Annotated in this window: 60 protein-coding genes, 1 tRNA gene, 3 pseudogenes and 1 riboswitch; of the genes and pseudogenes, 23 read left to right on the plus strand and 41 right to left on the minus strand. The window is 61.4% G+C overall.

The features are described 5' to 3' along the window. Positions 1 to 388: 388 nt before the first annotated feature. From metH to ACK5NW_RS06175, 4 genes are all read right to left on the minus strand, one after another. A complete protein-coding gene (gene metH / locus ACK5NW_RS06160; RefSeq protein ID WP_416926121.1) occupies positions 389 to 3196 on the minus strand; it encodes a methionine synthase in 2808 nt (935 codons plus the stop codon). Between the two features lie 24 nt (positions 3197 to 3220). Beyond that, positions 3221 to 3305: riboswitch (S-adenosyl-L-homocysteine riboswitch) on the minus strand. A 75-nt stretch (positions 3306 to 3380) separates the two neighbouring features. Next, entirely contained in the window at positions 3381 to 3806 is a 426-nt protein-coding gene (locus ACK5NW_RS06165; protein WP_416926238.1) for a PACE efflux transporter, read from the minus strand. Between the two features lie 126 nt (positions 3807 to 3932). Beyond that, complete coding sequence (locus ACK5NW_RS06170; RefSeq protein WP_416926123.1) at positions 3933 to 4463, minus strand: pentapeptide repeat-containing protein; 531 nt, start codon at positions 4461 to 4463, stop codon at positions 3933 to 3935. 123 nt (positions 4464 to 4586) lie between these two features. Then, positions 4587 to 5624 (minus strand): AraC family transcriptional regulator ligand-binding domain-containing protein, encoded by a 1038-nt coding sequence (locus ACK5NW_RS06175; RefSeq protein ID WP_416926125.1) that lies wholly within the window; start codon positions 5622 to 5624, stop codon positions 4587 to 4589. Positions 5625 to 5799: 175 nt separating this feature from the next. Here ACK5NW_RS06175 and ACK5NW_RS06180 point away from each other — a divergent pair, with 175 nt between their 5' ends. The 3 genes from ACK5NW_RS06180 (at position 5800) to ACK5NW_RS06190 (ending at position 9536) form a co-directional block, all read left to right on the plus strand. After that, positions 5800 to 6282 carry a cupin domain-containing protein gene (locus ACK5NW_RS06180; protein WP_416926127.1) on the plus strand — a complete coding sequence of 161 codons (483 nt, stop codon included), beginning with the start codon at positions 5800 to 5802 and terminating at the stop codon, positions 6280 to 6282. Between the two features lie 29 nt (positions 6283 to 6311). After that, complete coding sequence (locus tag ACK5NW_RS06185) at positions 6312 to 7070, plus strand: SDR family NAD(P)-dependent oxidoreductase (RefSeq protein WP_416926129.1); 759 nt, start codon at positions 6312 to 6314, stop codon at positions 7068 to 7070. A gap of 90 nt (positions 7071 to 7160) precedes the next feature. Then, complete coding sequence (locus ACK5NW_RS06190) at positions 7161 to 9536, plus strand: arylsulfatase (RefSeq protein ID WP_416926131.1); 2376 nt, start codon at positions 7161 to 7163, stop codon at positions 9534 to 9536. Between the two features lie 89 nt (positions 9537 to 9625). Here the strand turns inward: ACK5NW_RS06190 and ACK5NW_RS06195 are convergent, their stop codons facing one another. From ACK5NW_RS06195 to ACK5NW_RS06205, 3 genes are all read right to left on the minus strand, one after another. Beyond that, positions 9626 to 9847, minus strand: a complete 222-nt coding sequence (locus ACK5NW_RS06195) for a DUF350 domain-containing protein (RefSeq protein WP_416926133.1) — start codon at positions 9845 to 9847, stop codon at positions 9626 to 9628. Between the two features lie 42 nt (positions 9848 to 9889). Continuing rightward, positions 9890 to 11389, minus strand: coding sequence for a DUF4178 domain-containing protein (locus ACK5NW_RS06200; protein WP_416926135.1), 1500 nt, complete (start codon positions 11387 to 11389; stop codon positions 9890 to 9892). A 244-nt stretch (positions 11390 to 11633) separates the two neighbouring features. Continuing rightward, positions 11634 to 12686 (minus strand): SPFH domain-containing protein, encoded by a 1053-nt coding sequence (locus ACK5NW_RS06205; protein ID WP_416926137.1) that lies wholly within the window; start codon positions 12684 to 12686, stop codon positions 11634 to 11636. A 196-nt stretch (positions 12687 to 12882) separates the two neighbouring features. On the opposite strand from ACK5NW_RS06205, the gene ACK5NW_RS06210 reads away from it, so the two are divergent. The 5 genes from ACK5NW_RS06210 to ACK5NW_RS06230 all read left to right on the plus strand — a co-directional run bounded on the left by ACK5NW_RS06210 (position 12883) and on the right by ACK5NW_RS06230 (position 16821). Next, a complete protein-coding gene (locus tag ACK5NW_RS06210) occupies positions 12883 to 13128 on the plus strand; it encodes a DUF2061 domain-containing protein (protein ID WP_416926139.1) in 246 nt (81 codons plus the stop codon). Between the two features lie 135 nt (positions 13129 to 13263). Then, positions 13264 to 15579, plus strand: a complete 2316-nt coding sequence (locus tag ACK5NW_RS06215; protein WP_416926141.1) for an NADP-dependent malic enzyme — start codon at positions 13264 to 13266, stop codon at positions 15577 to 15579. A 146-nt stretch (positions 15580 to 15725) separates the two neighbouring features. After that, entirely contained in the window at positions 15726 to 16133 is a 408-nt protein-coding gene (locus ACK5NW_RS06220) for a ribonuclease domain-containing protein (RefSeq protein ID WP_416926143.1), read from the plus strand. Positions 16134 to 16213: 80 nt separating this feature from the next. Next, a complete protein-coding gene (locus tag ACK5NW_RS06225) occupies positions 16214 to 16639 on the plus strand; it encodes a barstar family protein (RefSeq protein ID WP_416926145.1) in 426 nt (141 codons plus the stop codon). Beyond that, positions 16618 to 16821 (plus strand): hypothetical protein, encoded by a 204-nt coding sequence (locus ACK5NW_RS06230; protein ID WP_416926147.1) that lies wholly within the window; start codon positions 16618 to 16620, stop codon positions 16819 to 16821. The genes ACK5NW_RS06225 and ACK5NW_RS06230 overlap by 22 nt, the downstream gene beginning before the upstream one ends. A gap of 132 nt (positions 16822 to 16953) precedes the next feature. Here ACK5NW_RS06230 and ACK5NW_RS06235 read toward each other — a convergent pair whose 3' ends face one another. Further along, entirely contained in the window at positions 16954 to 17211 is a 258-nt protein-coding gene (locus ACK5NW_RS06235; RefSeq protein WP_416926149.1) for a hypothetical protein, read from the minus strand. Between the two features lie 222 nt (positions 17212 to 17433). Between ACK5NW_RS06235 and ACK5NW_RS06240 the strand changes: the two genes are divergently transcribed. Genes ACK5NW_RS06240 through ACK5NW_RS06255 form a run of 4 tightly spaced genes read left to right on the plus strand, consistent with a single transcriptional unit; the run spans position 17434 to position 20441 of the window. Continuing rightward, positions 17434 to 18945, plus strand: a complete 1512-nt coding sequence (locus ACK5NW_RS06240; RefSeq protein WP_416926151.1) for an FAD-linked oxidase C-terminal domain-containing protein — start codon at positions 17434 to 17436, stop codon at positions 18943 to 18945. Positions 18946 to 18958: 13 nt separating this feature from the next. Then, a complete protein-coding gene (locus tag ACK5NW_RS06245) occupies positions 18959 to 19339 on the plus strand; it encodes a hypothetical protein (protein WP_416926153.1) in 381 nt (126 codons plus the stop codon). A gap of 15 nt (positions 19340 to 19354) precedes the next feature. Continuing rightward, positions 19355 to 19723: a CidA/LrgA family protein gene (locus ACK5NW_RS06250; RefSeq protein WP_416926155.1), complete on the plus strand. Its 369-nt coding sequence runs from the start codon at positions 19355 to 19357 to the stop codon at positions 19721 to 19723. Then, positions 19716 to 20441: an LrgB family protein gene (locus tag ACK5NW_RS06255; protein ID WP_416926157.1), complete on the plus strand. Its 726-nt coding sequence runs from the start codon at positions 19716 to 19718 to the stop codon at positions 20439 to 20441. The genes ACK5NW_RS06250 and ACK5NW_RS06255 overlap by 8 nt, the downstream gene beginning before the upstream one ends. 87 nt (positions 20442 to 20528) lie before the next feature. On the opposite strand, the gene ACK5NW_RS06260 is transcribed toward ACK5NW_RS06255, so the two are convergent. The 21 genes from ACK5NW_RS06260 to ACK5NW_RS06360 all read right to left on the minus strand — a co-directional run bounded on the left by ACK5NW_RS06260 (position 20529) and on the right by ACK5NW_RS06360 (position 32642). Next, positions 20529 to 21548: a fumarylacetoacetate hydrolase family protein gene (locus tag ACK5NW_RS06260; RefSeq protein ID WP_416926159.1), complete on the minus strand. Its 1020-nt coding sequence runs from the start codon at positions 21546 to 21548 to the stop codon at positions 20529 to 20531. Between the two features lie 249 nt (positions 21549 to 21797). Continuing rightward, positions 21798 to 21874, minus strand: a tRNA-Met gene (locus tag ACK5NW_RS06265). A gap of 19 nt (positions 21875 to 21893) precedes the next feature. Next, the gene (gene rplQ, locus ACK5NW_RS06270) at positions 21894 to 22292 is read right to left on the minus strand and encodes a 50S ribosomal protein L17 (RefSeq protein WP_416926161.1); all 399 of its coding nucleotides are present in this window, start codon (positions 22290 to 22292) and stop codon (positions 21894 to 21896) included. Positions 22293 to 22399: 107 nt separating this feature from the next. Beyond that, positions 22400 to 23395, minus strand: coding sequence for a DNA-directed RNA polymerase subunit alpha (locus tag ACK5NW_RS06275; RefSeq protein WP_416926163.1), 996 nt, complete (start codon positions 23393 to 23395; stop codon positions 22400 to 22402). A 112-nt stretch (positions 23396 to 23507) separates the two neighbouring features. Beyond that, entirely contained in the window at positions 23508 to 24131 is a 624-nt protein-coding gene (rpsD, locus tag ACK5NW_RS06280) for a 30S ribosomal protein S4 (RefSeq protein WP_416926165.1), read from the minus strand. A 127-nt stretch (positions 24132 to 24258) separates the two neighbouring features. Beyond that, the gene (rpsK, locus tag ACK5NW_RS06285) at positions 24259 to 24663 is read right to left on the minus strand and encodes a 30S ribosomal protein S11 (RefSeq protein WP_416926167.1); all 405 of its coding nucleotides are present in this window, start codon (positions 24661 to 24663) and stop codon (positions 24259 to 24261) included. Positions 24664 to 24681: 18 nt separating this feature from the next. After that, complete coding sequence (rpsM, locus tag ACK5NW_RS06290) at positions 24682 to 25047, minus strand: 30S ribosomal protein S13 (protein WP_416926169.1); 366 nt, start codon at positions 25045 to 25047, stop codon at positions 24682 to 24684. A 42-nt stretch (positions 25048 to 25089) separates the two neighbouring features. Further along, positions 25090 to 25203: a 50S ribosomal protein L36 gene (gene rpmJ, locus ACK5NW_RS06295; RefSeq protein WP_416926171.1), complete on the minus strand. Its 114-nt coding sequence runs from the start codon at positions 25201 to 25203 to the stop codon at positions 25090 to 25092. A gap of 28 nt (positions 25204 to 25231) precedes the next feature. Continuing rightward, positions 25232 to 26551 (minus strand): preprotein translocase subunit SecY, encoded by a 1320-nt coding sequence (secY, locus tag ACK5NW_RS06300; protein WP_416926173.1) that lies wholly within the window; start codon positions 26549 to 26551, stop codon positions 25232 to 25234. A gap of 25 nt (positions 26552 to 26576) precedes the next feature. Next, positions 26577 to 27008: a 50S ribosomal protein L15 gene (rplO, locus tag ACK5NW_RS06305; protein WP_416926175.1), complete on the minus strand. Its 432-nt coding sequence runs from the start codon at positions 27006 to 27008 to the stop codon at positions 26577 to 26579. 11 nt (positions 27009 to 27019) lie between these two features. Continuing rightward, a complete protein-coding gene (gene rpmD / locus ACK5NW_RS06310; protein WP_416926177.1) occupies positions 27020 to 27205 on the minus strand; it encodes a 50S ribosomal protein L30 in 186 nt (61 codons plus the stop codon). Positions 27206 to 27221: 16 nt separating this feature from the next. Further along, complete coding sequence (gene rpsE / locus ACK5NW_RS06315; RefSeq protein WP_416926179.1) at positions 27222 to 27743, minus strand: 30S ribosomal protein S5; 522 nt, start codon at positions 27741 to 27743, stop codon at positions 27222 to 27224. Between the two features lie 17 nt (positions 27744 to 27760). Further along, positions 27761 to 28126 carry a 50S ribosomal protein L18 gene (rplR, locus tag ACK5NW_RS06320; protein ID WP_416926181.1) on the minus strand — a complete coding sequence of 122 codons (366 nt, stop codon included), beginning with the start codon at positions 28124 to 28126 and terminating at the stop codon, positions 27761 to 27763. 11 nt (positions 28127 to 28137) lie between these two features. Next, the gene (gene rplF / locus ACK5NW_RS06325) at positions 28138 to 28671 is read right to left on the minus strand and encodes a 50S ribosomal protein L6 (protein ID WP_416926183.1); all 534 of its coding nucleotides are present in this window, start codon (positions 28669 to 28671) and stop codon (positions 28138 to 28140) included. A 12-nt stretch (positions 28672 to 28683) separates the two neighbouring features. Continuing rightward, a complete protein-coding gene (rpsH, locus tag ACK5NW_RS06330) occupies positions 28684 to 29079 on the minus strand; it encodes a 30S ribosomal protein S8 (protein WP_416926185.1) in 396 nt (131 codons plus the stop codon). A gap of 19 nt (positions 29080 to 29098) precedes the next feature. Next, entirely contained in the window at positions 29099 to 29404 is a 306-nt protein-coding gene (gene rpsN, locus ACK5NW_RS06335; RefSeq protein WP_416926187.1) for a 30S ribosomal protein S14, read from the minus strand. A gap of 11 nt (positions 29405 to 29415) precedes the next feature. After that, positions 29416 to 29955, minus strand: coding sequence for a 50S ribosomal protein L5 (gene rplE / locus ACK5NW_RS06340; RefSeq protein ID WP_416926189.1), 540 nt, complete (start codon positions 29953 to 29955; stop codon positions 29416 to 29418). An 8-nt stretch (positions 29956 to 29963) separates the two neighbouring features. Beyond that, positions 29964 to 30281, minus strand: a complete 318-nt coding sequence (rplX, locus tag ACK5NW_RS06345; protein WP_416926191.1) for a 50S ribosomal protein L24 — start codon at positions 30279 to 30281, stop codon at positions 29964 to 29966. 12 nt (positions 30282 to 30293) lie between these two features. Continuing rightward, positions 30294 to 30662, minus strand: a complete 369-nt coding sequence (gene rplN, locus ACK5NW_RS06350; protein WP_416926193.1) for a 50S ribosomal protein L14 — start codon at positions 30660 to 30662, stop codon at positions 30294 to 30296. A gap of 247 nt (positions 30663 to 30909) precedes the next feature. After that, positions 30910 to 31416, minus strand: coding sequence for a hypothetical protein (locus ACK5NW_RS06355; RefSeq protein WP_416926195.1), 507 nt, complete (start codon positions 31414 to 31416; stop codon positions 30910 to 30912). Then, positions 31404 to 32642, minus strand: a complete 1239-nt coding sequence (locus ACK5NW_RS06360) for a murein transglycosylase A (RefSeq protein WP_416926197.1) — start codon at positions 32640 to 32642, stop codon at positions 31404 to 31406. The genes ACK5NW_RS06355 and ACK5NW_RS06360 overlap by 13 nt, the downstream gene beginning before the upstream one ends. Between ACK5NW_RS06360 and ACK5NW_RS06365 the strand changes: the two genes are divergently transcribed. Continuing rightward, positions 32575 to 32751: a hypothetical protein gene (locus ACK5NW_RS06365; RefSeq protein ID WP_416926199.1), complete on the plus strand. Its 177-nt coding sequence runs from the start codon at positions 32575 to 32577 to the stop codon at positions 32749 to 32751. The two genes, ACK5NW_RS06360 and ACK5NW_RS06365, sit on opposite strands and share 68 nt — an antisense overlap. Positions 32752 to 32869: 118 nt before the next feature. On the opposite strand, the gene ACK5NW_RS06370 is transcribed toward ACK5NW_RS06365, so the two are convergent. From ACK5NW_RS06370 to apaG, 3 genes are all read right to left on the minus strand, one after another. Continuing rightward, the gene (locus tag ACK5NW_RS06370) at positions 32870 to 33532 is read right to left on the minus strand and encodes a glutathione S-transferase family protein (protein WP_416926201.1); all 663 of its coding nucleotides are present in this window, start codon (positions 33530 to 33532) and stop codon (positions 32870 to 32872) included. A 107-nt stretch (positions 33533 to 33639) separates the two neighbouring features. Further along, positions 33640 to 34683 carry a thiamine-phosphate kinase gene (thiL, locus tag ACK5NW_RS06375; protein ID WP_416926203.1) on the minus strand — a complete coding sequence of 348 codons (1044 nt, stop codon included), beginning with the start codon at positions 34681 to 34683 and terminating at the stop codon, positions 33640 to 33642. Positions 34684 to 34711: 28 nt separating this feature from the next. After that, on the minus strand, positions 34712 to 35104 hold the full coding sequence (gene apaG / locus ACK5NW_RS06380; protein ID WP_416926205.1) for a Co2+/Mg2+ efflux protein ApaG: 393 nt from the start codon (positions 35102 to 35104) through the stop codon (positions 34712 to 34714). Positions 35105 to 35157: 53 nt separating this feature from the next. Here apaG and rpe point away from each other — a divergent pair, with 53 nt between their 5' ends. Next, positions 35158 to 35862 (plus strand): ribulose-phosphate 3-epimerase, encoded by a 705-nt coding sequence (rpe, locus tag ACK5NW_RS06385; protein WP_416926207.1) that lies wholly within the window; start codon positions 35158 to 35160, stop codon positions 35860 to 35862. 18 nt (positions 35863 to 35880) lie between these two features. On the opposite strand, the gene ACK5NW_RS06390 is transcribed toward rpe, so the two are convergent. Beyond that, a complete protein-coding gene (locus ACK5NW_RS06390) occupies positions 35881 to 38094 on the minus strand; it encodes a PhoX family protein (RefSeq protein WP_416926209.1) in 2214 nt (737 codons plus the stop codon). 239 nt (positions 38095 to 38333) lie between these two features. On the opposite strand from ACK5NW_RS06390, the gene ACK5NW_RS06395 reads away from it, so the two are divergent. Together ACK5NW_RS06395 and ACK5NW_RS06400 are read left to right on the plus strand one after the other, a co-directional pair. Next, on the plus strand, positions 38334 to 39641 hold the full coding sequence (locus tag ACK5NW_RS06395) for an MFS transporter (protein WP_416926211.1): 1308 nt from the start codon (positions 38334 to 38336) through the stop codon (positions 39639 to 39641). 58 nt (positions 39642 to 39699) lie between these two features. Next, positions 39700 to 39885 carry a hypothetical protein gene (locus tag ACK5NW_RS06400; protein WP_416926213.1) on the plus strand — a complete coding sequence of 62 codons (186 nt, stop codon included), beginning with the start codon at positions 39700 to 39702 and terminating at the stop codon, positions 39883 to 39885. Here ACK5NW_RS06400 and ACK5NW_RS06405 read toward each other — a convergent pair. After that, on the minus strand, positions 39882 to 40601 hold the full coding sequence (locus ACK5NW_RS06405; protein ID WP_416926215.1) for a TIGR02117 family protein: 720 nt from the start codon (positions 40599 to 40601) through the stop codon (positions 39882 to 39884). The two genes, ACK5NW_RS06400 and ACK5NW_RS06405, sit on opposite strands and share 4 nt — an antisense overlap. Next, the gene (gene cls, locus ACK5NW_RS06410) at positions 40562 to 42013 is read right to left on the minus strand and encodes a cardiolipin synthase (RefSeq protein WP_416926240.1); all 1452 of its coding nucleotides are present in this window, start codon (positions 42011 to 42013) and stop codon (positions 40562 to 40564) included. The genes ACK5NW_RS06405 and cls overlap by 40 nt, the downstream gene beginning before the upstream one ends. An 88-nt stretch (positions 42014 to 42101) precedes the next feature. Between cls and ACK5NW_RS06415 the strand changes: the two genes are divergently transcribed. The 3 genes and pseudogenes from ACK5NW_RS06415 (at position 42102) to purU (ending at position 44440) form a co-directional block, all read left to right on the plus strand. Continuing rightward, positions 42102 to 42656, plus strand: a complete 555-nt coding sequence (locus ACK5NW_RS06415) for an NADPH-dependent FMN reductase (protein ID WP_416926217.1) — start codon at positions 42102 to 42104, stop codon at positions 42654 to 42656. A 52-nt stretch (positions 42657 to 42708) separates the two neighbouring features. After that, a pseudogene (locus ACK5NW_RS06420) lies at positions 42709 to 43616 on the plus strand (DMT family transporter). Further along, positions 43595 to 44440, plus strand: a complete 846-nt coding sequence (gene purU / locus ACK5NW_RS06425) for a formyltetrahydrofolate deformylase (RefSeq protein ID WP_416926219.1) — start codon at positions 43595 to 43597, stop codon at positions 44438 to 44440. Before ACK5NW_RS06420 ends, purU begins: the two are co-directional and overlap by 22 nt. 414 nt (positions 44441 to 44854) lie before the next feature. Here purU and ACK5NW_RS06430 read toward each other — a convergent pair. The 5 genes and pseudogenes from ACK5NW_RS06430 to tsaB form a co-directional block, all read right to left on the minus strand. Further along, positions 44855 to 44992: pseudogene (locus tag ACK5NW_RS06430) on the minus strand (IS1380 family transposase); the annotation flags it as partial. A gap of 683 nt (positions 44993 to 45675) precedes the next feature. After that, a pseudogene (locus ACK5NW_RS06435) lies at positions 45676 to 45798 on the minus strand (IS5/IS1182 family transposase); the annotation flags it as partial. A gap of 196 nt (positions 45799 to 45994) precedes the next feature. After that, positions 45995 to 46960, minus strand: a complete 966-nt coding sequence (locus tag ACK5NW_RS06440; protein ID WP_416926222.1) for a uracil-DNA glycosylase — start codon at positions 46958 to 46960, stop codon at positions 45995 to 45997. Positions 46961 to 47033: 73 nt separating this feature from the next. Continuing rightward, positions 47034 to 47585 (minus strand): ribosomal protein S18-alanine N-acetyltransferase, encoded by a 552-nt coding sequence (gene rimI / locus ACK5NW_RS06445; protein WP_416926224.1) that lies wholly within the window; start codon positions 47583 to 47585, stop codon positions 47034 to 47036. Positions 47586 to 47620: 35 nt separating this feature from the next. Beyond that, a complete protein-coding gene (tsaB, locus tag ACK5NW_RS06450; protein WP_416926226.1) occupies positions 47621 to 48403 on the minus strand; it encodes a tRNA (adenosine(37)-N6)-threonylcarbamoyltransferase complex dimerization subunit type 1 TsaB in 783 nt (260 codons plus the stop codon). A 193-nt stretch (positions 48404 to 48596) separates the two neighbouring features. Here tsaB and dacB point away from each other — a divergent pair, with 193 nt between their 5' ends. The 4 genes from dacB to ACK5NW_RS06470 all read left to right on the plus strand — a co-directional run bounded on the left by dacB (position 48597) and on the right by ACK5NW_RS06470 (position 53760). Further along, the gene (gene dacB, locus ACK5NW_RS06455) at positions 48597 to 50153 is read left to right on the plus strand and encodes a D-alanyl-D-alanine carboxypeptidase/D-alanyl-D-alanine-endopeptidase (protein WP_416926228.1); all 1557 of its coding nucleotides are present in this window, start codon (positions 48597 to 48599) and stop codon (positions 50151 to 50153) included. A gap of 137 nt (positions 50154 to 50290) precedes the next feature. Beyond that, on the plus strand, positions 50291 to 50965 hold the full coding sequence (locus tag ACK5NW_RS06460) for a response regulator (RefSeq protein WP_416926230.1): 675 nt from the start codon (positions 50291 to 50293) through the stop codon (positions 50963 to 50965). Positions 50966 to 51036: 71 nt separating this feature from the next. Next, positions 51037 to 52479 (plus strand): sensor histidine kinase N-terminal domain-containing protein, encoded by a 1443-nt coding sequence (locus ACK5NW_RS06465; RefSeq protein ID WP_416926232.1) that lies wholly within the window; start codon positions 51037 to 51039, stop codon positions 52477 to 52479. 561 nt (positions 52480 to 53040) lie between these two features. Next, positions 53041 to 53760 carry an IPTL-CTERM sorting domain-containing protein gene (locus tag ACK5NW_RS06470; RefSeq protein WP_416926234.1) on the plus strand — a complete coding sequence of 240 codons (720 nt, stop codon included), beginning with the start codon at positions 53041 to 53043 and terminating at the stop codon, positions 53758 to 53760. 25 nt (positions 53761 to 53785) lie between these two features. Here the strand turns inward: ACK5NW_RS06470 and ACK5NW_RS06475 are convergent, their stop codons facing one another. Continuing rightward, the gene (locus ACK5NW_RS06475) at positions 53786 to 54280 is read right to left on the minus strand and encodes a GNAT family N-acetyltransferase (RefSeq protein ID WP_416926236.1); all 495 of its coding nucleotides are present in this window, start codon (positions 54278 to 54280) and stop codon (positions 53786 to 53788) included. Positions 54281 to 54528: the final 248 nt, after the last annotated feature.

The raw sequence follows: 54528 nt of genomic DNA on the forward strand, positions 1-54528 counted from the left end.
ACGCTTGCGCGTGCGTTTGGCTGCAAGCTCGAATCCAGTGGTGGCAAGGCTTGTCTGTTGCATCGCTCCACTGTCTCAGATCAGGCCGTCATGGGGCTGACTTTTGCAGACCTTCCTTAGCAATCACCAAAAGTCAATATCATGACCCTAGGAAGGCACCTGAGCAGAGGTGCCTTCTGTATTTTACTCAGTGCCCCTGCAACTTGAAGAACGACACGCGCCCTGTTGCTGGCATTCTGAGTAGTTCCGGCTTGAAGTACAATCGCAATTGATACCATATCACTGGGAGTACTCTGACCGCTAACAAGCTGAAAGATGCACAAAATGGAAGGCCCCGCATGCGGGGCCTTCGTCTTTTTCGGGCGGCGTGCTGGGTCAGCCAGAGGCATCAAAGCCCCAGGTTCGGTGCCAGCGCCCGCTCCACCGCATCAGGCTCTTCGCCGCTGCGCTCGGCCATGTCGATGGCCTGGTCGGGGCCGATTTTGCCGACGCTGAAATACGTTGAATCCGGGTGGCTGAAGTAAAAGCCGCTGACGCTGGCCGCTGGTGCCATGGCGTAGCTGTCCGTGAGGTGCATGCCGATGTCGGGCGCGCCCAGCAGGGCGAACAAGGGCTTTTTGACGCGGTGGTCGGGGCAGGCCGGGTAGCCGGGCGCGGGGCGGATGCCGCGGTATTTTTCGGCGATGAGTTCGTCGTTGCTCAAGCCCTCGTTGGCGGCGTAGCCCCACCAGTCGGTGCGCACGCGGTGGTGCAGGTATTCGGCCCCGGCTTCGGCCAGGCGGTCGGCCAAAGACTTGAGCATGATGGCGCTGTAGTCGTCGTGCTGGCTTAAGAATTCAGCCTCTTTGACATCCACGCCCAGACCAGCGGTGACGGCGAAGGCACCAATATAGTCTTTCGAGCTTTGGTGCCCTTTGGCGCAGTTGCCGCTTGCGTCAATCGCTTCTGATTCAGTAGCACATTCATTTTCCGCACGCGGCGCAATGAAGTCGGCCAGACAGCGGCTGGGGCGCATTTGGCCTTGGGCGTCTTCCTGCTTTTCGGTCTGCTGGCGCAGGCCGTGCCAGGTGAGCACTGTTTGTTGGCGTGATTCGTCGGCGTACAGCGCGATGTCGTCTTGTCGAACCGCGTTGGCGGGCCAAAAGCCCACCACGGCGTTGGCGCGCAGCCAGTGGCCGTCGATGATTTTGCGCAGCATGGCCTGGGCGTCGTCGAACACGCGCTGGGCTTCGGCACCGACCACCTCGTCTTTCAAGATGGCGGGGTATTTGCCGTGCAAGTCCCAGGTTTGGAAGAACGGCGTCCAGTCCATGAAGGGCAGCAAATCAGGCAAAGGAATGTTTTGCACCACGCGCCGCCCCAAAAATTTGGGCACGGGCGGCTGGTAAGCCGTCCAGTCGATGCGGGTGGCGTTGGCACGCGCCTTGTCCAGCGGCCACAGCGGCACCTGTTTGCGGCTGGCGTGCTGCTGGCGCACTTTGTCGTAGTCGGCCTGCACTTCGGCCACGTAAGTGGCGGCTTGCTCGCCCAGCAGGCCCTGCGCCACAGCCACGCTGCGCGAAGCATCGGGCACGTAGACCACGGGGCCGTCATAGTGCGGCGCAATTTTGACGGCGGTGTGCACGCGGCTGGTGGTGGCACCGCCGATCAGCAGTGGAATTTTTTTGATGCGGAAGTGCTCGTCCTTTTGCATCTCGCCCGCTACGTATTGCATTTCTTCCAGGCTGGGCGTGATCAGGCCCGACAGGCCGACGATGTCCACGCCTTCAGATTTGGCGCGCGCCAGCACTTCGTGGCAGGGCACCATCACGCCCATGTTGACCACCTCGAAGTTGTTGCACTGCAAGACCACGGTGACGATGTTCTTGCCGATGTCGTGCACGTCGCCCTTGACGGTGGCGATGACGATCTTGCCTTTGCTGCGCACATCGCGGCCCGCAGCTTCATCGCGCTTTTTTTCTTCTTCGATGTAGGGCACCAGGTGCGCCACGGCCTGCTTCATCACCCGCGCGCTTTTGACCACTTGCGGCAAGAACATCTTGCCCGCACCGAACAAATCGCCCACCACGTTCATGCCGTCCATCAACGGGCCTTCGATCACGTGCAGCGGGCGACCGCCTTTGGCCACGGTTTGTTGGTACGCCTCTTCGGTGTCTTCGACAATGAAGTCGGTAATGCCGTGCACCAGCGCGTGCGACAGGCGCGCGCCCACGTCGGCGTGGCGCCATTCCAGCCTTTTGCTGTCGTCCTTGGCCGCGCCTTTGGCGGTATCGGCAATTTCCAGCAGGCGCTCGGCGGCATCTGGGCGGCGATCCAGCACCACGTCTTCCACGCGCTGACGCAGCTCAGGCTCCAGCTCGTCATACACGCCCACCATGCCTGCGTTGACGATGCCCATGTCCATGCCCGCTGCAATGGCGTGGTACAGAAACACGGTGTGAATGGCCTCGCGCACCGGCTCATTGCCGCGAAAGCTGAAACTGACATTGCTGACCCCGCCAGAAACTTTGGCACCTGGCAGATTGGCCTTGATCCAGCGCGTGGCCTCGATGAAGTCGACCGCGTAGTGGTTGTGCTCTTCAATGCCGGTGGCGATGGCGAAGATGTTGGGGTCGAAGATGATGTCTTCGGGTGCAAAACCCACCTCATCCACCAGCACGCGGTAGGCGCGTTCGCAAATTTCGGTCTTACGGGCAAAGGTGTCGGCCTGGCCTTGTTCGTCAAACGCCATCACCACGGCGGCCGCGCCGTAGCGCTTGATCAGGCGCGCCTGGCGTTTGAATTCGGCCTCACCTTCTTTCATGCTGATGGAGTTGACGATGCCCTTGCCTTGCAGGCAGCGCAGGCCCGCCTCGATCACACTCCACTTGCTGCTGTCGACCATCACGGGCACGCGGGCGATGTCCGGCTCGCTGGCCATCAGGTTGAGAAAGCGCACCATGGCCGCCTCGCTGTCGAGCATGGCCTCGTCCATGTTGACGTCAACGATTTGCGCACCGTTTTCCACCTGCTGGCGCGCCACCGACAGGGCTTCGTCAAACTGGTCGTTCAAGATCATGCGCGCAAACGCCTTGGAGCCGGTGACGTTGGTGCGCTCGCCAATGTTGACGAACAGCGTGTCCTCGGTGATGACCAGCGGCTCCAGGCCAGACAGTTTCATCGGCGGGGGCGGCAGGGCAGGGGTTGCGGCGTTCATGGTCTCACCTGGGGTTGTGGTCTTGTCAGGTGAGCGTCGTTGCAACAAGCAGATCAACGCGCCAAGCCTGACGGAACCTGGGCGGCCCGCTGCAACGCTCCTTGGCGGCAAGCTGGCAATTTTACAAAGCGGCAGACAGCCTTGTCGCTGGAATGGCATTCGAGCCGCTTAACGCACTTATCTTTTACTGCGCCGACAGCGGCAAGCCAAACAAACGGTCAAACACCCAGTTGAAAACAAAGGTGTAAACCAAAAAGAACAGCATCAACCCAAAGTCCATCACAAACGCCTGCCACAGGCTGACGCTGAACCACCAGGCCAGCAGTGGCACCAGCATCAGCGCCAGCCCGCCTTCAAAGCCGATGGCATGCGCCACACGCCGCGCCACGCTGCGCCCGCGCACCGGCTGGCGACTTTCCCAGCGCTCGAAACCGTGGTTGAACACCACGTTCCACACCACGGCAATCACCGAGCACACGACCGAAATCACCCCCGAATGCGCCGCACCTTGCCCGGTAAATGCCATGAAGCCAAGGGTGGCCACCGCAATGGCGATCAGCTCGTACAGCGTGACGAACACCACGCGCCGCCGCGCGCCCTGCAGGCGCATCAGCCACGGTTCAGCATGGGGCGTGATAGACACACTAAAGCTTCAAATTCAATAGCATATTACGCAGGCCAACCCAGCGTAAAAGCCGTTTTTATATGTCAACTTGACGTTTGCAGCCCGCGCCGCTTACTGCAAAGAGCACGAATCGTCCTGGCACACGCGCCCGCCCATCAACGTGGCACCGCGCAGGTGCACGCCGCTGCCCACTTCGACATTGATGAGTTTGGCACCGCGCAAATCCGCGCCCTGCAAATTGACCCCGGACAAATCCACGTTGCGCAGCGTGGTGCGACGCAGGTCTGACCGGCTTAAATCCGCGCCCGACAGATCGACGTTGTCCAGCGTGCGGTCGGCCCAGCGGCTGCCTGCCAACTGGCGGCCCGACAAATCCAGGTTGCGCAAATCACCTTGGGCGGGCACCTGCTCCACCTTGCGGCGTGCTGCTGGCGCAGCAGCATCGGCGCTGGTGCCCGTTGCCACCACCAGCTGCCCGCCGATGCGTGTTTCAGCCACCGCGCCCGCGCCGCTGGCCTGCGTCAGCACCGGGCCGTCGACGACCATCTGCGACTGTGACTGTGGCTGTGACTGCGCATTACTTGCGCCTGCCGCGGCCAGCAACACCAGACTCCATCCCATCGCCACGCATGGCTTCAGCATCACCGCTCTCCTTTGACTTGGCCCACCCATCAGGGTGTGATTGCAAACGATTGTCGAGCCTGAGCCACAACCGTCAACCGCGCTTCTGATTTTGTCAGAAGACTGTCCCCGAGCCACGCGGCATCAAGGCTGACCGGGCTTTGCCGCAGGCGCTGGATGTGCACTGACCAGTGCGGAAGGCGTCACGCCAAACCAGCGGCGGCAACTGCGCGTAAGGGCTGATTGCGCGCCGTAGTCAAGCATGGTGGCAATCTGCGCCAGCGTCGGCACCGTGCGGCGGCGCAGGATTTCTTCCAGCAAATCCTTGCGCACCGCGTCTTTGATGTTTTCAAAGGTGGTGCCCTCATCGCGCAGCCGCCGCTGCATAGTGCGCGGGTGCATGGCCAGCATGCGGGCAATGTCTGTCCGGCCAGCACGCTGCGTGCTGAGAAACTGACGCACCAGGGTCGCGACACGATCCGTCATGGTCTGGCCGGGGTTGACGTAATGCTGTTCCAGATAACTGCGCGCCAGCTCACTGAGCATCGGGTTGTGGGCCGTCAGGGGTTGGGCCAGCGCCGCCGTACTGACCCGCACAGCGGCATATGCCTGCTCGAAACGGCATGCGCAGCCAAAGCACTGCGCGTACACCTCGGGCAAGGAAACCGGGGCATGGGGCAGCAACACGGCCAGCGGGGTGATGCGCCCCTGACTCAGCAGGCGAACAATTTGCACAATCACGCCCAGCGACAGCTCCAGCGTTTGGGTACGCTCTGGCGTGTTGACGATCTGAATTTCAAACCGCAGGTCAGTGGCCTCGCTGTGTCCATCGACCGGCTCGACATTGAAGCTGATGGCTGGGCTGTGGACGAACACATAGCGCGAACCCAGCCGCATGGCGTCGGCCATGGTGGCTGCGTTTTCCATCGCCACCGACAGCGGCCCCAGAATGCGCAGGTTCTGCCGCAAAGACAGGCGCAGACCGAAATCAGCACGTCCCGTATCGCGCGCGCTTTGCTCCAGCAATTGCATCAGGGCGCGGTAAGGAATCAGCGCGCCGGGATCGCGCAGGGCCTCGATGGTCAAACCTGCACGGCGCGCCATGTGCGCCACATCCAGGCCCCACTCAGCGGCCAGCTCTTCATAGCCAGACAGGCCGGAGGAGCGGATAAGTTTGGTCATGATGTACCGGCAGGCAAGGGGCGCTAAGGACTTTCCCGCATGTCTCCAAATGGTAACCAATAGTCCGCGAATGGTAAGTCAGTGGGAACCCTTTGCCGTACGGTTGGTGCTTCGGCGCATCTGGCCGAAAAGGCAACGACAAATTCCCACCTGAAAACCTGAAGGAGACACCCTCATGGCACAAGAAGAGCTTTCCATCATTGCAGAGCCGCGCGACTGGCTGCCCCTGGCGCTGCCGGGCACCGAAGGCGTGAGCGTCAAGGTCTACAAAGTGGACGAAGCCAACCGCACGGTGGTGCTCAAGGCCCGCTTTGACCCCGGCTCGCGCATGCCACGCCACCAGCACCACTGCCGCGCCATTGCCTACACGGTCTCAGGCGAATGGGCCTACGACGAAGGCAGCTTCGCGCCTGGTGCGCTGGCCTACGAGATGTTTGGCAACGACCACATTCCCTTCAGCGAAAAGGGCACCGAGATGTTCATCACCTTCGTTAGCGATACCGACCAGTTTCTGGACAACGACCTGCCCGATGGCAGCACCTTGCACCTGGGCCTGCCCTGGTTCAAGGCGCTGGAGGGGGCCACCTTAGAGCAGTACCAGAAGCTCGATCAGATGTCTCTGGTGGAGATTCACCCCAAAAAACGCATCGCCGCCTGATCAGCGCCCCACCATAAAGGAGACAAACCATGACCCAATTGAAAGGCAAAACTGCGCTGGTGACCGGTGCCGCCCAAGGCATGGGCCTGGCATTCGCCCAAGCACTGGCCGAGGCAGGTGCGCGCGTGGTGCTGACGGACGTGCAGGACGCCGCCGTTAAAACCGCCGCAGCCCAACTCAAAGAACGTGGCTTGGCCACCGAAGGCCATGCACTGGACGTGTCCGATGCTGCTGCCTGGGCGCGTGTGGTCAAAGCCGTCGGCACTGTCAACGTGCTGGTCAACAACGCAGGCGTGGCACTGCCAGGCAGCATTGAAGATTGCACGCCCGAAGACTGGACCAAGACACTGACCATCAATGCCACCGGCCCTTTCCTGGGGTGCCAGGCGGTCATCCCCGGCATGAAGGCCGCAGGCGGCGGCTCGATCATCAACATTGCCTCCATTTTCGGTTTGGTGGGTGAGGCTTGGGCCGTGGCTTACTGCGCCTCCAAAGGGGCCATCACCCAGTTAACCAAGTCTGCTGCGGTGCAGTTGGCCGCAGATGGCATTCGGGTCAATTCAGTGCACCCAGGCTTTGTCGCCACGCCCATGGTGGCTCAGGCCATGGCATCCATGCCAGCTGAGGCGGCCGAAGCCTACGGCGCGCGCACGGTCGGCTTGGTGCCCATGGGCCGCATGGCCGAGTCAGACGATCTGGTGGGTGCCGTGCTGTTTCTGGCAGGCGATGCATCGCGCTTCATGACCGGCGCACAAATGGTGGTGGACGGCGGCTTCGTCGCCCGCTAAAGCACCTGCCCATTGCCGCCGCAGTGCTGTTGCAGCACATGCGCTGCAACAGCACTCGCGTGCGCCTTAAATTTCAAGGAGAGCAACGCCATGATGTACAGGTTCAAAGTTCTGATCGCGCTGTCGGGCTTGTCGGTCAGCATGTGGGCGCAGGCCGCACCGGAGCCTGATCGCACCGCCTTGCCGATCGAGCCAGCGCCTTTTGCGGGCAAGATCGCACCTTCTTACAAAGACGCTCAGTCCGATTTCCCGCAGCCCATCAAGGCTCCCGCAGGCGCGCCCAACGTGGTGCTGATCTTGCTGGACGACATTGGGTTTGGTCAGGCGGGCACCTTTGGCGGCCCAATCCCGACCCCCAACCTGGATCGCCTGGCCAGGCGCGGCATCATCTACAACGCGTTCCACACCACCGGCATTTGCTCGCCCACGCGCGCGGCCTTGTTGACCGGGCGCAATCATCACCAAGTGGGTTACGGCAGCATCACCGAGCTGGCCACGGGCTTTCCGGGCTACGACACCATGTGGCCCCGCTCGGCCGCTTCGGTGGCCGAGATTTTGCGCCTGAACGGCTACAGCACCAGCGCCTTTGGCAAGTGGCACAACACGCCTGACTGGGAAACCTCGACCATTGGCCCCTTTGATCGTTGGCCTACCTCGCTCGGTTTTGAGACCTTCTATGGCTTTCACGGCGGCGAAAGCAGCCAGTACGAGCCGCAGATGTTTCGCAACACCACGCCGGTCGAGCCTGCCACACGGCCTGAACAGGGCTACCACATGAACCAGGATTTGGTTGACCACACCATCCACTGGATTCATCAGCAGCGCTCCATCAGCCCCAACAAGCCCTTTTTCAGCTACGTCGCGCCTGGTGCCGTGCACGCACCGCTGCACGCCCCCAAGGAATGGGTTAATCGCTTCAAAGGACAGTTTGATCAGGGCTGGGACCAAGTGCGTGAAGACACGCTGGCGCGCCAAAAGCAACTGGGCATGGTGCCCGCCAATACCAAGTTGACCGCCCGCCCGGCCGAGATCCCGGCCTGGGACAGTCTGTCGCCTGAACAAAAGCGCCTGTATGCGCGCCACATGGAGGTATTTGCCGGTTTTGTCGCTTACACCGATGCCGAAATGGGTCGCCTGCTGGACGCCATTGAGCAATTGCCCGATGCCGACAACACGATGATCATCTATGTCGTGGGCGACAACGGCCCCAGCGCCGAGGGCAGCCCCACAGGCACCAGCAACAACATGATGACCCAAAACGGCATCGCCGATTCTGTAGAGGCACAACTCAAAATCATTGACGAGCTGGGCGGCCCACTGCACGAAAACCATTACCCGGTGGGCTGGGCGTGGTCAGGATCGGCTCCGTTTCAATGGATGAAGCGGGTACCGTCGCACTTTGGCGGCACGCGCAACGGGATGGTGATCGTGTGGCCTGCGGGCATCAAGAATGTCGGTGCGTTGCGTGGGCAGTTCCACCATGTGATCGATATCGAACCCACCATCCTCGAGGTCGCCAAACTGCCCCAGCCAAAGACGGTCAATGGTGCCAGGCAAACGCCGATCACGGGAATCAGCATGGCCTATACCTTCAACGACGCGCAGGCCAAAGACCGGCGCACGGTTCAGTACTTCGAAGTTGGCGGCCACCGCGCCATCTACAAAGACGGCTGGGTGGCTGCGGCGCGCCACGGCCTGCCCTGGAAACTGACAGCGTCCTACCCGACCGAGCAGGACGTCTGGGAGCTTTACGACGTGCGCAGCGATTTTTCCCAGTCCACCGATTTGGCGGCGAAATATCCGGAAAAACTCAAAACGCTGAAACAGGTTTTTGAGGATGAAGCACGCAAAAACAATGTGTATCCGCTGGACGACCGCTTTGTGGAGCGCGCGCTGAGCCAGGAGCGCCCTTCGTTCATCCGGGGGCGCACCAGCTTCAGCTACGCCGAAGGGACGGTTCGCATCCCCGAAGGCAATGCGCCACCGATTTATCAGCGCAGCCACCGCATTGACGCGCAACTCGATCTTCCTGCCAACGGCAAAGTTCAGGGCGTGATCGTGGCTTGCGGCGGCAGCATGGGCGGGTATTCACTTTTCGTCGAAGACGGCAAACTGGTTTACGAGTACAACTTTTTCAACAAAAAACGCTTTCGAGTCGAATCAAAAGCGCCTCTTCCCAGTGGCAAAGTCAAAGTTTCGATGGTCTACGAGCAGCAGCCCTTTGCGTTCTTGAAAGAGGCCACGGGTGGACCGGCCAAGCTCTACGTCAACGATCAACTCGTGGGCGAAGCCGAGGTAGCGCTGGTCGTGCCCGCCCGTTTTTCCGCCACCGAGACACTGGATATCGGAGTGGACCTTGGCTCGGCCGTCAGCAAGTCCTACGTAGGCCGTGAACCCTTCAAATTCACAGGCCGCATCGAAAAAGTGGACTTTGCGTTGTCATCAACCCGTCCCGTAAAGCCCTGAAGGGGTGCATACCGTGGCCATCCGCCAGCGCGGGGCGCGGGTTTGGTCAGGTGTCGCTTTGAACCCCGTGTTGCAGCGGCGCTTGACCCTCACCCGTGAATCGCCGCCGCCACGATGATCGACACGCCCAGACACATGGCGGCCACCACCAGGGCCAGGGCGCGGTTGTGTTTTTCGACGATCTCGGCCCACAGGTTGTAGGGGGTGAGCTTGTCGATGATGACAAAGCACAGCCAGAAGATGAGTACGCCAACGAGGGCGTACACGATAGAGCCGACAAAGGCAGCAGGGCGCAGCCATTCAATGTCCATGAGAATCTCCTCTACGCAAAGTTGAAATAAGCCAGGAGCGCTTCATTTGTGTCCGCCGCCTGAGCTGTAGCCGCCCCACGAGCCAGATGAAGATCGGCCCGAATAGGTGCGGTCATTGCTGCACGTCGAAAGCGCGATCAACACGATGAACAGCACCATCAGCACCACAATGATGGTGCTGGCCGTCATGGCCGATTGGCTGCTGTAGGGCCTGGCGTCGTGGCTGCGCAGTGCGCTGGCCAGCGCGCCTTGCAGCTTGAAGGCACTGACCACGGCATCGGCGCTGATCTTGCGGCCGCCCGACCAGGTGATTTCGCCCGCGCTTTGCTCGGACGACAGCAGTTTGTTGCCTTGTTGGTAATCGCTGTTTTGGGTGATCTGCCCACGCTGCACTTGCCAATAAAACTCGCCCAGCGCATAGCTGGTTTCGGCCCGGTACTGCCAGGTGCGGCGGTAGGTGTGGCCATCGTATGTGGCCTGTTCGCCCTGGTGGCGCAATTGGGGCGCACCGGTCAGCGGTCGCACCAGACTCCAGCCCTCTTCAGAGTCCACCAAAAAGCAAAAGCCTTTTTGGGCGTTGTACAGCAGGTATTCGCACCAGCCAAAGCTTTCATCATCGCCCGGCGACTGGCCCAGCCGGTGTTGAAAGCCCACCACCTGCCAGTGGCTGCCTTCCATCTGGCCCACCGCACCCAGCGGGATCAGCGGGCGCACGGGTTCATGCTGCAAGGCGTGGTGCAGCTCGCCGCCGATACCGCCCGACACGTCAATCAATGTCTGGCATTGCGGGCAGGTGATGCTTTTGGTCTGCGCCAGCTTTACTTCCACGGGCGAGCCGCAGTTGGGGCAAGCAAACTGGCGGCCCGTGCTTTCCTGCGTGGACTGGTCTTTCAGCCTGCTCATGTGCAGATCGGCCAGCGCCACCGCGCGGCCTTCACTCAAGGTAGGCGGCTGGCTGCCGTAATCGATGCTCAGTACCCGCTGCGCGGTTGCCTCGCCATCCTGAGTCCGCAGCTCAACCACGTCAAACGGCTGGCCCAGCGCGGGCAGGTGCGGCAGCTCACCCTGCGCGGCGATCAGCGTGACCGGCGTGCGCGCGCTGACGGTGTAGCGCTGCCCGTTCAGCGCCACGCTGGTGCCCACGCGGAATTGCGACGCCTCGGGTAACGCCGTCGGGACATTGATGGGATGGCTGAAGACGTAAGCGCCGTTGTCTTCGCTCAGCCACGCGCTGCGGCCGTCGGCCAGCAGTGCATGCCATTCGGCCCAGGTGCCTTCGGCGTACTGGTATTGCAGGCGGCCCACCAGTTGAAAGCCCTGGCCGTCCACGCGCCCCGACGCGCCCAGTTGCAGCAAGCTGTGGTCAACGGCCAGCTCGGCCATCTTGCCCCGGCGTTCAAGCACCTCGCCCTGACGCGCCACAGTGCTGTGGCAATAGTCACAAATGGCGTAGACCGACTGCGCGCTGCGAAACGTCACGGGCGCGCCACACGAGGGGCAAGGCGCGGTGTAGTGGCGTTGGGTACCGGTGGTGTCGGTCATGCGCAGGCTGGTAAAAAGGGTGGTGGTTTATGAGCCAAATTGGCCTCTGTCGCTTGCCTACCAAGCGACAGCAGCTATGAATTTAATAGAATTTGATGCTGAGCCATCTGGGGTGTATACCAACGGCTGCGGAACAGGCCGAATCAGTGAACGCCGTGGCCGGGCTTGCACCGGCCAGTGGCGTTATCCCCCTCCCTTCGGAGAGGGGGAAGGCGGCGCAGCCGACTCAGGGGGCGCTCCAAATTCACACCAGTTTCTTGAGCAACTCGGCCTTCTTGGCGTTGAACTCGTCCTCGGTCAGGATGCCCTTGGTTTTCAGCTCGCCCAGCTTTTCCAGCGTGGCCATCACGTCCTCGGGCTTGACGCCTGCCGCAACGCTGGCGGCCGCAGTGCCCGCCGCCCCTGCCGCAGGTTGCAGGGCCGCTTGCATGTTCTGCGCCAGCACCTGCCCCATGGCCACGCCCGCGCCCATGCCCAGGCCCGCACCGGCCAGTCCGCCCGCATCACCGCCCGCGCCCACACCCTCGGCCATCTTGGGAATGGCTTGCGCGGTCTGGTACTGCATGAACTTGCCCATGTCGCCACCAACCATGCCCATGCCGATCTTCTGGTCAAGCACTTTTTGCAGCTCGTCAGGCAGCGAAATGCTTTGCACCGTCATCGCTTCCAGCTTGAGGCCGTAGCCCTCCATGGCGGGGTTCAGCGCAGCGGCCAGTGCCTGGGCAAAGGCAAGCTGGTTGGCCGCCAGATCCAGAAACGGGATGTTGCTTTGCGCGATGGCGACGCTGATGTTTTGCATGATCAGCCCGCGCAACTGGCCGTCCAGATCAGCCACGGCGTACTGCTCGCGCGTGCCTGAGATTTCGGTGTGGAATTTTTTCGGATCGGCCACGCGGTAGGCATAGTTGCCAAAAGCGCGCAGGCGCACCGCGCCAAACTCTTTGTCGCGGATGCTGATGGGCTGCGGCGTGCCCCACTTTTGGTCCACCTGCTGGCGTGTGCTGAAAAAATACACGTCGCTTTTGAAGGGCGACTCGAACAGCTTGTCCCAGTTTTTCAAGTTGGTGAGGATGGGCAGCGTTTGCGTGGTCAGCTTGTGCGTGCCAGGGCCAAACACGTCGGCCACCTGGCCTTCGTTGACGAACATGGCCAATTGCGACTCGCGCACCACCAGTTGCGCACCGTTCTGGATTTCCATGTCGGCCATGGGGTAACGCCAGGCCAGCGTGCCTTCGCCATCCTCCGTCCACTGGATAACGTCAATAAATTGCTTTTTGATGAAGTCCATCAGCGCCATGAATCAAACTCCACAGGGTTGAAAAGGAAGCGGCCATGATACGCGCCGCACAGGCACGGCGGATCAAGCAGCCAAACACAGGCACTGCCAGGGCGCGCGCCGCAAAGGCCAAAACTATGGGTTGGGTTGAAAAGATTGATTGGCGCATTTTATGAGAATGGATATCATTTACATATAAATCTCAGCAGGACACCCTATGACCCGCTTTATCCGCAGCCACCGCCTGATGCTTCAAAAAACCGCCAGCTACTACGTCATGCACATCAGCGTGGCCGCTGCGGTGGCGTATGCCGTGACGGGCGATCTTTGGATGGCCTTGACGCTCAGCCTGCTGGAACCGACGGTGCAGGCGGTGGCCTTTTTCTTCCACGAAAAAGCCTGGGCACGGGTGACGCACAACCCGACCAGCATGACTGCCGCAGGTGGACCGCCACCAGACTGAGTCCACCTCTGCCGTGCTGGTGGGGCCACGCGTTTCAGCGTGCATTGCAGGGCTTGGCGTGTCTACAATGGCTCGCCCTTCAAACCTTTGAACACAGAACGCGCGACCCTGACTTTAAGCGCGAGGAGACGCCCTATGCCCAACCCCACCGCTGCTTCCAGCGACGAAAAACGCGCCGAACTGCGCCGCGCCGCACTGGCGTATCACGAACACCCGGTGCCCGGCAAGATTGCCGTGGAAGCCACCAAACAAGTGGTGACCCAGCACGATCTGGCGCTGGCTTACTCGCCGGGCGTGGCCGCGCCATGTGAAGAAATCGTCAAAGACCCGGCAGCAGCGTTTAAGTACACCGCGCGCGGCAACCTGGTGGGCGTGGTGACCAACGGCACCGCTGTGCTGGGCCTGGGCGACATTGGCCCTCTGGCAGGCAAGCCCGTGATGGAGGGCAAAGGGGTGCTGTTCAAGAAGTTCTCCGGCATCGACGTGTTCGACATCGAAGTGGACGAAAAAGACCCCGACAAGCTGGTCGAAATCATCGCCGCGCTGGAGCCCACGTTTGGCGGCATCAACCTGGAAGACATCAAGGCACCTGACTGCTTCATCGTCGAGCGCAAATTGCGCGAGCGCATGAAGATTCCCGTCTTCCACGACGACCAGCATGGCACCGCCATCGTGGTGGGCGCGGCGGTGCTCAACGGCTTGCAGGTGGTGGGCAAAAAGATTGACGAGGTGAAACTGGTGGTGTCCGGCGCGGGCGCGGCGGCGCTGGCCTGCACCGGGCTGCTGGTCAAGCTGGGAGTTCAGGTTAAAAACGTCTGGGTGACCGACATCAAAGGCGTGGTCTACGAAGGTCGCACCGAATTGATGGATCCGGACAAGGCGGTGTATGCGCAAAAAACCGACCAACGCACGCTGGGCGAGGTGATCGAAGGGGCCGACATTTTTCTGGGCCTGTCGGCCGGCGGCGTGCTCAAGCCCGAGATGGTGCAACGCATGGCAGCGCAGCCCATCATCATGGCGCTGGCCAACCCCAATCCGGAAATCCTGCCGGAAGACGTCAAATCGGTGCGTGACGATGCGCTGATCGCGACCGGCCGCACCGACTACCCCAACCAGGTCAACAACGTGCTGTGCTTTCCCTACATCTTCAGGGGCGCACTGGACTGCGGGGCCACCACCATCACTGACGAGATGGAAGTGGCCGCCGTGCACGCCATTGCCGAGCTGGCCCAGGCCGAACAAAGCGAGGTGGTGGCGCGCGCCTACGTGGGCGAACAGTTGAGCTTTGGGCCGGAATACCTGATCCCCAAGCCGTTCGACCCACGGCTGATGATGAAAATCGCCCCTGCCGTGGCTCAGGCCGCCGCCGACAGTGGCGTGGCGCTGCGTCCGATTGCCGACATGGACGCTTACCGCAGCAAGTTGCAATCGTTTGTTTATGCCTCAGGCACGACGATGAAGCCCATCATCGACGCCGCCCGCTCGGCCGTCCGCAAGCGTGTGGCCTACGCCGAAGGCGAAGAAGAGCGCGTGCTGCGCGCCGCGCAAATCGTGGTGGACGACCGCATAGCCCGCCCCACGCTGATCGGGCGCCCCGCCGTGATTGCCCAGCGCATCAAAAAATTCGGCCTGCGCCTGCGTGAAGGCCAAGACTACGACGTGGTCAACGTCGAGCAGGACGACCGCTACCGCGATTTCTGGCAAACCTACCACGCACTGACCAGGCGCAAAGGCATCACGGTGCCAGTCGCCAAAATCGAAATGCGCCGTCGCCTGTCACTGATTGGAACCATGCTGCTGCGAGCGGGCGACGTAGACGGCCTGATTTGCGGCACCTGGGGCACCAACCAGATGCACCTGACCTATATCGACCAGGTGATCGGCTCCAAACCCGGTGTGCGCACCTACGCGGCCATGAACGGGCTGATGCTGCCGGGGCGGCAGGTGTTTCTGGTCGACACCCACATCAACTACGACCCAACGGCCGAACAGTTGGCCGAGATCACCATCATGGCCGCCGAAGAAATGGTGCGCTTTGGCTTTCAACCCAAGGCGGCGCTGTTGTCGCATTCCAACTTTGGCTCGTCCGATCAGCCCAGCGCCGTCAAGATGCGACAGGCACTGGCACTGGTGCAGCAAAAAGCGCCCTGGCTGGAGGTCGATGGCGAAATGCACGGCGACGTGGCGCTGGACGCCGCGCAGCGCGGCGTCGTCATGCCCGACAGCCCCTTGATCGGCAACGCCAACTTGCTGGTGCTGCCCGACATCGACGCTGCCAACATCGCCTACAACTTGCTCAAGGTGGCCGCAGGCGGCAACATTGCAATTGGCCCCATCCTGCTGGGCGCGGCCAAACCAGTGCATATTCTTACCGCCAGCACCACGGTGCGCCGCATTGTGAACATGACCGCGCTGACAGTGGCCGACGCTAACGCATCTGCACCAGATTAAACAGAAGTGAACATCCACTATCGAAAAAATTACCCTTTTTAAAGCTGCCTGTTATTTAGGCAATCACTTGCTTTTTAAGGGCCGTTGCGTCACACTAGCGGCTTGGAATTTTCGGGCTTTCCCGGAGTTTTCCTGAAGGTGATTTCATGTTGCGAACAGTGGCATCGTTGGCTGCCAGGTCGCTCTTGGCGGCATCGTTGCTGGTGTTGGCTGGGCCTGATATGGGCGCAGCTTATGCACGCGGGCCGCTGGAGGGCGGAGCACCAGCCACCATGGCGTTGGCGGATCTGCCCCCCCAGGGACGGCGCACCCATGCGCTGATTCTGCAAGGCGGGCCTTTCCCCTACAGCAAGGACGGTTCGGTGTTTGGCAACCGCGAACGCCTGCTGCCGCGTGAGCGGCGCGGCTACTACCGCGAATACACCGTCAAGACTCCTGGAAAGCGCGACCGCGGAGCACGGCGCATCGTGTGCGGAGGACTTCGCCCCGCAGCGCCTGAAAACTGCTGGTACACCAGCGACCACTATGCGAGCTTCAAAAGGATCGTTCAATGAAAGCCTTTGAACCATTTCAAGCGGCCAGCCCTCTAGAGACTGTGCCCAACGAGTTATTGACTACTGAGAAAGCAGCGGCGATGGACCAGCCACTTCGTCCCCCCCCAGACGCACCGCTCAAAGGCGTGCGCACCAACATCGTTCAAGCCATTCGCGCCTTTCATGTGCATGAGCTACAGGCCGCTGCCTCGTATCTGGGGCAGCATTTTCTGTACGCCAACTTGGCCCTCGCGCAAACCAAGCAGGATGTGCTGGAGCAGATTGCCGCGCAGTTCACCTTCCCGGCGCACTTTGGCAAGAACTTTGACGCGCTGTACGACTGCATGACCGATCCGCTGCACAAAAGCGGGCCACAGCCGGGCTTTATCGTCGTGCTGGAACAGATTCCCGCCAACGCCAAGTTCGACAAGGAAGCGCGTGAGCAGTTGATCGACATCTTCCGCGACGCGGCAGATTACTGGTCGGATCGAAAGATACCGTTCAGGTGTTTCTATTCTTTTCTGTAGCCCGTTCTGCACAAGCTGGCCAAGCAGAACGGGCGATTCAGGCTGAGGGCGATGCCATCATTACCGATGTGGCTGCCGAAGAAGGCGAAAAAATGCCCACCGACAAGCTGGTGGACATTTCCCCACTGGCGCTGCGCATGAGCAGCCCTTTCAACGCCGGATACTGGCTCAGCGCCGCCTGAGAGAACCTCAGGCCCGGCGAATGCGGCCATGCTGCCGCGTCAAAAAGCCCGCTGAATCAGCGGGCTTTTTTGTGGACAACAGGCCAAATACCAGGAAAGCACCCGCCCTCAGACATGGACCACCGTCCCGGCTTATCGGTCAGGCAATTGGGTTGAAGGCACGGCCAGGGCCAGCTGCTCACAATCACGCCGTGCCTGATGGCGAGCCGTCAGACCCTTGACGCTGCTGGTCTGGCGGCGGCATTGGCGCTCAACTACACGCTCGCCGTTCAAGCGACGCACCAGGCAAGCACGCAGCAGCTTTTTACGCTGCCCGGACTGGTCGCTCACTTCGCGCTGGCACAGCACCATGCGGGCGGGCAAAGGCTCGCCTGGGCGCACCAAAGTCATTGCAGCAGGTGGCTGCGCCCAAGCCAAGGTGCTGGCCCAAAGCAAGCTGGGAACCAGGGCGTGACGAAGGTGCAAGGCAGGAACGCGGCGAAAAGCCAAAAGCATGGTGTGAATGTGCAATAAAGTTTCAAACTGTGCTGATTGTGGGGATGACGTGAGGTACCGCTGTGACAAACCGACGCTGCCCTATAGTCGAAGCCTGCATCTCAGGAACTACCGCACATGTCTGCTGCCGTTGACACACAGTCTGCCCCTACCGACGATTTGCTTCCAAAAAAAGAGCTGCAATCTCAGGTGGTACAAGCACTAAAGTCCATTTTGGCACCGGAAAATTTGCTATGGACAGACGAACAAACCACGCCTTATGAATGCGACGGCCTGACGGCTTACCGCCAGCGTCCGCTGGCCGTGGCTTTGCCCGCCACGTATGCGCAGGTGCAACAGGTGCTGCAAGCCTGCCACCGCCTGGGCGTACCGGTGGTGGCACGCGGCGCAGGCACCGGCCTGTCGGGCGGTGCCATGCCGCACGAGCGCGGCGTGACCTTGTCGCTGGCCAAGTTCAACCGCATCCTCCAGCTGGACCCGCTGGCGCGCACGGCGGTGGTGCAATCGGGCGTGCGCAACCTGGCCATCAGCGAGGCCGCCGCGCCGCACGGGCTGTATTACGCGCCCGACCCCAGCAGCCAAATCGCCTGCACCATTGGCGGCAACGTGGCCGAAAATTCTGGCGGTGTGCACTGTCTGAAATACGGCCTGACGGTGCACAACGTGTTGGGCGTGAAAGGCTTCACCGCTGAGGGAGAGCCGGTGGAGTTTGGCGGCGCAACGCTGGACGCGCCTGGCTACGACTTGCTGGCGCTGATGCTGGGCAGCGAAGGCATGCTGGCTGTGGTGACCGAAGTCACCGTCAAGCTGATCCCCAGGCCGCAACAGGCCACCGCCGTCATGGCCAGCTTTGCCGACGTGCGCGATGCGGGCGAGGCGGTGGCGGCGGTGATTGCCGCTGGCATCATCCCCGCCGGCATGGAGATGATGGATCAGCCCATGACCGCCGCCGCTGAAGCCTATGTGCACGCGGGCTACGACCTGGAGGCCGCCGCCATCTTGCTGATCGAATCTGACGGCACACCCGAGGAGGTGGCCGAGGAGATCGTCCGCATCGAGGCGGTGCTCAACAGCAGCGGTGCCACCCGCATCAGCGTGTGCGCCGACGAGGCCGAGCGCCAGCGCTTTTGGAGCGGGCGCAAAAACGCCTTCCCCGCCAGCGGCCGCATCAGCCCCGATTACATGTGCATGGACTCCACCATCCCGCGCAAGCGCTTGGCCGACGTGCTGCTCGCCATTCAGCAGATGGAGAAAAAGTACAACCTGCGCTGCTGCAACGTGTTCCACGCCGGTGACGGCAACTTGCACCCGCTGGTTTTGTTCGACGCCAACGATGCCGACCAACTGCACCGCGCTGAAGCCTTTGGTGCCGAAATTCTGGAAACCAGCGTCGCCCTAGGCGGCACCGTGACGGGCGAGCACGGCGTGGGGGTAGAAAAACTCAACTCGATGTGCGTGCAATTCAGCGCCGAAGAAAACGAGCAGATGTTCGGCATCAAGCGCGCGTTCGATCCGCAGGGGTTACTCAACCCCGGCAAGGTGATCCCCACGCTGCAACGCTGCGTGGAATATGGCCGCATGCTGGTGCGCGGTGGAAAATTGCCGCACCCCGAAATTGAACGGTTTTGATGAGGTTCACCTGATGAAGAAAGCTATTGTCGGGCTGTTTTTCAGCCTGCTTACCTTTAGCAGTTTTGCCCAACCATGCCCGCAGACGGAAGCCAGCTTGCTCGGCGACTGGGTCTCCACCGCTAAAGAAGGCGCGCCATTTGAAGTGATGTCGATTGAAAACGGCCCCGCAGGCAAGCTCTTCAGCTCCTGGCTGCACGATGCGCCTGACCTTATGGATGCCCAATGGGCGTACGAGGGCTGTGTCTTGCGGATTACCCACAACTATGACACCCGTTGGGTGACCGAGTTGAAGGTGGTCTCGGCCAGCAAAACCACGCTGGTGCTGCGCGAGCATCTGGCGGATGGCACGATAACGAGAAAGTTTCGCTATCGGCGTCCGTCCAAATCCTGACACACGGCGGCCGACATGAAACCACTTCAAGGTTTTGCCTGGCTGCTGGCGCTGCAACTGGCGGGCGAAATCTTGGCACGCGCGCTCCAACTGCCATTTCCCGGCCCGGTGGTGGGCATGGTGCTGCTGATCCCGGCACTCAACTGGCTCGCCGTGCGCGCGCCAGTGATCGAGGTCGCGCGCTTTTTGCTGGGCCACCTGTCGCTGCTGTTTGTGCCCGTGGGCGTAGGCGTCATCACGCACCTGGACGTGCTGCGCGACTACGGTTTGCGGCTGGCGCTGGTGATTGTGCTGTCCACCTGGATCGGACTGGCCGTCACCGCCCTGGTGCTGCGTGCGGCCATGCGCCACGCCCCGACGCAAGAGGAAGTCGACGATGCCTGACTTCGTGCAGCTTTGGGTGTACTTGTCGTCCGCCCCGCTGGTGGGCCTGACGGCCACGCTGGTGGTGTATTTGCTGGCGATGGCGCTGTACCAGCGCGCAGGCCACGCGCCTTGGGCCAATCCGGTCCTGTGGTCGATTTTGTTTTTGGGCGCGGCCTTGCTGATCACAGGCGTGCCCTATCCCAGCTACTTTGCGGGCGCGCAGTTCATCCACTTTCTGCTGGGGCCTGCGGTAGTGGCGCTGGGGCTGCCTTTATGGGAGCGGCGCACCACGCTGGCACGCGGATGGGGACGTTTTTTGCTGGCCGCGCTGATCGGCGGCGCGGCGGCGGCGTTGTCCGCCGTGCTGATCGGCTGGATACTGGGCTTGCCAGGCGATGTGCTGCGCTCACTGGCACCCAAATCGGTCACAGCGCCGGTGGCCATGGGCGTGGCCGAAAAAATTGGCGGCGTGCCTGCGCTGGCGGCGGTTTTTGCGGTACTGTCGGGTCTGGTGGGTGCACTGTCAGGGCGTGCCCTGTTCAACTTGGTGGGCATCGACACCGACCACGCGGGTTGGATGGCGCGCGGCTTTGCCATCGGCACCGCCTCGCACGGCATTGGGGCGGCGCGCGCCTTGCAAGTCAATGCGGATGCCGGGGCCTACGCTGGTCTGGCGCTGGGCGTGCAGGTGTTGCTGGCGTCGCTGCTGATTCCGCTGCTGGCACGCTGGTTTTGACAGCCAAGGATCCATTCTGAAATGGCCTACCATGACCTTCAGCGTTTGGCCTGCATGGCACCTGTTATCAACGCTGTTTTTTAAGCGTCATTGACTGACAACCTCATCGACCAGTTGCTCAATGGCCCCAAACATCGACTGGCCGTTTGACCCTTTCATGTCAATACGCACCGCATCGCCGGCTTGCAAGTAACCAGTTTTCGCTGCGCCATCGGTCAAAATTTCGACTGCGCGCTTTTCAACCATGCAGTGCTGCCCCTTGGGCCATTCGCGTCCACCGCCTTCTTTGTTCGCACCGGAATGGCTGACCACACCGCTTAAAACAATGCTGCCTGCGCCCAGCCGCCGGGTGCGAGCCGCGTGGGCGACAAGCTGACCAAAGCCCCAGCGCATGTCGGCACCGGCATCACCCAGGCCCATCTTGCGGCCATTGCAACTGGTTTGCAGCGCCAGATGCACGCGGCCTTCTTGCCAGGCGTTGCCCAGCTCGTCGGGGGTGACCGCCACAGGACTGAAAGCGGTGGCTGGTTCTTTGTGCCGTGCATTGGTGGCACCTGAAAGGGCGTCCAACGCCCGTTGACGCCCGCGAATGCCGTTGGCCAGCATCAGCAGGCGCACCGCGTCCAACCCTTGTTCGGGCGTGGCGGCGCGTGGCACGTCGCTGGTAATGGCGGCCAGTTGTGCCTCGAAGTCGATGCCCCAGCCATCTGGCAGCAATGCACTGATCGGCGCGCACGCACCAAGCAGGAAGTCGCTTGCGCTTTGGTGTAGGGGTGGCTCGCTGGCGTCGCCTTCAGCATCTTCGACACCGCTGGCTGCACGCAACAGCGCGACATGGCTCGGGTAGGCTGCGCCGCTCAAGGCTTGGTAAGCGCGTGGCAACGGTGCCAGACACTGCGCAGGCTCAAAAGCAAAGGCATGGCGCGCCTTGCCGTGGTTGAGGGCGTCGTACAGGTCTTGCAACTGGGGTGACATGAAGTTCCAGTCATCGAGCGCCTGTTGCAATCGGTAGGCAATGCCCGTGGCATAGTGGGCGGTGCTCAAATCGCGCGAGACGACCACCAGTTGCCCGTCGCGCGAGCCGTCTGAATAGGTTGCCAGTTTCATGAGTATGCAATGGAGTAATGGGCCGCACATCGCGTGCTTGGCATGGTGCCCTGCTGGCGGATACGTGTAGGCAGCAAGTGCCGGGGCATTCTAGGACAGCGCGATACCTTTGTTGCGGCTGGATGCACACTGGCCAACGCCAGCGACTGCCCATCACTGAACATGAGGACAGCAGATGTGACGCAACTTGAGCTTGCGGCCCCTCCAATAAAAAACGCCCGCTGTGATTGCAGCGGGCGTTTTGAATTTTGGTTGCGCGAGAAGGATTTGAACCTCCGACCTTTGGGTTATGAGCCCAACGAGCTACCAGACTGCTCCATCGCGCGGTAAGCCAGAGATTATAACTTATTCTGCGTCAGCCTGTGCGTCATCATCATCCGCCACTTCGGGGCGATCAACCAGTTCGACAAAAGCCATAGGGGCGTTGTCGCCGACACGGAAACCCATCTTCAGGATGCGCGTGTAGCCACCCGGGCGCGTTTTGTAACGTGGGCCGAGTTCGGTGAACAGCTTGACCACACTGCTGTCATCGCGCAAACGTGCAAACGCCAGGCGGCGGTTAGCCACGCTGTCGTTTTTGGCCAGCGTAATCATGGGTTCGACCACACGGCGCAGCTCTTTGGCCTTTGGTACGGTGGTTTTGATTGCTTCGTGCGCGATCAGCGAATTCATCATGTTGCGCAGCATCGCCTGGCGATGCGCGCTGGTGCGGTTGAGTTTGCGCAGGCCGTGTCCGTGTCGCATGGTGCTTTTCCTTTCAGTCTTTGCCTTGTTAAAAGAGCCGCCGTATCAGGTACGGCCCCGTGCACGTATATTTTGGCGATAGCTTTTTACTACGAGTTCAATGGCATTCAGCGCTTATCCAAACCCGTTGGCGGCCAGTTTTCCAGCTTCATACCCAACGTCAAGCCGCGTGAGGCCAACACTTCCTTGATCTCGTTAAGTGACTTGCGGCCCAGGTTGGGGGTCTTGAGCAGCTCGTTCTCGGTGCGCTGAATCAAATCACCGATGTAATAAATGTTCTCGGCTTTGAGGCAGTTGGCCGAACGCACGGTCAACTCCAGCTCATCGACGGGACGCAGCAAGATCGGATCGAAACTGGCGGCAGCACTGCGCGGCGAAGACTGCTCAAACACACTGGCCAGTTCGCCGCCTTCCAGTTGCGCAAACACCGCCAACTGCTCGACCAAAATTTTGGCAGAGGCACGCACAGCATCTTCAGCCGAAATAGCCCCGTTGGTTTCGATCTCCATCACCAGCTTGTCCAGATCGGTGCGTTGCTCCACGCGGGCGTTTTCGACCGCATAGCTAACACGTTTGATGGGCGAGAACGATGCATCCAGCACGATGCGACCAATCGACTTGGTAGGCTCGTCGGCATAATGACGCAGCGTGCCCGGCACATAACCACGGCCTTTTTCGACCTTGATCTGCATATCCAGCTTGCCACCGTGCGACAGGTTGGCAATGATGTGCTCAGGGTTGACGATCTCCACGTCGTGCGGCGTTTGAATGTCTGCAGCGGTGACTACGCCCTCACCGTCCTTGCGCAGGCTCAGCGTGACTTCATCGCGGTTGTGCAGTTTGAACACCACCCCTTTGAGGTTGAGCAGAATATTGACCACGTCTTCCTGCACGCCATCAATGCTGGAGTACTCGTGCAGCACACCGGCAATGGTCACTTCAGTCGGCGCATAACCCACCATCGATGCCAGCAGCACACGACGCAGGGCATTGCCCAGGGTATGACCGTAGCCGCGCTCAAACGGCTCCAGCGTGACTTCCGCCTTGTTGTGGCCCAGCGGCTCGACATTAATGGCTTTGGGTTTCAGCAGTTGAGTTTGCATTTTTCCTAGACTTCCTCTCAATACCCCCGGCTCGTTACACCGGTAAGGCTGGTGAAGCACCAAACCCGCCTGCGGGGCGGGTCGGAACAAAAAGATCGCTGAAGATCAACGATCAACGCGAATACAGTTCGACGATCAGCGACTCGTTAATGTCGGCACCAAACTCGTCACGGTCGGGCACTTTCTTGAAGGTGCCTTCCACTTTGTCAGCACTGACTTCAACCCAGGCCGGAAAGCCCACTTGCCCGGCCAGTTGCAGGGCTTCCTGGACGCGAATTTGCTTTTTCGACTTTTCGCGCACCGCCACCACGTCGCCCACCTTGATCAGGTACGACGGAATGTTGACCGGCTGGCCGTTCACGGTGACCGCTTTGTGCGACACCAACTGACGTGCTTCGGCGCGGGTGGAGCCAAAACCCATGCGGTACACCACATTGTCCAGGCGCGATTCCAGCAAAAACAGCAGATTGGCACCGGTGTTGCCACGACGGCGATCAGCTTCGTGGAAGTAACGGCGGAACTGCTTTTCCAACACGCCATACATGCGCTTGACCTTCTGCTTTTCGCGCAGTTGCAAGCCATAATCCGACGTACGCTGGCCTGAAGTGCGGCCATGCTGGCCAGGCTTGCTGTCAAATTTGGCCTTGTCGCTGATGGAGCGGCGTGCGCTCTTCAAAAACAGGTCAGTGCCTTCGCGGCGAGAGAGTTTGGCCTTGGGGCCGAGGTAACGTGCCACTTATCTTTCCTTTGAATTCATCTTCCCCAGCCTTGCTGCTGAGGGAGCCGCGTCATGCGCACATGCGTGGCGGTGGGCTTACAAATAAAATCCGGGCCGCAACTCTTTGACAACCCAGAACAAACCATCAGATACGACGGCGTTTTTGCGGGCGGCACCCGTTATGAGGTACAGGCGTCACATCAGAAATCGAGGTGATCCGAATACCCAATGCCGCCAAGGCGCGCACTGATGATTCGCGGCCTGGGCCTGGGCCTTTGATCTCTACATCTAGGTTCTTGATGCCTTGTTCAATGGCTGCACGGCCTGCTACCTCAGAAGCCACCTGAGCAGCAAATGGCGTGGACTTGCGCGAACCCTTGAAACCCTGACCCCCCGATGACGCCCAAGACAGCGCATTACCTTGACGATCCGTGATGGTGATGATGGTGTTGTTGAACGACGCATGCACGTGCGCAATGCCGTCCGAAATGTTCTTGCGGACTTTTTTGCGCACACGCTGGGCGGCGTTACTGGCAGGTGATTTGGCCATGTTCTAGCGTTCCTTGACTTATTTCTTCAGCGATTGCGCCGCCTTGCGTGGACCTTTGCGGGTACGCGCATTGGTGCGTGTGCGCTGACCACGCATGGGCAAGCCACGACGATGACGGAAGCCTCGATAGCAGCCGATATCCATCAAACGCTTGATATTCATCGTGGTTTCGCGGCGCAGGTCGCCTTCGATGATCAACTGGGCGATTTGGTCACGAATTTTTTCTTGATCGGAATCGGTCAAATCCTTGATCTTTTTGGAATAAGGAATGTCGCAGGCATCGCAAATCTTGCGCGCCCGGGTGCGACCAATGCCATAAATCGCCGTCAGCCCGATTTCAGCGTGCTTGTGTGGCGGAATGTTGATACCAGCAATACGTGCCATCTGTTCTCGTCCTCTGAACTATGCGTGCAGACCAGCGCAACCTCAACCCTGGCGCTGCTTGTGGCGCGGGTCGGTGCAGATCACGCGCACAATGCCGTGGCGACGAATGATCTTGCAGTTGCGGCAAATCTTCTTAACTGAAGCTGAAACTCTCATTTCACTCTCCTAAAACCTTCTTTATGCTTTAGCCACCCAATGTGGTCTTGAAATTGGCTTTTTTCAACAATGACTCGTACTGCTGACTCATCATGTAATTTTGAACCTGCGCCATGAAGTCCATCGTGACCACCACCAAAATCAGCAGTGATGTGCCACCAAAATAGAACGGTACGTTGTACTTCAAAATCAAAAACTCAGGCAGCAAGCAAACCAAAGTGATGTAGATAGCGCCAACCAGGGTCAGGCGCATCAAAATTTTGTCAATGTAGCGTGCGGTTTGATCGCCAGGGCGAATTCCGGGAATAAATGCTCCGCTTTTCTTCAGGTTATCTGACGTTTCACGGCTATTGAAGACCAGTCCTGTATAAAAAAAGCAGAAGAAAATAATCAGCGCCGCGTACAACATTACATAGATCGGTTGACCAGGGCGCAAAGTGTCCGACAGGTCTTTCAACCAACGCATGGATTCACCCGTGCTGAACCAACCAATCACTGTCGCAGGCAACAAAATGATCGATGAGGCAAAGATCGGCGGAATCACCCCGGCCATATTCAGCTTGAGCGGCAGGTGCGACGACTGTCCGCCATACACCTTGTTGCCCACCTGACGACGTGCGTAGTTCACCAGAATTTTGCGCTGTCCACGCTCGACAAAGACCACAAAATAAGTCACGCCAGCCACCAGCGCCACGATGACCAAGGCCACGATGATGCTCATGCCACCGGTGCGCACCAGCTCCAGCATGCCGCCTACCGCATTCGGCAGGCCAGAGGCAATGCTGGCAAAAATCAGAATCGAAATACCGTTACCCAGTCCACGTTCGGTAATCTGCTCGCCCAACCACATCAAAAACATGGTTCCTGCGGTCAGACTGATCACCGCTGTCATGCGAAAACCCCAACCCGGCGTAATAACTAAGCCCTGCGAAGCCTCCAACGCCACCGCAATACCAAATGACTGGAACAGCGCCAAACCGAGCGTGCTATAGCGGGTGTACTGCGTGATCTTGCGACGACCAGCCTCGCCCTCTTTTTTCATCTGCTCAAAGGTGGGCACCACATAAGTCATCAGCTGCATCACGATGGATGCAGAGATATACGGCATGATACCCAGCGCGAACACCGTGAAACGACTCAGCGCACCGCCCGAGAACATATTGAACAGATTCAGAATGCCGCCCTGCTGCCCTTCAAACAAACGGCGCAATTCGTCGGGATTAATGCCCGGCACGGGGATATGCGCACCAATGCGGTAGACCACCAGCGCGAGCAACAAGAAAACCAGCCGACGACGCAGGTCGCCGTACTTGCCGGTTTTTGCAATTTGCGTTGCGCTGGTAACCACGATTCAACCGTCTTTTGAAAAACTATCAGGCCAAAGAGCCGCCGACAGCCTCAATCGCCGCCTTAGCACCTGCGGTAGCCCCCACGCCAGTCAACTTGACCGCCGCATTCAGTTCGCCCGATTTAATAACTTTGACGACCTTAACGATCTCGCGCACCAAACCTGCTTTTTTCAACACCAACAGATCAACCTCTGCTGCGCCGAGGCGTTGCAGATCAGACAACGTCACTTCTGCATTGAATTTCAACGATGCCGACTTGAAGCCCCGCTTTGGCAAACGGCGCTGCAAAGGCATTTGACCGCCTTCAAAACCCACCTTGTGGTAGCCGCCTGCGCGCGATTTTTGGCCTTTATGACCGCGGCCTGCGGTCTTGCCCAGGCCAGAGCCGATACCACGGCCCACGCGACGACGCGCTTTTTTGGCACCACCGGCTGGCTTAATACTGTTGAGTTGCATGACTCTAACCCTCAGACAATCTTGACCAGATAGTCGACTTTATTAACCATGCCGCGTACCGCAGGCGTATCCTGCAATTCGCGCACGCTGTTTAATTTGCGCAACCCCAAGCCGCGCACGGTGTCGCGGTGCGACTGCTTGCAACCAATCGTGCTGCGAACCAGTTGAACCTTGACCGTTTTTTGTTGCGTTGTCATGTGTGTTGACTCCGGTTCAGGCGGCGAAGATTTCTTCAACCGACTTGCCGCGCTTGGCCGCCACTTCGGCGGGTGTGGTGCAGTTGTTCAATGCATCCAGCGTTGCGCGAACCATGTTGTAGGGGTTGGATGTGCCATGACTTTTGGCCACGATGTCGGTAATACCGAGCACCTCGAACACCGCGCGCATCGGGCCACCCGCAATAATGCCGGTACCACGCGGTGCAGGCGCCATCATTACCGTAGCGGCACCGTGATGGCCCGTTACACCATGGTGAATCGTGCCATCCTTGAGCGACACCTGAATCATGTTGCGGCGCGCTTCTTCCATGGCCTTTTGCACAGCGGCAGGCACTTCTTTCGACTTGCCTTTACCCATGCCCACGCGGCCATCACCATCGCCCACCACGGTCAGCGCCGCAAAACCGAGAATACGGCCACCCTTGACCACCTTGGTCACGCGGTTGACCGCAATCATTTTTTCGCGCAGACCGTCCTCGGGACCGTCGCCCTGCGTTTTTGCCTGAAACTTTGCCATCTTGTTCGTCCTACCGATCAGAACTGCAAACCCGCTTCACGCGCCGCGTCGGCCAAAGCCTTGACGCGACCGTGATACGCGAAGCCCGCACGGTCGAAAGCCACCTTTTCTACGCCAGCAGCTTTGGCGCGCTCTGCAATGCGCTTGCCAATTTGTTCGGCAGCCGCCACATTGCCACCCTTGCCCGCCGCACCCAGCGCTTTGCGCATTTCGGCTTCGGCGGTTGAGGCGCTGGCCAGAACCTTGGCACCATCGTCGGAAATCACCGACGCATAGATATGCAGATTGGTGCGATTCACCATCAAACGTGCCACGCCTTGGTTGGCGATGCGAATACGCGTCTGGCGTGCACGACGAAGACGCTGCGCTTTTTTGGTCAACATGATGCAGGCCCTTATTTCTTCTTGGTTTCCTTGATCACGACGCGCTCATCCGCATAACGGATGCCTTTGCCCTTGTAAGGCTCGGGTGGGCGCACATCGCGAATCTCAGCAGCAATCTGACCCACCACCTGGCGGTCAGCGCCTTTGACCACAATCTCGGTCGGCGTGGGTGTAGCCACGGTCACGCCCTTGGGCATGTCGATATTGACCGGGTGTGAATAGCCCACTTGCAGGTTCAGTTTGGCACCTTGCGCTTGCGCGCGAAAACCCACACCCACCAAAGTCAGCTTTTTCTCGAAGCCCTTACTGACTCCCACCACCATGTTGTTCACCAGCTGGCGCATGGTGCCGCTCATGGCATTGGCTTCGCGCGACTCATCGGCTGGCGCAAACGACAACTTGCCAGCGTCCGAGCTGATCTTGACCAGAGCACTGGGTGCCAGCTTCAGCTCGCCACCACTGCCTTTGACCATGATCTGGTCTTCCTTGATTTGCACATCAACGCCCGAAGGTACGGCGACACCCATTTTTGCGATACGTGACATGATTGCTTCTCCTTAGGCCACGTAGCACAGCACTTCGCCACCGACACCGGTTGCGCGCGCTTTGCGGTCCGTCATTACGCCCTTTGGCGTCGTCACAATCGCAACCCCCAGACCATTCATAACCTGAGGAATCGCGTCGCGTCCTTTATAAACGCGCAGGCCAGGGCGACTCACACGCTCAATGCGCTCAATCACAGGGCGACCCGCGTAGTATTTCAGGGTAATCTCCAGCTCAGACTTGCCCGCATCGGTCTTGACTTCAAAACCATCGATATAACCTTCGTCCTTCAATACTTGGGCGATGGCCACCTTCACCTTGGAAGACGGCACCGACACGGTCTGCTTGGCGACCATCTGCGCATTGCGGATGCGGGTCAACAGATCGGCAATGGGATCACTCATGCTCATGTTGTTTTACTCCTGCCGATTACCAGCTGGCCTTGGTGACGCCGGGAATCTGGCCCTCAAAGGCCAATTCGCGAATCTTCGCGCGTCCCAATCCAAACTGACGAAAAGTGCCGCGTGGACGCCCCGTCATTTCGCAGCGGGCACGCTGGCGCGTCGGGTTGGCGTTGCGCGGGAGTTTTTGCAGCGCCAGGCGCGCTTGCGCGCGCTCTTCGTCACTGCGCTTGGCATCGCCAGCAATCGCCTTCAATTCCGCATGCTTCTTGGCGTACTTGGCGACCAGTTTTTCGCGCTTGAGTTCGCGTTCGATCAAAGCTACTTTTGCCACGTGATCACCCTTTAGTTCTTGAACGGAAAACGGAAGGCCGACAGAAGCGCCTTGGCTTCCTCGTCGTTTTTGGCCGTGGTGGTAATACTGATATTCAGCCCACGCAACGCGTCTACCTTGTCGTACTCGATTTCAGGAAAAATGATCTGCTCTTTGACACCCACGTTGTAATTGCCGCGACCATCAAACGCACGCCCGGAAATACCACGGAAGTCGCGCACACGCGGCAACGCCACGGTGACAAAGCGATCCAGAAATTCGTACATGCGCACACCGCGCAGGGTAACCATCGTACCGATGGCCTGACCTTCGCGAATCTTGAAACCAGCGATGGCACGCTTGGCCTTGGTCACCACAGGCTTCTGGCCCGCAATCTTGGTCAAGTCAGCCACAGCGCTGTCCATCACTTTCTTGTCCGCCACGGCCTCGCTCACACCCATGTTGAGCGTGATCTTGGTGATGCGCGGCACCTCCATGGGCGACTTGTAGCCGAACTTCTTGATCAGCTCGGGTGCCACTTTTTCGCGGTAGTGTTGTTGCAGTCGTGCCATGATGTTCCTCAGGCCTTGATCTCTTCGCCGCTGGACTTGTACACGCGAACACGTGTGCCGTCTTGCAGGGTTTTAATGCCAACGCGATCGGCTTTGCCCGTCGCCTTGTTGTAAATCGCCACGTTGGACTGATGAATCGGCATCGCCTTTTCGATGATGCCGCCCGCCACACCCTTCATCGGATTAGGCTTGGCGTGTTTTTTCACCAAATTAATGCCATCGACCACCAAACGCTCAGCGTCGGAGCGCAGCGATACCGTGCCACGACGACCCTTGTCGCGCCCTGCAATCACAATGACCTCATCGCCTTTGCGAATCTTGTTCATGTCGCGCCTTCCTTACAGAACTTCCGGAGCCAGCGACACGATCTTCATGAAGCGCTCAGTACGCAACTCACGCGTTACCGGGCCGAAGATGCGGGTGCCAATCGGCTCCAGCTTGTTGTTAAGCAGCACGGCGGCATTGCCGTCAAACTTGACGAGCGAGCCATCACCACGGCGAATGCCCTTGGCCGTGCGCACCACCACAGCGCTGTAAACCTCGCCTTTTTTGACGCGGCCACGCGGCGCAGCTTCTTTTACGCTTACCTTGATGATGTCGCCAACGCCGGCATAACGGCGCTTGGACCCCCCCAGCACCTTGATGCACTGGACGGACTTGGCACCGGTGTTGTCGGCCACCTCGAGTCGAGATTCAGTCTGGATCATTTCAATGTTTCCCAACTTGCATTCAATTCAAGCGCCTCATCGACACCACGAACTGAAACAGTCTTGGGCCCGCCGCCAGCACCCCAAAAACGAGGTCACTTTGACGATTGGGCAGAATTTTCTCTTCAACCCATTTTGGGCGAAGCTCTCGATTATGCGCAAAGCCACTTGCCTTGTCAAGCACCGCAACCGAACTTGTGTCTGCGCGACGACCAAAAGGCTTCAGGCTTTCTTCATCCGCTGGCTTTCAATGCCCCACACGCACCGGCCCATGGTCGGTACGCACATTGGTCTGAACTGGTGCACTGGGGTCGAACGGCGCAGGCGGGCGGGGGCCACGCTCCCAACTGGCGCGCACAGGCGGCAGGGGCTGCTCAGCATCGCCGACGGTGCGTTGGCAGTACACCGGCTCGGGGATGTCGGTATAGTCCAGCCGGGCCAGGCGTTGGTCAAACCCCAAGCCAAAAACGGCGCGCACCGTGGCATCGGCGTAGCGCGGGCTGTGTTCAGCCTCGCCGGGCGCAGGGGGTTGGCGGGACAGCACAGCATGGCCACGCGCACCTTCCAGCAACGCCATGTCCTGATAAAGCCGTGCTTCAAAATCCAATTGCTGCGGACAGTGATAGACCAGCACCGGGGTGTAGTGCACCCCCGCGCAACCGGCCACAGAACTCAACACCACGCCCCCCAACACCTGCCACGCCAAGCGATGCCGCTTGCCCGTCTTGCCCGTGGGCTGGCTTACTTGGGCCACAGCACCCACAGTTTGAGCGGTTGCTTCATGCGCCCGGCAAAATCGCCCGCTTCAGGCCCCCAGCCTGCAAAGTAGTCAGCGCGCACAGCACCCACGATGGCGCTGCCGGTATCTTGGGCCAGCACCAGGCGGTTGAGGTTGGCAATGGGGCCGTTGGACGACAGCCACACCGGCGTGCCGTAGGGAATGCTTTGCGGGTCGATGGCGATCGAGCGCCCCGGCGTCAGCGGCACACCTTGCGCGCCGCGTGGGCCAAATTGCGCGTCCAGCGCGGGCAGTGGCTCTTCTTTGAAGAACACCATACGGGGGTTGCTCCACAAAAAGTCTTGCAGCCGGTGCGGATTGGCAGCCAGCCATTCCTTGATGCCGGGCCAGGTGGCGTCGCTGATGGCCCCCTGGTTCAGCAGCCACTTGCCAGGACTGCGGTAAGGCTGGTTGTTGGTGTCGGCAAAGGCCAGGCGCACGGTGCGTTGGCTGCCGTCGGCTTCGGTGATGCGCACGCGGCCTGACCCCTGAATTTGCAAGATCATCGCGTCCACCGGGTCGGCCAGCCAGGCCAGTTCGTTGCCCGCCAGTTGGGCACGTGCTTCGGGTAGAGTCTCCATTTCTTGCCGGGTGTACCAGGGCTTGCGCCGCGCCAGCGTGGCGGGCGGGCGGTACAGCGGCACGCCAAAGCCTGCGCGCTGCTGGCGCGTGGCGTCGTACACCGGCTCGAAGTAACTGGTCAGCAAGCCGTCGGTGGGCGCACCATTGAGCGGCTCTACGCGGTAAGGCTGCAAGCGCGTGCGCAGCCAGTGGCGCTGCTCGTCGGCGCTGGCCAGCGACAGGCGTCGCACTTCGCTGCACAAGGGTGCAAAGGTGGGGCCGGGGCGTTCGCAGCTTTTGATCCAGGCGTTCCAGGCTTCGGTGGTGTCGTCTTGCGCCAAGCCGGGCAAATCGGCCCAGCGCACCGGCACCCAGCGACTGCGTGCGCGCTGGATGGCAGGGCCTGTGGGGGCTGGGTCGGCAGGGTCGCTGCTGGCATCGCCCGGCAGTGGCAGCGGCACTTCCACCACGGGTGGCTGGGTCGGTGGCTCGGGCGACGGTGGGCGCTTACTGGCACAACTGGCCAGCACAGCCACTATGGCTGCGGCGCAAATTAAGCGGAAAATTCGTGGCATGACGCTGATTCTGCTGGAAGCGCTGGGCGCGCTGATACTGCTGCTGCTGATCGTGTGGTGGACCATGTTTGCAGGCCGCCGCAAAGGCGAATTACCGCCGTCAGACGACGCGCCCGTGGGCGGCACACCTGCGCCACCGCCCAAACCGGACGACGGCCCGGAAAATCAGGGGTGATTATCAACCAGTAAACCGCATGCGCTGTAAGTACCTGCATCTATCGCTATCGTATTGATGGCATCAGCAGCGCATGATCGAGGATGCTGCGGGCGCAAAAAGCCCGCACCAACCCGCCTCAACCCTGCGTATCCTGAGCCGCAGCCGCTTTGACCTGCTCGGCCAGAGCGTCATCTAATTGCCCCGCCCGCACAAAAGCCGGACGCTGCAAGGCGGGCGTGACGTAATCGGTAAAGACCTGACGCGATTCGATGGTCTTGAACTGCATGCCGAAGTTCAGGTGCGAGGCCAGGTACAGATCGGCTGCCGTGAAATGCCCGCACAGAAAGCCGCCGCGCGCCAGCGCCTGCTTGCAGGCGAATTCCAGCGTAGCCATCACGTCGTCAAAGCTGCCGTAGCCCGCGCTGATGCGCTTGTCCTCGGGTGCCAGCAGGCCCATCGACCTGGCGGTGATGGCCGCCTCCAACGGCCCAGCGGCAAAAAACAGCCAGCGGTAATAGGTGCCGCGCTCGGCGCTGCCAGGGGCCGGAGCAAGGTTTTTTTCAGGGGTCAACTCGGCCAGCCAGGCACAGATGGGGGCGGTTTCGGTCACCACCGTCTCGCCCTGCTGCACGGCGGGCACCTTGCCCATCGGGTTGAGCGCGGTGTAGGCGGAGGCTTTCATCGTGGTGCCGTAGTCCAGTAGCTTGGCCTCGTAAGGCAGGCCGGTTTCTTCCAGCATCCAGCGCGCGATGCGCCCGCGCGAGAAGGGGTGGGTGTAAAGCGTCAGGGTTTGGGGCATGCAATCTCCTTGCGTTGTGAAGGTGTCATAACAGGCTGGACGGACCAGCCTGCGCGCTCATCCGGGCCGCTAAAGGCAGAAAAAAACTTCTCAAGTGTGGCAGATCGTCAGTCGAAGTGATCGAACGCCTTGGCCACCAAGGGGGTGCGCTGGCCCTCTGCACTTTTCAGCCACAGGCCGGGTGTGGCCTGTATGCGGCCGATGCAAGTCACAGGTGTGCCCGCAGTCTGAGCGGCGGCCAGTACGGCGGCGCGGTGCGCGGACGGGGCGGTGAAGGCCAGCTCGTAGTCGTCGCCACCGGTCAGCGCCAGGTTCAGCCAGAATTCAGGATCGAAATGGGCTTTGGCGCTTGATGGACACGTTCGAACAGCTATCAAATTGGATGCAACATCGGCATCAATCACCGCACCCACGTCGCTGACTTGCAGGATATGGCCGACATCGCCCGTCAAGCCATCACTGACATCGATGCAGCTGCTGGCAATGCCACGCAGCGCATGCCCCAAAGTCAACCGGGGCGTGGGGCGCTCCAGCCGCTGGCGGGCGGCGGCCAGTGCCTCGGGTGGCAGCGTCCATTCGCCGCGCAGCGCGCCCAAGGCCAGACGGGCGTCGCCCAGGGTGCCACTGACCCACAGCTCGTCGCCTGCGCGCGCGCCGCCCCGCCGCAGGGCCTGAGCAGGCGGCACCTGGCCGAACACGGTGATGCAGAGGTTCAGCGGCCCGGCGGTGGTGTCGCCGCCCACCAGCGGGCAGGCGTGTTCATGCGCCAGCGCTTGCAGGCCAGCGGCGAACGCGTTCATCCAGGCTTCGTCCTGCGCGCGCTCGGGCGGCAGTGCCAGTGCCAAGGTAAAGCCCAGCGGCTCGGCCCCCATGGCCGCCAGATCGCTCAGGTTGACGGCCAGCGCCTTGTGGCCCAGCGCAGCGGGGTCAACGTCGGCAAAGAAATGACGACCTTCGACCAGCATATCGCTGCTGACGGCCAGTTGCTGGCCGGGGGCGGGTTGCAGCAGAGCGCAGTCGTCGCCGATGCCCAGAATCACCGGGTCAGGCGTTTGTTTTGCTTCTGAATTAATAGCTGACAGCAATTGTGCATCAAGCGCAAACACTGGTTTTGGCTTGAAAAACCGGTCGATCAGGTCAAACTCGCCCATGTCTGCGAACGGTGATCACGGCGCAGCTTTAATGCAGCACCCGAGGACTGCCGCCCTGCCCGCCTGCGTCCAGCACGAAAGGGGGGATGCTGACTTCAAACCGCTGGCCGTCTTCGGCCACGCAAAAGTAGCTGCCGTGCATGGTGCCAGAGGCGGTGCGCAAGCGTGCGCCGCTGGTGTACTCAAACGCCTCGCCCGGCTCCAGCAAGGGTTGCTGGCCCACCACACCCAGTCCCTTGACCTCTTCGGTGCGGCCGCTGGCGTCGCTGATGATCCAGTGGCGCGCGATCAACTGCGCGGGCACGTCGCCCGTGTTGTGCACGGTGATGGTGTAGGCAAAGCTGTACTGGCCCTGTTCTGGCACCGATTGTTCGGGCAGAAATTGCGGGGCCACCTCAACGCTGAACTGGTAGGTCTTCATGGCAGCAATGGTAATGGTGCGCCACGCCTGCTGTTGGGCGACAATCACCAGCCATGAGCACCGCCATCACCAAGCCCCTGCCTGCTTACCGCATCGCGCCTTCCATCCTCTCGGCCGATTTCGCCCGCCTGGGTGACGAAGTGCGCAGCGTCATCGCTGCCGGGGCCGACTGGATTCACTTTGACGTGATGGACAACCATTACGTGCCCAATTTGACCTTTGGCCCCATGGTGTGCCAGGCGCTCAAACCCCACGCCGTCACACCCGCTGGCGCACCGGTACCGATCGATGTGCATCTGATGGTGCAGCCGGTGGACACGCTGGCGCAGGCGTTTGCACAGGCCGGTGCCAACTTGATCAGCTTTCATCCCGATGTCAGCGCCCACGCCCACCGCAGCGTGCAAGCCATCAAGGCAGCGGGTTGCCAGGCCGGGCTGGTGTTCAACCCGGCCGAGCCGCTGGATGTGCTGGACTGGCTGATTGACGACATCGACCTGATCCTCATCATGAGCGTCAACCCCGGCTTTGGTGGCCAGGGCTTCATCGACAGCACGCTGCGCAAGATTGGCCAGGCGCGCCAGCGCATCGACGCCAGCGGGCGCGACATTCGGCTGGAAGTGGACGGCGGCATCAAGGCCAGCAATATCCGCCGCGTGGCCGATGCCGGGGCCGATACCTTTGTGGCGGGCAGCGCCATCTTTGGCCAGCCCGATTACGCCCAGGTGATGACCGAGATGCGGCAGGCGCTACAAAAATAATGGCCATGTCAGCCTTGATCAAAGCGCAATCACACCACCATCGCTGCGGGTGACCACCACAGTGGCCGAGCGCGGGCGCACGCCGCCGTAGCCGTCGGTGCCGGGCCAGCCGCTGGCAAAGGTATTGGCGGCAAAATCGGCGCTGCCTTCGCCGGGATGCTGCACGTTGAACAACAGGGTTTTGCCGTCGGGCGTGACGGCCACGCCGGTGATTTCGCATTCCAGCGGGCCGACCAAAAAGCGCAGCACGGTGTCAGGCGTGGCGTTGGCCCCCTTGTAAGTCACACCGCCGCCTGCTGCCGTGACCTGCCCACCATCGCCCACCTGGCCGGGGATGGCCGCCAGCATCATGCAGTTGGTGGTATCGGTGTACGTGCCGTCATCGGTCTGGATCCACAGCAGGCCGCGCGGGTCGAAGTACAGGCCGTCGGGGCTGGAAAAGTCGTTCACATCGGTCAGGCCCGATAAGTTGACGTCGGCTGCCGCGTCGGCCTGCGCCCCGAACAAGAAAATGTCCCACGCGAACCGGGTCGCACCTTGGCTGCCGCCCTCGCGCCAGCGGATGATGTGGCCGTTGACGTTGCCCGAGCTGGTGGATACGCCACCGTAGGTGTCGGTGTACGAACGCGGGTTGGCGGCATCAACCTGAATTTTGCTGCCGCTGGCGGCCGTAGCGCTGTCCACGCGGTTGCTGTTGTTGGTCAGGGTCATGTAGACCTCGTGGTTGGCGGGGTTGACGCCGCCCCACTCGGGCCGATCCATCTTGGTAGCACCCAGGTGGTCGGCGGCCAGGCGGGCGTGCATCACCACATCGCCCTGGTCGGCAAAGGGGTACAGGGGGTTGCTGGCGTTCAGGCCGTTTTGGCCGTGCGTCAACGCCAGCCAGTCACCCGAACCGTCGGCGTTGAAGCGCGCCACATACAGCGTGCCTTCGTCCAGGTATTTGTCGCCCGCGGCTGCGCCGGTGTTGGTGTCGGCCGGATCCCACACCGCTTTGGAGACGAATTTATAGATGTATTCGCCGCGCGCATCGTCGCCCGAATAGATGACGATGGGCTGTCCGGCCACGGCGGGCGCGGGCCAAGCCCCTTCGTGGTTGAAGCGACCCAGATGGGTGCGCTTGACGGGCGTGCTGTCGGGGCGAAAGGGGTCGATCTCGACCACCCAGCCGAAGGTGTTGAATTCATTGCGAAAGTCTTCTACGGCGCTGGCGGCCGACACTTTGGAGTCCCAGCGGGCGTATTTGTCATCAGCGCCCGCGCTGCTCCAGCGGTAAGGGGCGGTGCGGTTTTCAGGCAGGCCATAGCGGTTGAGGGCCACCACTTCTTCGGCGCTGCGCTGGGCGTTATCGTCCGCGCCACGGCCCAGCACGTTCAGGTAATTTTCCTCGCACGTCAGGTAAGTGCCCCAGGGCGTGTAGCCGCAGGCGCAGTTGTTGTTGGTGCCAAAGGCCACCGTGCCGCCTTCTGACCATTTGGTGACCAGTTTGGCATGGCCCTTGGCCGGGCCGCCCATCACCATGCGCGTGTCGGACGTGATGCGGCGGTTCAAGCGCGAGCCGCGCACCAACGCCAGTGCGGTCGATCCTGCGGCGCGGCGCACTTCGGACACGCTGACGCCGTGGGCCAGGATTTCCTTGTCCACCTCGCTGGCCTCGCGGGCGCTGCCTGCCGTGCGGCCCGCCGGGTGCAGGCCATAGGGCTGCACCACGTATTCATGGTTGACGCACAGCAGGCCGCGCTCAGAGTGGGTGGCGTCGTAGCGGCCTTCGACACTCATGCCGAAGAACACCATGCCGTCGTGGCCGTCGCCCACGCGGCGGGCGTAAGACTCGGGCGTTTCGCTGCCATCATCGGCCCAACTGGCGTCGCCGTATTGCAGCGGATCGCCCAGCGCGTGCAAGATGGCGATCTGGTAGCCCTCTGGCACCGTCACGTGGTCAAGCTGGTTCTTGGCCACGGCGGCAAAGCTCAGGGCCATGCTGGTGGTGGGTTCTTCTGTACCGCCGTTGTCGGTGTCATCGTCATCGTCGCTGCCGCCGCAGGCCGACAGGCCCGCGCTGCCCAGCAGCGCCGCCGTGGTGGCACCAATGCCGCCGCGCAGCGCGCCGCGGCGGTTCAGGCGCGCCTGCATCAAGGCGCTGAAGTGGGGGTTGTTGGAGTGGTTGACGATCTCGTTGTCGTCATAGTGCGACTCGGGGGTGCTTGCAGGGGTGTTTACGGGAGTGCTCATGGGGAGTGACGTTCCTTGTAGTTGATCCACAGCGGCCATGCGGCGCAGCCCGAATGCTGACGGCCAGGTGTGACAAGGCTGTGAAACTTGTATGACCGCTGCATGTCTGGCCAGCGTGCAGCGCCCGCTTCACAGGCTTGATGCGCTGGCGACACCTGCGGCGCGCAAAGGCACGGTGCGCTGGCTAAACTGACCCGGTGCCACCGCCGTCCGAATCTGCCCCACCCAAAGACAGTGCCTTGCCCGCCACTTCGGCACCTGCTGCACCTGCTGCACTTGCTGCGCCTGCTGCATCCGTAGCATTCGGCCCCGGCGGCCTGGGCGAACGTGCGGCCTGGGCCATGCTGTTGGCGCTGGCCTGCGGCTTTACGCTCAGTCAGGCCTACCGCACGTTGGCGGCCATCATGGGGCCGCCGGTAGCGGGCGAGCTGGGGCTGTCGCCACAACAACTGGGGTTATGGGCGGCGGCGTTTCACTTTTCGTTCGGTGCCATGCAGATGGTGATGGGCGTGTCGCTGGATTTGTATGGCGTGCGCCGCACCATTTTGGTGGCCTTTCCCATGACGGTGGCCGGGGCGTTGTTGTCGTCGCAGGCAGATTCTTACGCCCTGCTGATGCTCGGGCAGGCGCTGATTGGCGTGGGCTGCGCGCCCGCGTTTTTGGTCTGCACGGTGTTCATCAGCCGCCACTTCCGGGCTGACCGTTTCACAGCCCTGTCGGGTCTGGTGATGAGCATCAGCGGCCTGGGCGTGCTGGCCACAGCGACGCCGCTGGCGTGGCTGATCGAGGCATCGTCATGGCGCTGGGGGTTTGGCGTGCTGGCCGTCGGCTCGTTGCTGGCCTGGGCGGCCATCTGGCGGCTGGTGCACGAACCCAGCCCGCCCGAAGATGCCGCCCACGACAGCACCGCGCGCCCTTCGGCATTGCAATCGCTGCGCGAGCTGCTGGGCCTGTTTGCGCTGCCGCACACGCTGGGGCTGGTGGCGTATGCGGCGGTGGCGTATGCGGGCTTCATCACCCTGCGCGGTCTGTGGCTGGGGCCGCTGCTGGTCGAGCGCTATGGCTTCAGCCTGGTGCAAAGCGGCAACGTGGCATTGGCGATGACGCTGGCCAGCATGGCCAGCCCGGCCATTTTTGGACGGCTTGACCCCGGTGGCGCACGGCGCATTCAGTGGTTGCTGGTGCTGGCCGTGGTGGCCACATTGATGGTCGGCACCATGGGGCTGGTGCGCCACGCCTGGGTCGACATCAGCCTGGCCGTGGCCTACGGTCTGCTGTCGGGCTATGGCGTGCTGCAATACGGCTACGTGCGCGATGCTTATCCACCGGCCATGCGCGGGCGGGCGCTGTCGCTGTTCACCATGGCGATGTTTCTGGGCATCTCGCTCATGCAGTGGGCCAGCGGCCTGGCCGCCAGCTTAGGCCCCAGCATGGGCGTGGAGCCTTTCACCGCCGCACTGCTGACCATGGCCGCCATGCTGCTGGCCGGAGCCGTGGCGTTCTGGAAGCTGCCGCGCGCACCTTTGGCTGGCGCGCAGATGGCTTGACGCAGGCGGCCTGAAATCGCGCGCACGGCATACTGTGCGGCTGAAAGGAAACCGCACCATGAAACTGCGCCGCACATGGTTGATCGCCTGTATTTTGCTGACCCTGGGCACGCTGACCGCCTGCGTCCACACGCCTGCGTCCTCTGCATCGCCCACCACCAGCGAACAGGCCCGCCCGCAGGGCCACTCTGGTATCACGGTGTACGGAACGGCTGACGGTGGCGTGGGGCGGGTGTCGCGTTAATCGCTGATGCGAAGAGCTGGCGGCTTGGGACAGGCCGCTTTGTCAGCCTCAGGCAACGCCACCAAAAACGCCATGATGCTGCCTGCGGTCAGCTTGAAGGTGGGGTCAATGTCAAACCCGGCGCTTTTCAAGCCCTTGGCCGTCCATTTGTTGCAGGTGTTGAGCGCGTAGTAATCGCCCACGCCGCGGTAAAACTGGCTGTCGCCGTACAGGCCGGTCTTCATCGGCTGAACGTTGCCCGCCAAGTCTGTGGAAAAACTGTGGGCGATGTAATCGACCAGCCGCGCATAGCGGTTGGCGTGCAGACAAAAAGACTGGCTTTGGCTGTGCGGGAAAAAGGTGCTCGGCTTTTCCGGCAAACCCACCACGTGCATGACCGATCCGGTGGGCCAGAACATGGCTTGCAGCGTCAGGCCGGTGGTAATTTCTTCGGCCTGGTAAAAGCCCTGGTCGCCCCAGCCAAACTCCAGATAAGGCGCATCGGCAAAGCGCTGGCCCAGCGCGGGTATGGCCAGGCGCATGGCGTCCGCCGGGAGCACCAGGCCGGTGTGCCAGCCATGACTGACCACCACCACGTCTTCAGGTGCAGGCCATGCCAGACCGGTGCGCTCGACCACATGCGGCGCAGACGAACAGCCGACCAGAAACAGCAGCAGCGTCAGCAGCCATGCCGCCCTCACAGCACCGGCCCCAGCGCGGCCAGCGTGTTGTTCCACATGCGCCGCCACCAGGGCCAGGCCTGCACCTGGGCCGGGGTAACCGGCACGGCCTGGGCGATGTAGGCGTGCTGGCGCTGAAGCACGGCGGCGGTGGCGGCGCTGTCGTGCAGCAACACGTTGTTTTCAAAGTTCAAGTCAAAGCTGCGTAAATCAAGGTTGGTCGATCCCATGAAAGTCACTTCCCCATCCACGGTCAGCGTTTTGGCATGCAGCAGGCCACCCTGGTATTCGTGGATTTGCACCCCCGCGGCCAACAATCGCGGGTAATGGCTGCGGCTGGCACTGGCCACAATCCATGAATCGTTGCGCTGCGGAAACACCATGCGCACCTGCACCCCGCGCCAGGCGGCGGCGCACAACGCTTCGAGCACGGTGGCGTCGGGCACGAAATACGGCGTGGAAATGGTGACCGAAGTGCGTGCGTTGGCAATCAGCGTGCTGACCAGTTGCGGCGTGGCGCGGCGGCGCACCGTGGGGCCTTCGCCCACCACCTGGGCCACAAAGCCGCCATCCAGCGGCTCGGCAGGCACGGCAAAGGCGTCCAGCGACTCGTCGGTGACCTGCATCCAGTCGGTGGCAAACAGCAGTTGCATTTGCGTCACCAGCGGGCCTTGCAGGCGCATCATGATGTCAACCCACGGGGCAAATCTGGCTTTGACGGCAAATGCCTCGCCCGCGCAGTTCTGGCTGCCCACGTAGGTGATGCGCCCGTCGATCAGCGTGATCTTGCGGTGGTTGCGCAAATCGATGCGGCTAGTCAGCATCACCTTGATCGGATGGTCAACCGGCAGCGCCACCGCCACGTGCACGCCAGCATCGCGCATTTGCTGCCACAGCGCTGTTTTGGCAAAAGCGCGCGAGCCCAGCCCGTCGATCATGGCGCGGCACACCACGCCACGGCGCGCAGCGCGCATCAGTGCCTGCGCCATGTCGGTGCCGGTGTGGTCGTCCAGCCAGATGTAGTACAGCACGTTGATCTGGTGCTGGGCAGCGTCAAAATCAGCCAGCATGCGCGCGCGCGCGGCTGCGCCATCGGCCATCAGTTCGCTGCGGTTGCCCGCCACCGGGTAAAAGCCGTTGATGGACGCGGCGTAGCTGAACACGCCCTGCCAGCGCGCAGGCACCAGTTGGCTGATGTTGCCGGGTGCGCCCATCACGCGGGCAGCAGCGGCATCATCAGCCTGGCGTTCGTGCACCAGCTCGCGCACGCGCTGGTGGCGACCCAGCACGGTGCGGCCAATATTGGCCTCGCCCAGCAAAAAGTACAGCAGGCAACCCACATAAGGCAGCAGGATCAGCACCATGATCCAGGCCATGCGCACGTCCGACGACAAGTCGTCGCGCACCAGAACGCGGGCCGAAAAGCCGACGATCAGCAGCACATGAAAGGCCAGCAGCAGCGAAGTCAATGTCATGGTGAGCGGTGAATGGACCAAGATCAAAACGCCATTGTGGCCCCTAAAATGCCTGCCCACCGATACACCCTGAAGCTTTGCGATGACCCGCATCCTGATTGTTTCCGGCAGCCTGCGCGCTGGCTCTTTCAACACCGCCTTGGCGCGCACGGCGCAGCAACTGGCACCGGGCGGTGTGCAGGTGGACGTGGCCACGCTGCACGGCATTGCGCTGTACGACGGCGACACGGAAGCGCGCGAGGGCATTCCGGCCGCCGTGCTGGCGTTGAAAGAGCGCGTGTTGGCCGCCGACGGCCTGTTGCTGGCCACGCCCGAATACAACAACGGCGTGCCGGGGGTGCTCAAAAACGGCATCGACTGGTTGTCGCGCGCCGACCTGAAAGCGGTGTTTGGCGGCAGGCCCGTGGGCTTGATGGGCGCATCACCCAGCGGTTTTGGCACGCTGCTGTCGCAAGCGGCGTGGCTGGCGACGCTGAAGTCACTGGGCGCACAGGTGTACAGCGGCAGTGCGTTGATGGTGTCCCGCGCGCACACGGTGTTTGACGCCCAAGGGCAGTTGACCGACGAACGCACACGCCAGTTGCTGACCGACTTTGTGGCGGACTTTGCCGCGTTTGTGCAGCAGCAGCGTCGCTGAGCGCACTTATCGATCGCACTTATTGATCACACTTATTGACCGCGCCTGCGCAATGACCACCCCCGCCACCCACCGCCGCGCCAACGCACTGGCACTGGCCACCATTGCCCTGTGGGCGTCGCTGGCGGCATTGGGCGCGGCGCTCCAACACGTGCCACCGTTTTTGCTCACCGGACTCGGGCTGCTGGCGGGCAGCCTGATCGCGCTGCCCATGGTGCGCTTTGACGTACGCCGCCTGGCCGTGCCCTGGCCGACACTGGCGATCGGCGTGTACGGACTGTTCAGCTTTCACCTGCTGCTGTTCACCGCACGGGCAACGCCCCGCCGGTCGAGACCAACCTGATCAACTACCTGTGGCCGCTGGGCATTGTGCTGATGGCACCGCTGCTGCTGCCCGGCGTGCGGCTGACACGCCTGCACGTACTGGCCGCACTGACCGGTTTTGCCGGGGCAGCCATCGCCATTTTGGGGCGATCAGACGCTGGAGCATCTTCGCCCGAACCTGCATCCGGCAATGCCTTGCTGGGCTATGCGTGTGCGTGCGGCGCGGCACTGGTGTGGTCCAGCTATTCGCTGCTGACCAAGCGGCTGGCACTGACCGGGTGCAACTTTCCCACCGCCGCCATCGGCAGCTTTGGCGTGGTGTCTGGCGCACTGGCGCTGGTGTGCCACCTGCTGTGGGAGCCGCACGTCGATTTGACCGTGCGCGATGGGCTGCTGATCGCCGCACTGGGTGCAGGCCCGCTGGGTGGAGCGTTCTTTTTGTGGGACAAGGCGCTGAAGCTGGGCGACGCACGCCAAATTGGCGTGCTCAGCTACCTCACGCCACTGCTGTCCACCCTGATGCTGCTGTGGAGCACCGGCCAGTCCCTGAGCTGGAACGTGGGTTTGGCCACGCTGATGATTCTGGGCGCTGCCGCCTGCGACAATGCGCGCCCATGGCACATATCTACATCCTGACCCTGTCTTGCCCTGACCGCACCGGCATCGTGCATGCCGTCTCGGGTTTTTTGCTGGAGCGCGGCGGCAACATTGAAGAAGCGGCGCAGTTCAACGACGCGGGCACGGGCCTGTTTTTCATGCGCGTGCAATTTGCTTGCCCGCAGCCGGGTGCAGAACTGCGCGAACAAATGGGCGCACTGGCGGCTGATTTCAACATGGCCTGGCAGTTGCACGAACGTGCCCAGCCCATGCGCTGCGTAATCTTCGTCAGCCGCGAAGGCCATTGCCTGAACGACTTGCTGTTCCGCTGGAAAAGCGGCCTGCTGCCGCTGGACATTCGCGCCATCATCAGCAATCACCGCGACTTTTATCAACTGGCGGCCAGCTACAACGTGCCGTTCCACCACATCGCGGTCAGCAAGGACAACAAAGCCCAGGCCGAGGCACGGCAGCTTGAAATCATTCAAAGCGAAGGCGCAGACCTGGTGGTGCTGGCGCGCTACATGCAAATTTTGTCTGACATCATGTGCCAGCAACTGGCCGGGCGCGCCATCAACATCCACCACAGTTTCTTGCCCAGCTTCAAAGGGGCCAAGCCGTATTACCAGGCGCACGACCGCGGCGTGAAACTGATTGGAGCCACCGCGCACTACGTCACCGCCGATCTGGACGAAGGCCCCATCATCGAACAAGACGTGGCCCGCGTGGACCACACCGACGACGTGGAAGACCTCACGGCCGCAGGCCGCGACACCGAAAGCCAAGTACTGGCCCGGGCAGTGAAGTGGCACAGCGAACACCGGGTGCTGATCAACGGGCACCGCACGGTGGTGTTCAGGTAGCTGCCGGTCCCCATGGCCTCCGCCGATACATCACGACATCTATGGCGCAGCCGATTTGTCTGCCATCGGCCAGGCCGACTTGGCGCAGATTGCCTTGGCTGTCGTAGCTGTAGCTGGTGAGTTACCGCTGGGGATGTTTTTTAGCTCAGATCGCCTACGGCGTTGCAGTTGTAGGTGTTGCCGCACCAGCTTTTCAACTGGTCTTGGTTGTTGTAGGTGGCGATGGTAGTGCCGTTTTTTTGGGTGCGGTTGCCGTTGGCGTCGTAGGCTCAGGTGGGTGGCACGCCTGATCTTTGCCCTTGTATCCAATACTGTTTGATATAGCAAAAGGCAAGACCCTTGTGGCCCGATCTTCATGCCCAGCACGGCGGCGTTGATGCGCTCGGCCAGATCGAACCAGGCAGCCGCATGGGTGTCCAGGCGCTGGCGCAAAGTGGCCGACGAGGGCACGGCACGCAGACCCAAGGCCTGTGCAAAGAAGGTATCGCAGCGCGAGCCCTCGATGGCCTCGAAGTCGTTCTTGCCCAGTCTCAGCAGGCCCAGGTAGCTTTTGAGGATGTCACTGTTGGCGATGCCGCCTCGCTTGGCCTGCACCGGGTAGTGCGGATCGACCAGGGCATTGAGGTCGATACGCTTGAGGTATTTGCCGATCAAGGCTAGCCCGGCCTGGTTGCTCAAGTCGTAGGGAAGTTGTTTGATAAGAAAATCGGTCATCGAAACTTTCACCTGCAGGGTGAAACCAAGATGCGGGGTAAGCTGTTGATTTCAATGTGGAATCAGCACTTTTACGACCTTGAGATCGCGGATTCAGGTTAATGACATTGAGCTCGACAGGGGATCAGTATCGCAATTTCAAGAGGTTTGATTTCCGATCAATAACACGCTCTAAAATAAAGAATATAAAAATTCGAAAAATACACAATAAATCAAACAAACCAAGAACCCAACGCTATAAGCAATTAACCAAAATGGATCCAAATATCCAACTAGAAGAAAATTTATCAACTGAACCAGGACGGAACCAAGAATTGCAGCACCTAACACCCTAACAAAACCATTCACTCTTAGAAATAAAATCCAAATGACTAAACTTGTAGCAAAAAGGTAGAAATACACGATCATATTCTATATTTTACCTCAGCATCTTGGGCATTTTTTGCGCCTCATCGAATGGGCCTTTGCCATTTTTTAACCACATCACAATAAAAATTAGCTATTGTCATCAATCAGGCCCCCAAGTGGTCAAAGTCGATGTGACGAGCGATGAGTTTCAGTGAATCGCCCAGCACATCGATCTTGCGCTTGTGCGCGTCGTCAGTGAATAGGTCAAGCTTCAGGGCGCTGCGTGGTTGGGGCATGATGCGGGGATCAGTACTTCAAAGTGGTCTCGGTTGGAGACTGGGGGTTTTTAGATGTTCCTTATAAAAATGAGGGGCAGAGCAATCTTTCTGCTGCGGCGATCAAGATAAAGTCCGTAACCAACGGCAATAATCCTAATCATTAATAATAATTATTTGAGATATTTTGTATTTGTTCGCAATATTACAAAATAAGTCAGACATTCTCGCTGCGTGCCACTTTCATGGCCAAACACAAATCAGCCCAGGCCTTGGCTTTTTCAGGCAAAGCGCGCAACAGGTAGGCGGGGTGATAGGTCACGATCACCGGCACGCCTTCGTAGTGGTGCACGCGCTGGCGCAGGCGGCCAATCGGCTCTTGGGTATTCAGCAGCGACTGCACGGCAAAGCGGCCCATGGCCAAGATGATGCGCGGCTGCACCAGCGCCACCTGGCGGCGCAAATAAGGCTCGCACTGCGCCACTTCATCGGGTTGCGGGTTGCGGTTGGCGGGCGGGCGGCATTTGAGCACGTTGGCGATGTAGACCCCTTGTTTTTTGGTGCCTTTATGGTCGTTATCACTTGTCTGATCTACGGATAAAGCTATGGATTCAGAAGCAATTTCGGTTGGTTGGCTGGCCTGCCGCGACAGCCCGATGGCGGCCAGCATGGCGTCCAGCAACTGGCCCGCCGGGCCGACGAAGGGCTGGCCCTGGCGGTCTTCGTTTTCGCCCGGCGCTTCGCCCACCACCATCCAGTCGGCGTTGCGGCTGCCCGCGCCAAACACCGCCTGCGTGCGGCTGTCGCACAGGCCACAGGCGCGGCAGGCGGCCACGGCGGATTCAAGTTGCGCCCAGTCCATGGCCTCGATGCCTTCGGGGCGCGGCGTCAAAGCGATGGTGGGGGCTGGAGTGGGCTGGGTGGGTGCGGCAGATGCTGCCCGCTTTGCTGCGGGGCGCTCGCGTGCCTCAGAGGAGGTCACCCCGGCGGATGAGGATGGGGCGGCTGCACCGGTGACGGCATCTTCAGCTTGTTTTTGGACTTTGGAGCCAATGGGTTGGGCGCTATCAGCTATTCTTTTGGCAGCACTCTGAGTGGTTGGATCAGGCGCGCGCGGTGCCCACACCTTGACGCCCATCTCGGCCAGCATGGCGCGTTGGCGATCGCCGAGCAGCAAGGTCATGGCGCGGTCTCCTGCGTGGCGTTGCAGACGCGCACCGCAAACCCGGCACTTATTGCAGCACGCATGCTTGTGCTTAGCCCTGCGCTGATGCTGGCCGTGAGAGCGGCAGACTCATGACCACGGCATCTTCGCGCTCGCCGTGGCGCAGCGGATAGTAGTTTTTGCGCAGGCCCACGCGGGAAAAGCCGTGGGCCAGATACACCTTTTGCGCGCGCGCGTTGCTGGCGCGCACTTCCAGCCACAACCATTCGGCCTGCTGCCCGCGCGACCACAGCGCCAGCGCGTCCAGCATCACCAGCGCCCAGCCCTGACGCTGGTAGTCCGGTGCTACGGTGATGTTGAGCAAATGCACTTCCTGATGGCCCGCCATCGCCACAAAGTAGCCCAACAACGTATCGCCCGCCATCAGGCACTGGGCCTGATGGCCTGCCGCCAGCGAATCGGTGAAGTGGCGGCGCGACCAAGGGTGGCTGTAAGCGCGTGCTTCGACCGCCAGCACAGCGTCGATCAGCGCAGGCGTCAGCGGCGTGAACTTGGCCTCGATGCTGGGCACAGCCAGTGGTGAGGGTGCAGGCACGGGCACGGGTGCAGGTGCAGGCGCGGAAGGGGGAACAGTGGCGCTCATGGCTAAAACATTTCAGGCCCGCAGCAGAAGGCATGTCAGCGCACTCCGGTCTGTGCGGCGCGGGCTGCGTGGGCGGCACGCTCGGCGGTAGTCTGGGCCACCTTGTCGCGGATGTAGAGCGGCAGCGCTTGTTCGGCGGACACGGCCCGACCGGCGGCCAGCAGCGCCGGGGCCAAGTCCAGCAAGGCCGTGGCTTCGGGCAGGGCAGGCCAGCGCGGCAGCGCTTGCAGCGCGGCGGGCAGGCGTTGCAGGTATTCGCCCGCAAATGCATTGCCTGCCAGCGCCCAGCCGTCCGGGGCGGCCCCGGCGGGCAAGGTCAGCGCTTCGGGCGGGCCAACGCTCAGATCGCCCGGAATGTCGGCATGTGCGTGCATTTGCCAGCTCTGAGCGCCGTCGTCGTAAACGTAAGGCGCGCTGTACACCTCGGACATGCGCGCGTCCAGCAGCGCCAGCACGCGCTGCACGCCGTGCCGCTGGCGCGCGCATTCGGCCACGGCCAGCAGGGTATCAACCGGCAACACCGGCACGCTGGCCCCATCGGGCTGGGTAGTGCCGAACGCCAGCCCCTGCGCCACCGAGCACGCCGTGCGCAGCCCGGTGAACGAACCCGGCCCACGCCCGAACACCACCGCGTGCAGATCAGGCAGCGCCAACCCCGCCTGGCCCAGCAAGCGCAGCACGGCGGGAATCAGCGTGCTGGACGCCTGTGCGCCGCCGGGGCCACAGTGCGCCCAGCGCTGTCCGTCGGCGCGCTGTACGGCGACCGACATCTGTTCGGTGCTGGTGTCAAACGCCAGCAGGTTCGCCAACGCACTCATGGGGCTTGATACTTTATGTGTTTTAAGGACTGGATGCCTGACAGTATGGCGTGTGCAGATATTGTTTTTATAGCAACAACCATGCAGTAGATACCAGAGGATGCGCCAGATTATCCTCGGCCCCGTGATTTCTGGCCGCCTGCGTCGTAACGCTCGGCCGCCAGTTACCCCGCCATCCTCGTAGACTCAGGCGGTGACTTTTTCATCCAACTGCTTTTCTCCTTCCGCTCTGGTGCCGCGCATCGGCCTGTGCCTGGCGCTGTGCGCTGCGCTGCCTGCACAGGCGCAGTCCAGCGCAGTAACCCCCGCATACACCGCCCTGCCCGCCGACATTGCCGATGCGCTGGCCCGCGCCCAGGTGCCTGCTGCCAGCGTCAGCATGGTGGTGGCTCCGCTACCACCCCCGCCCGGCACCGTCAGCCGCGTGCCCGAACCTGTGAGCCCCAGCGGCGAAGCCAACGCGCAACCCGCCCCTGAGCCGCTGCCCGCGCCGCGCCTGGACTGGCAGGGCCAGGTGCCGATGAACCCGGCCTCGGTGATGAAGCTGGTCACCACCTATGCCGCGCTGGACATGCTGGGGCCGCATTACTTCTGGAAGACCCGTTTGTTCACGCAAGGGCCGGTTCAAAACGGCGTGCTCAAGGGCAACCTGCTGATTCAAGGCAGCGGCGATCCCAAGCTGGTGGTCGAGCGCCTGCACGATCTGATGCTGGCCGTGCAGGACAAAGGCGTGCGTCAGATCGAGGGCGATATTTTGCTGGACAACAGCATCTTCCGACTGCCGCCGCACGATGCCGCGGCCTTTGATGATGACCCGCTGCGCCCGTACAACGCCGGGCCAGATGGGCTGCTGCTCAACTTCAAGGCGCTGGTGTTCAAGTTTTTTCCTGACGCGCGCACGCGCACTGTTCGCGTGGAAAGCGAGCCGCCCATTGCCAGTGTCAGCATTCCCGCCACCGTGGCGGCGGCCAAAGGCGGGTGCGGCAACTGGCGCAGCAAGCTGGCGGCGGACTTTACCGACCCCAACCGCATCACGTTCAGCGGGCGCTTCCCGCGCAGTTGTGGCGAGCAGAACTGGGGCGTGGCCTATGTCGATCCGGACAGTTACGCCCCGCGCGTGATCGACGCCATGTGGCGCGGCGCAGGCGGACAGTTGAGCGGCCAGGTCAAGTGGATGAAAGGCGCGGCCAAGGGGCAGCCGCTGGTGACGGGCCTGTCGCTGCCGCTGGTGGACATCATTGGCGACATCAATCGCTACTCCAACAACGTGATGGCGCAGCAGTTGTTTTTGACCCTGTCGGCCGCGGGCGACCGGCGCGGCAGCTTTGCCGAATCGCGCAACATGCTGGCCCGCTGGTGGCGCCAGCGTTTTGGCATGCGCACCGCACCGCTGGTGGAAAACGGCTCGGGCCTGTCGCGCCAGGGGCGGGTGACGGCCGCGTCGCTGTCGGCGCTGTTGCAGCAGGCGGCGGGCAGCCCGAACGGGCAGGTGTTTGAGCAGTCGATGTCGGTGGCGGGCATCAACGGCACCGCGCGCAGCATGGCGGCGCGCAATCCCGGCTCAGAAGCCATTGGCAATGCGGTGCTCAAAACCGGCACGCTGCGCGACGTGGCGGCGGTGGCGGGCTATGCCTGGGGCCGCTCGGGCCAGAAATACGCGGTGGTCGGCCTGATCAACCACCCCAACGCCAGCGCTGCCCGGCCCGCGCTGGACAAGCTGGTGGAATGGGCGGTGCAGGACACGCCATAGCCGCCGTGACTGCCGCCGCGCCTGTGTGCAACGACCCGCGCCGCAATGGCTTGTGTACAAATCTAGAATGTGCGACACCACAAGGGCAGCACACGCGCGCCTGACAATTTGCCCCACCTTCAGGAGACACCCTCACCATGCGCATTCTCATTGCCGAAGACGACCAGGTGCTGGCCGACGGCCTGATGCGCAGTCTGCGCAACGCGGGCGCGGCGGTTGACCACGTGGCCAGCGGTAGCGAAGCCGACGCGGCGTTGATGACCAACACCGAGTTTGATTTGCTGATCCTCGATCTGGGCTTGCCCAAAATGCACGGGCTGGAAGTGCTCAAACGCCTGCGCGCGCGCGGCCAAGCCTTGCCGGTGCTGATCCTCACTGCGGCTGATGGTGTCGAAGAGCGCGTCAAGGGGCTGGATTTGGGGGCCGACGACTACATGGCCAAACCCTTTGCCTTGACCGAGCTGGAAGCGCGAGTGCGCGCCCTGACCCGGCGCGGTATGGGCGCGGCCACCTCGGTCATCAAACACGGCCCACTGGAATACGACCAGACCGGACGCGTCGCCAGCATCGACGGCAAGATGGTCGAGCTGTCGGCGCGCGAGCTGGGTCTGCTGGAGGTGCTGCTGCAACGCTCAGGCCGCCTGGTCAGCAAAGAACAGTTGGTCGAGCGCCTGTGCGAGTGGGGTGAGGAAGTGAGCAACAACGCCATCGAGGTCTACATCCACCGCCTGCGCAAAAAAATCGAGAAAGGCCCGATCCGCATCGCCACCGTGCGCGGGCTGGGTTATTGTCTGGAAAAAATTTCAGCCTGAAACAAGCGTTTAGCGCCTGAACCACATGCGTCGACAGCGATTGATTTGATGGCAAATTTGGTGAGCATGGCGTGAAAATCTTTCAGCGCACCCAGCGTTCACTGTTTGGCGAAATCCTCGACTGGATGCTCACCCCGCTGCTGCTGCTGTGGCCGGTGAGCCTGGCGCTGACCTGGCTGGTGGCCCAAAACCTGGCCAACAAACCGTTTGACCGCGCACTGGTCTACAACGTGCAGGCGCTGGCGCAGTTCATCCGCGTGGGGCCGGGCAGCACGCCGCGGGTGCGCTTTTCGCTGCCGCAACCAGCCAGCGAGCTGCTGCGCGCCGACGACGCCGACAACGTGTATTACCAGGTGCGCGGCCCTGGTGACGAGGTGCTGTCGGGCGAGCGCGACTTGCCCGTGCCCGAGCAGCCCCCCGTGTTCGATACCGATCAACTGGCCGAGCCTGAGCTGCGCGATGCCGAATTCCGTGGCCTGCCGGTGCGCGTGGCCGCGCTGTGGGTGCCGCTGGAAGACGCCAAGGCTTACGCGCTGGTGCAAGTGGCTGAAACGCGCGAAAAGCGCAGCGTGCTGGCGGCCGAAATCATCAAGGGCGTGATGCTGCCGCAGTTCGCCATCCTGCCGCTGGCGGTGCTGCTGGTGTGGTGGGCGCTGGTGCGCGGCATCAAGCCGCTGTCGCAACTGGAAAAGCGCATTCGCCAGCGCCGCCCGGACGATTTGTCGCCGCTGGACGAACACGCCGTACCGCACGAAGTGGGGCCGCTGGTGGCTTCGGTCAACGATTTGCTGACGCGGCTGAAAGAGTCGATTGCCACGCAAAAGCGTTTTCTGGCCGACGCGGCGCATCAGCTCAAAACGCCGCTGGCGGGCTTGCGCATGCAGGCCGATCTGGCCCAGCGCGAAGGCTCCAGCGCTGAAGATTTAAAGCAGTCGCTGCAACAAATAGGCCATGCCAGCGTGCGCGCCACCCACACCGTCAACCAGTTGCTGGCACTGGCGCGCGCCGAAGGCGGCGGCGCGGCGCTGGCGCAGCAGCCGTGCGATCTGGTGGCATTGACGATGGACGTGGTGCGCGAAGCCGTGCCACGTGCGCTGGAGCGCCGCCTCGACCTGGGCTACGAAGGCCCGTCGCCGGGCGGTGCCGCTTTGGTGCGGCAAGGCAACCCCACCTTGCTGACCGAGATGATCCGCAACCTGGTGGACAACGCCCTGAATTACACCCCGTCCACGCCCGAGCGCACAGGTGTGGTCACAGTGCGCATCCTGCACGATCCGTTCAGCCACGCCATCACTTTGCAAGTGGAAGACAACGGTCTGGGCGTGTCCGAGGCCGAACGCGCACGCATCTTCGAGCCGTTTTACCGCACGCTGGACACCCACGTGGACGGCTCCGGCCTGGGCCTGCCCATCGTGCAGGAAATTGCCCAGCAGCACGGTGCGCAAGTCAGCGTGGACGATGCACAGCCCGGCCAGACGCCGCCAGGGGCGTGCTTTACGGTGCGGTTTTTATAAATACAGGCGGCACTGATACTATTTTTATATTACTTTAAATAAAGGTAACTATCTCCAACTCAGCGGACGGTTCAAAACAAAGGGCACATGGTCTGGTGGGCAGGCCAGCATGATTGGAAAATCAAGGGGTTGACGCAGGGCTGATGCTCCGAACAGAGAATTTATTTACAAAATTCTATAAAAAACTTTTTCACCTTCAAGAGAGTTGTTTGCTTTACTTTACATTTCTTGGTTCCAATGGTTCAAAAACGAGGAGTTTTGATGTCTATTCATAATCATCAGAGGCTTTTAAGGGGTTCGGTACATCTGGGCCGCGCAGGAATATTGGCAGCGCTGTTGGTCCCATTAGTGTCGCAGGCGGCCACACAGAGCTACACCGCCCCAGGTACTTACACTTGGACGGTGCCAGCAGGAGTAACCAGCCTAGATGTGACTGCCACTGGTGGTGGCGGTGCAGGAGGTAATGGCAATGGCTCAAATGGTAGCGGTGGTGGTCCGGGTGGCATGGGTGGAGCAGGCGGTGTCGTTACTAACGCTAGTTGGTCTGTTACCCCTGGACAGGTGATTAACATCGTGGTCGGTGGTGGCGGCAGCGTCATGGCCGCGCCTTACGCGGGTGGTGGTGGTGGTGGTGGTGCCAGCAGCCTAAATACTGGCAGTGCCTGGATCATCGCAGGCGGCGGTGGCGGTGGAGCAATCTACGGTACGGCCGCTGGCGGAGCCGGATGTGGTGCCGCAGGGGACAACGGGGCAGACCTGCTGCCTGGTCCCATAACTGGTGCCCAGGGCGGCACTGGCGGTAGCGGTGGTGTTGGTGGCATCGGTGGATTGGGTGTTTCTGGATCGACTTTCTTGGCCGGTACCGATGGCAGCTCCGGCAATGGCGGTCCAGGTGGCGCAGGTGCCTCCAGCCCCGCAGATCTCACCACTGGTGGCTCAGGGTCGGGAGCAGGAATCGGTGGTGATGGTGGCAGTGGCGGCGGCAGCGGCGGCGGCGGCGGCGGCGGTGGCTATGGCGGCGGCGGCGGTGGCGGCAGTATGGGATCTGGGGAAAACGCTGGCGGTGGCGGCGGTGGCGGCAGTACTGGCGGTAGCTGCATTGCTGGTAGCAATGGCGGCGCATTGGCGGCTAATGGCGGAGACGGTGCGGTCAGCTTTGACTATCAAATCAGCGCACCATCCGGGACCGTAGCTGCCGTTCCCAGTCTGGATATCTGGGGTCTGCTGGGCTTAGGGGTGCTTGCCGCAGGTTTAGGTGTGCGCCGCTTGCGCAGGGCATAGATGAAAAGCCTAGGCGGCTATACGCCTAGGCCAGATCGACCTTCAGGTAATGGGCCCCCGGCAGGGGGTTGTGGTAGTAGGGCGGGATTTCCTCAAAGCCCAGGTCTTCGTACAGCGCACGGGCTGATTCCATGTCGTCCAGCGTGTCCAGCAGCACGGTGTGGTAGCCCATGCGCACCGCCGCTTCCAGCACGGCCTCGGCCAACTGGCGGCCCAGCCCAAAGCCGCGAAACGCCTTGGACACGTAAAGCCGCTTCATCTCGGCGGCGATGGTGTAGTCCACGTCATCAATGGCCCGCAGACCGCAGCAGCCGGCCACTTGGCCATCGACCAACGCCAGCAGCAGCGTGCCGCGCGGCTCGGCGTAGTCGCCGGGCAGGCTGTCCAGCTCTTGCTGAAAGTCCTGAAAGTCCAGGTTCACGGCCAAGTCGCGGGCGTAATCTAGAAACAACTGGCGTGCGACATCGATGTCTTGCGGCGTTTGCGCGGGCACGATGTGGATCGGCGGTGGGGTGTCCATGAATGGCAATGGTCGGCAAATGGCAAAAAACAGTGTAGCGCAGCGGCAGGCCACGGTTGGTGCCGCAGACCGACGCATAATACATCTGCCGCGTCAACTGCTGGCACCTTCCTGAGATCGGGAATTTGCCTCAAAATCCGCCCACTTTATCGCCCAGACCCATCCCGGTCATCGACTTAGGGACGGTCTGCAAAAGTCAGCCCCATGACGGCCTGATCTGAGACAGTGGAGCGATGCACCAGACAAGC

The sequence above is a fragment of the Ottowia sp. genome, from assembly GCF_047975795.1.
In the GTDB taxonomy this organism is placed as follows: domain Bacteria; phylum Pseudomonadota; class Gammaproteobacteria; order Burkholderiales; family Burkholderiaceae_C; genus Ottowia.

Bases quoted from the DNA above. Each gene is read 5' to 3' on its own strand.
- metH (WP_416926121.1), bottom strand. From the start codon at position 3,196: ATGAACGCCGCAACCCCTGCCCTGCCGCCCCCGCCGATGAAACTGTCT.
- ACK5NW_RS06165 (WP_416926238.1), bottom strand. From the start codon at position 3,806: ATGCGCCTGCAGGGCGCGCGGCGGCGCGTGGTGTTCGTCACGCTGTAC.
- ACK5NW_RS06170 (WP_416926123.1), bottom strand. From the start codon at position 4,463: ATGCTGAAGCCATGCGTGGCGATGGGATGGAGTCTGGTGTTGCTGGCC.
- ACK5NW_RS06175 (WP_416926125.1), bottom strand. From the start codon at position 5,624: ATGACCAAACTTATCCGCTCCTCCGGCCTGTCTGGCTATGAAGAGCTG.
- ACK5NW_RS06180 (WP_416926127.1), top strand. From the start codon at position 5,800: ATGGCACAAGAAGAGCTTTCCATCATTGCAGAGCCGCGCGACTGGCTG.
- ACK5NW_RS06185 (WP_416926129.1), top strand. From the start codon at position 6,312: ATGACCCAATTGAAAGGCAAAACTGCGCTGGTGACCGGTGCCGCCCAA.
- ACK5NW_RS06190 (WP_416926131.1), top strand. From the start codon at position 7,161: ATGATGTACAGGTTCAAAGTTCTGATCGCGCTGTCGGGCTTGTCGGTC.
- ACK5NW_RS06195 (WP_416926133.1), bottom strand. From the start codon at position 9,847: ATGGACATTGAATGGCTGCGCCCTGCTGCCTTTGTCGGCTCTATCGTG.
- ACK5NW_RS06200 (WP_416926135.1), bottom strand. From the start codon at position 11,389: ATGACCGACACCACCGGTACCCAACGCCACTACACCGCGCCTTGCCCC.
- ACK5NW_RS06205 (WP_416926137.1), bottom strand. From the start codon at position 12,686: ATGGCGCTGATGGACTTCATCAAAAAGCAATTTATTGACGTTATCCAG.
- ACK5NW_RS06210 (WP_416926139.1), top strand. From the start codon at position 12,883: ATGACCCGCTTTATCCGCAGCCACCGCCTGATGCTTCAAAAAACCGCC.
- ACK5NW_RS06215 (WP_416926141.1), top strand. From the start codon at position 13,264: ATGCCCAACCCCACCGCTGCTTCCAGCGACGAAAAACGCGCCGAACTG.
- ACK5NW_RS06220 (WP_416926143.1), top strand. From the start codon at position 15,726: ATGTTGCGAACAGTGGCATCGTTGGCTGCCAGGTCGCTCTTGGCGGCA.
- ACK5NW_RS06225 (WP_416926145.1), top strand. From the start codon at position 16,214: ATGGACCAGCCACTTCGTCCCCCCCCAGACGCACCGCTCAAAGGCGTG.
- ACK5NW_RS06235 (WP_416926149.1), bottom strand. From the start codon at position 17,211: ATGACTTTGGTGCGCCCAGGCGAGCCTTTGCCCGCCCGCATGGTGCTG.
- ACK5NW_RS06240 (WP_416926151.1), top strand. From the start codon at position 17,434: ATGTCTGCTGCCGTTGACACACAGTCTGCCCCTACCGACGATTTGCTT.
- ACK5NW_RS06245 (WP_416926153.1), top strand. From the start codon at position 18,959: ATGAAGAAAGCTATTGTCGGGCTGTTTTTCAGCCTGCTTACCTTTAGC.
- ACK5NW_RS06250 (WP_416926155.1), top strand. From the start codon at position 19,355: ATGAAACCACTTCAAGGTTTTGCCTGGCTGCTGGCGCTGCAACTGGCG.
- ACK5NW_RS06255 (WP_416926157.1), top strand. From the start codon at position 19,716: ATGCCTGACTTCGTGCAGCTTTGGGTGTACTTGTCGTCCGCCCCGCTG.
- ACK5NW_RS06260 (WP_416926159.1), bottom strand. From the start codon at position 21,548: ATGAAACTGGCAACCTATTCAGACGGCTCGCGCGACGGGCAACTGGTG.
- rplQ (WP_416926161.1), bottom strand. From the start codon at position 22,292: ATGCGACACGGACACGGCCTGCGCAAACTCAACCGCACCAGCGCGCAT.
- ACK5NW_RS06275 (WP_416926163.1), bottom strand. From the start codon at position 23,395: ATGCAAACTCAACTGCTGAAACCCAAAGCCATTAATGTCGAGCCGCTG.
- rpsK (WP_416926167.1), bottom strand. From the start codon at position 24,663: ATGGCCAAATCACCTGCCAGTAACGCCGCCCAGCGTGTGCGCAAAAAA.
- rpsM (WP_416926169.1), bottom strand. From the start codon at position 25,047: ATGGCACGTATTGCTGGTATCAACATTCCGCCACACAAGCACGCTGAA.
- rpmJ (WP_416926171.1), bottom strand. From the start codon at position 25,203: ATGAGAGTTTCAGCTTCAGTTAAGAAGATTTGCCGCAACTGCAAGATC.
- rplO (WP_416926175.1), bottom strand. From the start codon at position 27,008: ATGCAACTCAACAGTATTAAGCCAGCCGGTGGTGCCAAAAAAGCGCGT.
- rpmD (WP_416926177.1), bottom strand. From the start codon at position 27,205: ATGACAACGCAACAAAAAACGGTCAAGGTTCAACTGGTTCGCAGCACG.
- rpsE (WP_416926179.1), bottom strand. From the start codon at position 27,743: ATGGCAAAGTTTCAGGCAAAAACGCAGGGCGACGGTCCCGAGGACGGT.
- rplR (WP_416926181.1), bottom strand. From the start codon at position 28,126: ATGTTGACCAAAAAAGCGCAGCGTCTTCGTCGTGCACGCCAGACGCGT.
- rplF (WP_416926183.1), bottom strand. From the start codon at position 28,671: ATGTCACGTATCGCAAAAATGGGTGTCGCCGTACCTTCGGGCGTTGAT.
- rpsH (WP_416926185.1), bottom strand. From the start codon at position 29,079: ATGAGCATGAGTGATCCCATTGCCGATCTGTTGACCCGCATCCGCAAT.
- rplE (WP_416926189.1), bottom strand. From the start codon at position 29,955: ATGGCACGACTGCAACAACACTACCGCGAAAAAGTGGCACCCGAGCTG.
- rplX (WP_416926191.1), bottom strand. From the start codon at position 30,281: ATGAACAAGATTCGCAAAGGCGATGAGGTCATTGTGATTGCAGGGCGC.
- rplN (WP_416926193.1), bottom strand. From the start codon at position 30,662: ATGATCCAGACTGAATCTCGACTCGAGGTGGCCGACAACACCGGTGCC.
- ACK5NW_RS06365 (WP_416926199.1), top strand. From the start codon at position 32,575: ATGACGCTGATTCTGCTGGAAGCGCTGGGCGCGCTGATACTGCTGCTG.
- ACK5NW_RS06360 (WP_416926197.1), bottom strand. From the start codon at position 32,642: ATGGTCCACCACACGATCAGCAGCAGCAGTATCAGCGCGCCCAGCGCT.
- ACK5NW_RS06370 (WP_416926201.1), bottom strand. From the start codon at position 33,532: ATGCCCCAAACCCTGACGCTTTACACCCACCCCTTCTCGCGCGGGCGC.
- thiL (WP_416926203.1), bottom strand. From the start codon at position 34,683: ATGGGCGAGTTTGACCTGATCGACCGGTTTTTCAAGCCAAAACCAGTG.
- apaG (WP_416926205.1), bottom strand. From the start codon at position 35,104: ATGAAGACCTACCAGTTCAGCGTTGAGGTGGCCCCGCAATTTCTGCCC.
- rpe (WP_416926207.1), top strand. From the start codon at position 35,158: ATGAGCACCGCCATCACCAAGCCCCTGCCTGCTTACCGCATCGCGCCT.
- ACK5NW_RS06390 (WP_416926209.1), bottom strand. From the start codon at position 38,094: ATGAGCACTCCCGTAAACACCCCTGCAAGCACCCCCGAGTCGCACTAT.
- ACK5NW_RS06400 (WP_416926213.1), top strand. From the start codon at position 39,700: ATGAAACTGCGCCGCACATGGTTGATCGCCTGTATTTTGCTGACCCTG.
- ACK5NW_RS06415 (WP_416926217.1), top strand. From the start codon at position 42,102: ATGACCCGCATCCTGATTGTTTCCGGCAGCCTGCGCGCTGGCTCTTTC.
- purU (WP_416926219.1), top strand. From the start codon at position 43,595: ATGGCACATATCTACATCCTGACCCTGTCTTGCCCTGACCGCACCGGC.
- ACK5NW_RS06440 (WP_416926222.1), bottom strand. From the start codon at position 46,960: ATGACCTTGCTGCTCGGCGATCGCCAACGCGCCATGCTGGCCGAGATG.
- rimI (WP_416926224.1), bottom strand. From the start codon at position 47,585: ATGAGCGCCACTGTTCCCCCTTCCGCGCCTGCACCTGCACCCGTGCCC.
- tsaB (WP_416926226.1), bottom strand. From the start codon at position 48,403: ATGAGTGCGTTGGCGAACCTGCTGGCGTTTGACACCAGCACCGAACAG.
- ACK5NW_RS06460 (WP_416926230.1), top strand. From the start codon at position 50,291: ATGCGCATTCTCATTGCCGAAGACGACCAGGTGCTGGCCGACGGCCTG.
- ACK5NW_RS06475 (WP_416926236.1), bottom strand. From the start codon at position 54,280: ATGGACACCCCACCGCCGATCCACATCGTGCCCGCGCAAACGCCGCAA.